Source organism: Sulfuricurvum sp., assembly GCF_028713855.1.
Taxonomy (GTDB): domain Bacteria; phylum Campylobacterota; class Campylobacteria; order Campylobacterales; family Sulfurimonadaceae; genus Sulfuricurvum.
The window spans coordinates 1-57,304 of sequence record NZ_JAQTNN010000009.1 but is presented as its reverse complement, the minus strand read 5'-3'; the positions used below and the strand labels follow the sequence as shown (position 1 = coordinate 57,304).

At 42.7% G+C, this 57,304-nt stretch carries 61 protein-coding genes (1 of these 61 cut by a window edge); 29 read left to right on the top strand and 32 right to left on the bottom strand.

Annotated elements, in window-relative coordinates:
* The 4 genes from PHI47_RS09380 to PHI47_RS09365 form a co-directional block, all read left to right on the top strand.
* On the top strand, positions 1–640 hold the 3' portion of the coding sequence (locus PHI47_RS09380) for an arylamine N-acetyltransferase (protein WP_299932883.1). It extends 119 nt beyond the left edge of the window; only the last 640 of its 759 coding nucleotides appear in the window; its start codon lies beyond the left edge, outside the window; it ends in the stop codon at positions 638–640.
* Positions 641–700: 60 nt separating this feature from the next.
* A complete protein-coding gene (locus tag PHI47_RS09375; RefSeq protein WP_299932886.1) occupies positions 701–1,090 on the top strand; it encodes a VOC family protein in 390 nt (129 codons plus the stop codon).
* 17 nt (positions 1,091–1,107) lie between these two features.
* Positions 1,108–1,725 (top strand): hypothetical protein, encoded by a 618-nt coding sequence (locus PHI47_RS09370; RefSeq protein ID WP_299932889.1) that lies wholly within the window; start codon positions 1,108–1,110, stop codon positions 1,723–1,725.
* 169 nt (positions 1,726–1,894) lie between these two features.
* Complete coding sequence (locus tag PHI47_RS09365) at positions 1,895–3,565, top strand: sensor domain-containing diguanylate cyclase (RefSeq protein ID WP_299932892.1); 1,671 nt, start codon at positions 1,895–1,897, stop codon at positions 3,563–3,565.
* Between the two features lie 91 nt (positions 3,566–3,656).
* Here PHI47_RS09365 and PHI47_RS09360 read toward each other — a convergent pair whose 3' ends face one another.
* Positions 3,657–4,343 (bottom strand): MerR family transcriptional regulator, encoded by a 687-nt coding sequence (locus tag PHI47_RS09360; RefSeq protein ID WP_299932895.1) that lies wholly within the window; start codon positions 4,341–4,343, stop codon positions 3,657–3,659.
* A gap of 120 nt (positions 4,344–4,463) precedes the next feature.
* Here PHI47_RS09360 and PHI47_RS09355 point away from each other — a divergent pair, with 120 nt between their 5' ends.
* On the top strand, positions 4,464–5,270 hold the full coding sequence (locus PHI47_RS09355) for a peptide deformylase (RefSeq protein ID WP_299932898.1): 807 nt from the start codon (positions 4,464–4,466) through the stop codon (positions 5,268–5,270).
* Between the two features lie 35 nt (positions 5,271–5,305).
* On the top strand, positions 5,306–5,836 hold the full coding sequence (locus tag PHI47_RS09350) for a carboxymuconolactone decarboxylase family protein (RefSeq protein WP_299932901.1): 531 nt from the start codon (positions 5,306–5,308) through the stop codon (positions 5,834–5,836).
* 2 nt (positions 5,837–5,838) lie between these two features.
* On the opposite strand, the gene PHI47_RS09345 is transcribed toward PHI47_RS09350, so the two are convergent.
* Positions 5,839–6,267 (bottom strand): methylated-DNA--[protein]-cysteine S-methyltransferase, encoded by a 429-nt coding sequence (locus tag PHI47_RS09345; protein ID WP_299932904.1) that lies wholly within the window; start codon positions 6,265–6,267, stop codon positions 5,839–5,841.
* A 29-nt stretch (positions 6,268–6,296) separates the two neighbouring features.
* On the bottom strand, positions 6,297–7,256 hold the full coding sequence (locus PHI47_RS09340) for a 5'-nucleotidase (RefSeq protein ID WP_299932907.1): 960 nt from the start codon (positions 7,254–7,256) through the stop codon (positions 6,297–6,299).
* Positions 7,257–7,372: 116 nt separating this feature from the next.
* Here PHI47_RS09340 and PHI47_RS09335 point away from each other — a divergent pair, with 116 nt between their 5' ends.
* Genes PHI47_RS09335 through PHI47_RS09325 form a run of 3 tightly spaced genes read left to right on the top strand, consistent with a single transcriptional unit; the run spans position 7,373 to position 9,060 of the window.
* Complete coding sequence (locus PHI47_RS09335) at positions 7,373–7,942, top strand: DNA-3-methyladenine glycosylase I (protein WP_299932910.1); 570 nt, start codon at positions 7,373–7,375, stop codon at positions 7,940–7,942.
* A 6-nt stretch (positions 7,943–7,948) separates the two neighbouring features.
* A complete protein-coding gene (locus tag PHI47_RS09330) occupies positions 7,949–8,746 on the top strand; it encodes an ATP-binding cassette domain-containing protein (protein WP_299932913.1) in 798 nt (265 codons plus the stop codon).
* A gap of 11 nt (positions 8,747–8,757) precedes the next feature.
* The gene (locus PHI47_RS09325; RefSeq protein WP_299932916.1) at positions 8,758–9,060 is read left to right on the top strand and encodes a helix-hairpin-helix domain-containing protein; all 303 of its coding nucleotides are present in this window, start codon (positions 8,758–8,760) and stop codon (positions 9,058–9,060) included.
* A gap of 27 nt (positions 9,061–9,087) precedes the next feature.
* On the opposite strand, the gene PHI47_RS09320 is transcribed toward PHI47_RS09325, so the two are convergent.
* The 3 genes from PHI47_RS09320 to PHI47_RS09310 are packed head-to-tail and all read right to left on the bottom strand — an operon-like array spanning position 9,088 to position 11,450.
* Entirely contained in the window at positions 9,088–10,233 is a 1,146-nt protein-coding gene (locus PHI47_RS09320) for an iron-containing alcohol dehydrogenase (RefSeq protein WP_299932919.1), read from the bottom strand.
* An 11-nt stretch (positions 10,234–10,244) separates the two neighbouring features.
* On the bottom strand, positions 10,245–10,850 hold the full coding sequence (locus PHI47_RS09315; RefSeq protein ID WP_299932922.1) for an NAD(P)H-dependent oxidoreductase: 606 nt from the start codon (positions 10,848–10,850) through the stop codon (positions 10,245–10,247).
* Between the two features lie 9 nt (positions 10,851–10,859).
* Entirely contained in the window at positions 10,860–11,450 is a 591-nt protein-coding gene (locus PHI47_RS09310; protein ID WP_299932925.1) for an NAD(P)H-dependent oxidoreductase, read from the bottom strand.
* Positions 11,451–11,549: 99 nt separating this feature from the next.
* Here PHI47_RS09310 and PHI47_RS09305 point away from each other — a divergent pair, with 99 nt between their 5' ends.
* The 3 genes from PHI47_RS09305 to PHI47_RS09295 all read left to right on the top strand — a co-directional run bounded on the left by PHI47_RS09305 (position 11,550) and on the right by PHI47_RS09295 (position 13,320).
* Complete coding sequence (locus tag PHI47_RS09305; RefSeq protein ID WP_299932928.1) at positions 11,550–11,903, top strand: helix-turn-helix domain-containing protein; 354 nt, start codon at positions 11,550–11,552, stop codon at positions 11,901–11,903.
* Positions 11,904–11,913: 10 nt separating this feature from the next.
* Entirely contained in the window at positions 11,914–12,141 is a 228-nt protein-coding gene (locus tag PHI47_RS09300; RefSeq protein WP_299932931.1) for a DUF2798 domain-containing protein, read from the top strand.
* Positions 12,142–12,243: 102 nt separating this feature from the next.
* The gene (locus PHI47_RS09295) at positions 12,244–13,320 is read left to right on the top strand and encodes an alkene reductase (protein ID WP_299932934.1); all 1,077 of its coding nucleotides are present in this window, start codon (positions 12,244–12,246) and stop codon (positions 13,318–13,320) included.
* Between the two features lie 9 nt (positions 13,321–13,329).
* On the opposite strand, the gene PHI47_RS09290 is transcribed toward PHI47_RS09295, so the two are convergent.
* The 6 genes from PHI47_RS09290 to PHI47_RS09265 all read right to left on the bottom strand — a co-directional run bounded on the left by PHI47_RS09290 (position 13,330) and on the right by PHI47_RS09265 (position 20,002).
* Positions 13,330–14,244 carry a class I SAM-dependent methyltransferase gene (locus tag PHI47_RS09290; protein ID WP_299932937.1) on the bottom strand — a complete coding sequence of 305 codons (915 nt, stop codon included), beginning with the start codon at positions 14,242–14,244 and terminating at the stop codon, positions 13,330–13,332.
* 9 nt (positions 14,245–14,253) lie between these two features.
* Positions 14,254–14,607: a DNA-binding protein gene (locus tag PHI47_RS09285; protein ID WP_299932940.1), complete on the bottom strand. Its 354-nt coding sequence runs from the start codon at positions 14,605–14,607 to the stop codon at positions 14,254–14,256.
* Position 14,608: 1 nt separating this feature from the next.
* Complete coding sequence (locus PHI47_RS09280; RefSeq protein ID WP_299932943.1) at positions 14,609–14,902, bottom strand: type II toxin-antitoxin system HigB family toxin; 294 nt, start codon at positions 14,900–14,902, stop codon at positions 14,609–14,611.
* 95 nt (positions 14,903–14,997) lie between these two features.
* Positions 14,998–18,027, bottom strand: a complete 3,030-nt coding sequence (locus PHI47_RS09275; protein ID WP_299932945.1) for an efflux RND transporter permease subunit — start codon at positions 18,025–18,027, stop codon at positions 14,998–15,000.
* Positions 18,028–18,035: 8 nt separating this feature from the next.
* On the bottom strand, positions 18,036–18,770 hold the full coding sequence (locus tag PHI47_RS09270; protein WP_299932948.1) for an efflux RND transporter periplasmic adaptor subunit: 735 nt from the start codon (positions 18,768–18,770) through the stop codon (positions 18,036–18,038).
* Positions 18,767–20,002 carry a TolC family protein gene (locus PHI47_RS09265; protein ID WP_299932951.1) on the bottom strand — a complete coding sequence of 412 codons (1,236 nt, stop codon included), beginning with the start codon at positions 20,000–20,002 and terminating at the stop codon, positions 18,767–18,769. Before PHI47_RS09265 ends, PHI47_RS09270 begins: the two co-directional genes overlap by 4 nt.
* A gap of 102 nt (positions 20,003–20,104) precedes the next feature.
* Here PHI47_RS09265 and PHI47_RS09260 point away from each other — a divergent pair, with 102 nt between their 5' ends.
* The gene (locus PHI47_RS09260; protein ID WP_299932954.1) at positions 20,105–20,713 is read left to right on the top strand and encodes a WHG domain-containing protein; all 609 of its coding nucleotides are present in this window, start codon (positions 20,105–20,107) and stop codon (positions 20,711–20,713) included.
* 2 nt (positions 20,714–20,715) lie between these two features.
* Entirely contained in the window at positions 20,716–21,939 is a 1,224-nt protein-coding gene (locus PHI47_RS09255) for a coproporphyrinogen III oxidase family protein (protein ID WP_299932956.1), read from the top strand.
* Here PHI47_RS09255 and PHI47_RS09250 read toward each other — a convergent pair.
* The 6 genes from PHI47_RS09250 to PHI47_RS09225 all read right to left on the bottom strand — a co-directional run bounded on the left by PHI47_RS09250 (position 21,929) and on the right by PHI47_RS09225 (position 26,158).
* Positions 21,929–22,246 (bottom strand): hypothetical protein, encoded by a 318-nt coding sequence (locus tag PHI47_RS09250; protein WP_299932959.1) that lies wholly within the window; start codon positions 22,244–22,246, stop codon positions 21,929–21,931. The two genes, PHI47_RS09255 and PHI47_RS09250, sit on opposite strands and share 11 nt — an antisense overlap.
* Positions 22,247–22,298: 52 nt before the next feature.
* Entirely contained in the window at positions 22,299–23,180 is an 882-nt protein-coding gene (locus PHI47_RS09245) for a diguanylate cyclase (RefSeq protein ID WP_299932962.1), read from the bottom strand.
* A 78-nt stretch (positions 23,181–23,258) separates the two neighbouring features.
* A complete protein-coding gene (locus PHI47_RS09240) occupies positions 23,259–24,449 on the bottom strand; it encodes a NifS family cysteine desulfurase (RefSeq protein WP_299932965.1) in 1,191 nt (396 codons plus the stop codon).
* Positions 24,450–24,517: 68 nt separating this feature from the next.
* Complete coding sequence (locus PHI47_RS09235) at positions 24,518–25,489, bottom strand: hypothetical protein (protein WP_299932969.1); 972 nt, start codon at positions 25,487–25,489, stop codon at positions 24,518–24,520.
* Between the two features lie 14 nt (positions 25,490–25,503).
* Positions 25,504–25,875 carry a DUF86 domain-containing protein gene (locus PHI47_RS09230; RefSeq protein WP_299932972.1) on the bottom strand — a complete coding sequence of 124 codons (372 nt, stop codon included), beginning with the start codon at positions 25,873–25,875 and terminating at the stop codon, positions 25,504–25,506.
* A complete protein-coding gene (locus tag PHI47_RS09225; RefSeq protein ID WP_299932975.1) occupies positions 25,868–26,158 on the bottom strand; it encodes a nucleotidyltransferase domain-containing protein in 291 nt (96 codons plus the stop codon). The genes PHI47_RS09230 and PHI47_RS09225 overlap by 8 nt, the downstream gene beginning before the upstream one ends.
* 178 nt (positions 26,159–26,336) lie before the next feature.
* Here PHI47_RS09225 and PHI47_RS09220 point away from each other — a divergent pair, with 178 nt between their 5' ends.
* Positions 26,337–28,598, top strand: coding sequence for a glutamine--tRNA ligase/YqeY domain fusion protein (locus tag PHI47_RS09220; protein ID WP_299932978.1), 2,262 nt, complete (start codon positions 26,337–26,339; stop codon positions 28,596–28,598).
* Positions 28,599–28,611: 13 nt separating this feature from the next.
* Here PHI47_RS09220 and clpX read toward each other — a convergent pair whose 3' ends face one another.
* The 5 genes from clpX to PHI47_RS09195 all read right to left on the bottom strand — a co-directional run bounded on the left by clpX (position 28,612) and on the right by PHI47_RS09195 (position 32,417).
* Positions 28,612–29,835, bottom strand: coding sequence for an ATP-dependent Clp protease ATP-binding subunit ClpX (gene clpX / locus PHI47_RS09215; RefSeq protein WP_299932981.1), 1,224 nt, complete (start codon positions 29,833–29,835; stop codon positions 28,612–28,614).
* On the bottom strand, positions 29,835–30,431 hold the full coding sequence (locus PHI47_RS09210; protein WP_015653760.1) for an ATP-dependent Clp protease proteolytic subunit: 597 nt from the start codon (positions 30,429–30,431) through the stop codon (positions 29,835–29,837). Before PHI47_RS09210 ends, clpX begins: the two co-directional genes overlap by 1 nt.
* A gap of 10 nt (positions 30,432–30,441) precedes the next feature.
* Positions 30,442–31,272, bottom strand: a complete 831-nt coding sequence (locus PHI47_RS09205; RefSeq protein ID WP_299932984.1) for an SIR2 family protein — start codon at positions 31,270–31,272, stop codon at positions 30,442–30,444.
* 129 nt (positions 31,273–31,401) lie between these two features.
* The gene (locus tag PHI47_RS09200) at positions 31,402–31,908 is read right to left on the bottom strand and encodes a hypothetical protein (protein WP_299932987.1); all 507 of its coding nucleotides are present in this window, start codon (positions 31,906–31,908) and stop codon (positions 31,402–31,404) included.
* Positions 31,909–31,973: 65 nt separating this feature from the next.
* Positions 31,974–32,417: a hypothetical protein gene (locus PHI47_RS09195; RefSeq protein WP_299932989.1), complete on the bottom strand. Its 444-nt coding sequence runs from the start codon at positions 32,415–32,417 to the stop codon at positions 31,974–31,976.
* 138 nt (positions 32,418–32,555) lie between these two features.
* Here PHI47_RS09195 and PHI47_RS09190 point away from each other — a divergent pair, with 138 nt between their 5' ends.
* From PHI47_RS09190 to PHI47_RS09155, 8 genes are all read left to right on the top strand, one after another.
* Positions 32,556–35,345 (top strand): EAL domain-containing protein, encoded by a 2,790-nt coding sequence (locus PHI47_RS09190; protein ID WP_299932991.1) that lies wholly within the window; start codon positions 32,556–32,558, stop codon positions 35,343–35,345.
* Positions 35,346–35,503: 158 nt separating this feature from the next.
* A complete protein-coding gene (nifB, locus tag PHI47_RS09185) occupies positions 35,504–36,919 on the top strand; it encodes a nitrogenase cofactor biosynthesis protein NifB (protein WP_299932993.1) in 1,416 nt (471 codons plus the stop codon).
* A 10-nt stretch (positions 36,920–36,929) separates the two neighbouring features.
* Positions 36,930–38,045, top strand: a complete 1,116-nt coding sequence (nifV, locus tag PHI47_RS09180) for a homocitrate synthase (protein WP_299932996.1) — start codon at positions 36,930–36,932, stop codon at positions 38,043–38,045.
* Complete coding sequence (locus PHI47_RS09175; protein WP_299932998.1) at positions 38,036–38,863, top strand: GNAT family N-acetyltransferase; 828 nt, start codon at positions 38,036–38,038, stop codon at positions 38,861–38,863. Before nifV ends, PHI47_RS09175 begins: the two co-directional genes overlap by 10 nt.
* Positions 38,864–38,873: 10 nt before the next feature.
* Positions 38,874–39,098 (top strand): FeoA family protein, encoded by a 225-nt coding sequence (locus tag PHI47_RS09170; RefSeq protein WP_299933000.1) that lies wholly within the window; start codon positions 38,874–38,876, stop codon positions 39,096–39,098.
* Between the two features lie 94 nt (positions 39,099–39,192).
* Positions 39,193–39,390, top strand: coding sequence for a CCE_0567 family metalloprotein (locus tag PHI47_RS09165; RefSeq protein WP_299933002.1), 198 nt, complete (start codon positions 39,193–39,195; stop codon positions 39,388–39,390).
* Between the two features lie 10 nt (positions 39,391–39,400).
* Positions 39,401–39,679 (top strand): hypothetical protein, encoded by a 279-nt coding sequence (locus tag PHI47_RS09160; protein ID WP_299933005.1) that lies wholly within the window; start codon positions 39,401–39,403, stop codon positions 39,677–39,679.
* Complete coding sequence (locus PHI47_RS09155; protein WP_299933008.1) at positions 39,669–40,121, top strand: GNAT family N-acetyltransferase; 453 nt, start codon at positions 39,669–39,671, stop codon at positions 40,119–40,121. The genes PHI47_RS09160 and PHI47_RS09155 overlap by 11 nt, the downstream gene beginning before the upstream one ends.
* 8 nt (positions 40,122–40,129) lie before the next feature.
* On the opposite strand, the gene PHI47_RS09150 is transcribed toward PHI47_RS09155, so the two are convergent.
* Together PHI47_RS09150 and PHI47_RS09145 are read right to left on the bottom strand one after the other, a co-directional pair.
* Positions 40,130–41,695, bottom strand: coding sequence for a diguanylate cyclase (locus PHI47_RS09150; protein ID WP_299933011.1), 1,566 nt, complete (start codon positions 41,693–41,695; stop codon positions 40,130–40,132).
* Between the two features lie 119 nt (positions 41,696–41,814).
* Positions 41,815–42,378, bottom strand: coding sequence for a hypothetical protein (locus PHI47_RS09145; protein WP_299933014.1), 564 nt, complete (start codon positions 42,376–42,378; stop codon positions 41,815–41,817).
* A 232-nt stretch (positions 42,379–42,610) separates the two neighbouring features.
* Here PHI47_RS09145 and nifH point away from each other — a divergent pair, with 232 nt between their 5' ends.
* The 5 genes from nifH to PHI47_RS09120 all read left to right on the top strand — a co-directional run bounded on the left by nifH (position 42,611) and on the right by PHI47_RS09120 (position 47,481).
* Complete coding sequence (nifH, locus tag PHI47_RS09140; RefSeq protein ID WP_041192420.1) at positions 42,611–43,528, top strand: nitrogenase iron protein; 918 nt, start codon at positions 42,611–42,613, stop codon at positions 43,526–43,528.
* A gap of 110 nt (positions 43,529–43,638) precedes the next feature.
* A complete protein-coding gene (locus PHI47_RS09135) occupies positions 43,639–43,998 on the top strand; it encodes a hypothetical protein (protein ID WP_299933026.1) in 360 nt (119 codons plus the stop codon).
* 14 nt (positions 43,999–44,012) lie between these two features.
* A complete protein-coding gene (gene nifD, locus PHI47_RS09130) occupies positions 44,013–45,479 on the top strand; it encodes a nitrogenase molybdenum-iron protein alpha chain (RefSeq protein WP_299926290.1) in 1,467 nt (488 codons plus the stop codon).
* Positions 45,480–45,634: 155 nt separating this feature from the next.
* Positions 45,635–47,179, top strand: coding sequence for a nitrogenase molybdenum-iron protein subunit beta (gene nifK, locus PHI47_RS09125; protein ID WP_299936511.1), 1,545 nt, complete (start codon positions 45,635–45,637; stop codon positions 47,177–47,179).
* A gap of 113 nt (positions 47,180–47,292) precedes the next feature.
* On the top strand, positions 47,293–47,481 hold the full coding sequence (locus PHI47_RS09120) for a hypothetical protein (protein ID WP_299926288.1): 189 nt from the start codon (positions 47,293–47,295) through the stop codon (positions 47,479–47,481).
* Positions 47,482–47,507: 26 nt separating this feature from the next.
* Here the strand turns inward: PHI47_RS09120 and PHI47_RS09115 are convergent, their stop codons facing one another.
* The 5 genes from PHI47_RS09115 to PHI47_RS09095 all read right to left on the bottom strand — a co-directional run bounded on the left by PHI47_RS09115 (position 47,508) and on the right by PHI47_RS09095 (position 50,722).
* Entirely contained in the window at positions 47,508–48,317 is an 810-nt protein-coding gene (locus PHI47_RS09115; RefSeq protein WP_299926285.1) for a DUF3187 family protein, read from the bottom strand.
* The gene (locus PHI47_RS09110) at positions 48,314–48,637 is read right to left on the bottom strand and encodes a hypothetical protein (protein WP_299926281.1); all 324 of its coding nucleotides are present in this window, start codon (positions 48,635–48,637) and stop codon (positions 48,314–48,316) included. The genes PHI47_RS09115 and PHI47_RS09110 overlap by 4 nt, the downstream gene beginning before the upstream one ends.
* A 43-nt stretch (positions 48,638–48,680) precedes the next feature.
* Positions 48,681–49,736 (bottom strand): HAMP domain-containing sensor histidine kinase, encoded by a 1,056-nt coding sequence (locus PHI47_RS09105; protein ID WP_299926278.1) that lies wholly within the window; start codon positions 49,734–49,736, stop codon positions 48,681–48,683.
* Positions 49,723–50,355: a response regulator transcription factor gene (locus PHI47_RS09100; RefSeq protein ID WP_299926275.1), complete on the bottom strand. Its 633-nt coding sequence runs from the start codon at positions 50,353–50,355 to the stop codon at positions 49,723–49,725. The genes PHI47_RS09105 and PHI47_RS09100 overlap by 14 nt, the downstream gene beginning before the upstream one ends.
* 88 nt (positions 50,356–50,443) lie before the next feature.
* Positions 50,444–50,722, bottom strand: a complete 279-nt coding sequence (locus PHI47_RS09095) for a DUF1104 domain-containing protein (protein WP_299926272.1) — start codon at positions 50,720–50,722, stop codon at positions 50,444–50,446.
* Positions 50,723–50,975: 253 nt separating this feature from the next.
* Between PHI47_RS09095 and PHI47_RS09090 the strand changes: the two genes are divergently transcribed.
* Positions 50,976–52,301 (top strand): diguanylate cyclase, encoded by a 1,326-nt coding sequence (locus PHI47_RS09090; protein WP_299926291.1) that lies wholly within the window; start codon positions 50,976–50,978, stop codon positions 52,299–52,301.
* A gap of 4 nt (positions 52,302–52,305) precedes the next feature.
* On the opposite strand, the gene PHI47_RS09085 is transcribed toward PHI47_RS09090, so the two are convergent.
* Both PHI47_RS09085 and PHI47_RS09080 read right to left on the bottom strand, forming a co-directional pair.
* Positions 52,306–54,948 carry a PAS domain S-box protein gene (locus PHI47_RS09085; RefSeq protein WP_299926269.1) on the bottom strand — a complete coding sequence of 881 codons (2,643 nt, stop codon included), beginning with the start codon at positions 54,946–54,948 and terminating at the stop codon, positions 52,306–52,308.
* A gap of 106 nt (positions 54,949–55,054) precedes the next feature.
* The coding region (locus PHI47_RS09080) for a PAS domain S-box protein (protein WP_299936508.1) at positions 55,055–57,304 on the bottom strand (2,250 nt) is incomplete at its 5' end.

Below are 57,304 nucleotides of genomic sequence, written 5' to 3'. Positions count from 1 at the left end.
GTTTGAAAATACCGAAGTGCAGGCGGGACGAATCCCCTCGATGGTTCCCGAAGAGATCGTCGATAAGGTGCTAGTGCATCAACGTGGCGGGTACTGCTACGAGATCAACGGCGTGTTTGCCATGGCACTCACCGCAATCGGATTCGAGTGGTATTTCGCGGGGGCGCGACCGATGTTTTATCCGATGAGACGACCCAAAACCCATATGGTGGTGATCGTACGTGTCGAGGGGAGAGATTATCTTTGCGATACGGGATTTGGCGGATATGCTTTACGCGCTCCGATGATGATAGAAGAGGGGGAAGCGGTGCAGGACGGTGATCGTTTCCGTATGGAGCTGATCGATGGTGAATACGTTGTGAGTTCTCTCGTGCAAGATGAATGGCAACGTCAATACGGCTTTGCATTACAACCGCAAGAGTGGATCGAGTTTAGCCTCGCGAACTACTTTAATGCCACTCATCCTGATACCATTTTCACGCAGAAAAAACTCGCGATTATGCAGACACCCAACGGACGTAAGATCCTTGTGGATAATGAGCTAAAACTGATCGAAGAGGGGAAACTCGAAAAACTCGAAGTGGAGTACACGAGTGCACTCAAAGAGTATTTTGGACTGGATCTTTTCAAAACGACATAATAGTTGAAACGTTTATAAAATGATGCTACGATAATCGAAAATATCCAGGAGGACTATAAAATGAATCCATTTACAACGCACGGTGCATTTAGTTGGTTTGAACTGTTAACAGGTGATGTTGAAGGGGCAAAAAAGTTTTACGGCGACGTCTTTGGTTGGGAGTTTAAAAAAGCCGATAACGTCGATTTTGACTATCAGTTAGTAACATTAAACGGTCAAGAGATGGCAGGTATTATGGATCTAAAACATTGTGATGATGAAAAAGTACCGCCGCATTGGGGCAATTACATAACCGTCACAGACATAAAAGCCACGTTAGAGAAGGCAAAAGAATTAGGGGCAAATGTTATTGTCGAGATTACGCCGATACCGAAAGTCGGTGATTTCGCTATCATCCAAGATCCGCAAGGAGCGGTTATATCCATGATAGAGTATAAGATGGAGTGTTAAATACGCAAGGATCATCAATGAATCTAAAAAAACTAAAAGAAGCTGAGGAAAATTTCTTCGCATTTTATCCCAAAGGATTCGAAGACGAAGCACTCCAACTGATCATCAAACGGCACAATACGGCAAAAATAGGTCAAAGTGTACGGGAAATGTTTGCACCTGATCGTTTCGCCCGCACCGAAGAAATCTGTGAGAATTTTGCAAAAGTCGTCTCCAAATCCTCACTGGTATCGCTCTTCGAAAAACCCAAAGTCAGAGATATGGTTAAGCAGATGAGTATGGAGCAGCAGGATATGCTTGCCATCGGACTGTTTGAGCTTTTACACGCTAATCCAGAGAAAGGTTTTGAAATCTTGGTTGATGTCTTGTCGACCTATAAGCTTGCGAAATGGTCGATCGTGACGCTGATTTCCTATTATTATGCAAGGGACAAAGAATTTTTTATCAAACCGACTACGACGAAAGATATTATCAAATTTTTTGATCTTCAGGGATTGGTATACAAACCCCGTCCGACGTACGAGTTTTACTCGAAGTATACAAAGATACTCGAAGAGATGAAGTCGCACGTGAGTCCATTAATCGGCGAAGATAATGCCGGATTTACCGGATTTTTGATGATGGCGATGAAATAAAAAGATTTATACTTAAATTGTAACTTGAAGTTACAAAAAAAACATACAATAGACATATTTATACATAGAATTTATTTTTTTTGATAAAATATTTTTACATCAATATTTTTATTTTATATTATTACGTGTTATCTCTAAAGTAATACGAAAGTATTCAAGGATTAGGAGAATGGCTAAAGATAAACATATTCTTCAAAATGATCTTCACGAAATCCACTCTGTCAGTAATACGACCAATATTAATTTGCTCCAAACTATTTTAGAAAGTTCACCAAACATTATGATCTTTGCTTTAGACAGAGAATATAAGTATATAGCATTCAACCATGGGCACAAAGAGGTCATGCAGACCATTTGGGGCAAAGAGATTGAACTGGGTTTAAATATGCTGGAGATTATAGTTCGTGAAGATGATATCCGAAAGGCTAAAGCTCTTTTTGACAGAGCACTTAGAGGTGAATCATTTGTCGATGAGACGGAATACGGTGATGAAGTATTGTCTCGAAAATTTTGGCAAACTTTTTATTCACCGATCTACGATGATGCCCATAAAAAAGTGATCGCTCTAACCTGCTTTAATCTTGATATATCGGAACGGCGGAATATTGAAAATCAGCTTCAGCTAGCGGATTTAGCGTTAAATATGATCACCGATGCTGTTTATTTGTTCAATGAAAAAAGTGAAATCATCTATGTTAATCAAGCCGCTTGCGATTCACTGGGATATACTAAAGAGGAAATGATCGGTAAAACACCTTTTGATATTGATCCGGTTATTACTATAAATGAGTTAAAAAACATTAGAAAGACGATTCGTCTTAAAAAAGTAATCCATTTTGAAACTAAACATAAGCGACACGACGGCTTTGTATTTGATGTAGAAGTCACCACCTATCCATACAATGATGGTCAATACGGCTTACATATTGTCAAAAATATCACCGATCGGAAAAAAACCGAAGAGAAATTAAAACTTCTTGCAAGCGTCTTTACGAGTGCAAAAGAGGGGATTGTTATTACCGATACAAAAGGAACCATTGTCGAAGCTAATGAGGCGTATAGTCTTATCACAGGATATTCAAACGATGAGGTTGTAGGGCAAAATGCGGGATTTCTAAAATCCGATAAACACGATAATGCATTTTACAAAAATATGTGGAATGAACTCATCCGCAATAAGTATTGGATTGGTGAAATTTGGAATCGGAGAAAAAGCGGAGAAATTTTTGTAGAGAGACTGACCATTTCTGCCATTAGCGATTCAGAAGGGAAAACGTCAAGTTATGTTGGATTGTTGACGGATATAACGACAGGAAAAGATTATGAATCGACGTTGGAGAGGATGGCATTTTACGACTCTTTGACAGGATTGCCGAATCGCTTGTTATTTGCTGAGAGAATCAATCAAGCCATGATGATTTCAAAACGTCTTAACAGCATGATGGCAGTCTGTTTTCTGGATTTGGATGAATTTAAACCTGTTAACGACGATTTCGGGCACAGTGTCGGCGATACATTGTTGGTAGAAATGGCGAGTCGGATGCAAAAGTGTGTCAGAGAAAGTGACACGGTTGCCAGAATGGGGGGAGATGAGTTCGCTATATTGCTTTTAAATCTAAATACAGTAGAAGAATGCGAGACGACCATCACCAAAATTTTGGATAGCATTATTGAACCATTTATTGTCCCAAATAAAGAAGCTGTCAATGTATCCGCAAGTATCGGTGTAACGTTGTATCCGCATGATAATGCCGCTTCCGATACATTGCTTCGACATGCGGATCAGGCTATGTATGTGGCAAAAGAAAGCGGTAAAAATCAATATGTTTTTCACAATTAATCTATACGTAGGATTATGTGTCGCTTGACATATGTCAGCCTCACATGATGATTATCTGTTTACTTCTTTTCAAGCAATATTTTGAGGAGTATCAGTCCTTTTTTTCTCTGATTTCTTCTTGCAGAACTTCCATTAGCTCTTTGTGGGTATAGCGGCTGAAAAGATACGATTTGGCATTAAAAAGAGTTTCAAACATAATTTTCCAAAGGGTCGAAAAATTCTCATCGGTGCGTCTTTTGCACAGCTGTTTTTGTAATTGGCACTCTAAATCAGCCATTGCTTTTGCTTGGTTGACATATGTTTTGAGCAGCGTGTAATCAAGGCCTATTTCGATGTAGTCTTCAATGAGACGTATGATCGATGCCTCTTTATCGGTAAAGTCATCTGTATTGGTCGGAACCAGGATATTGTCTTCCAGAAGTTGTTCCAATAAGACAGCCTCAACATCGAAATAATCGATAAACTCTTGTTTAGTGTAATGTTTTGCCGTGGCCGGAATACCGCTTAGCGTCTCCATGAGAGGTGCAAGCATCGAAAAAGAACTCGCCATCGATTGATTTTTATGCTGCAAAATTCCTTTGATCTGTTCGATGGAACTTCCCATCTCTTGCTGCATGTATTTGATGTATTTAATGAGTTCAACGTGCTCTTCACTATAGCGGTGGACATTGGATTTGAGCTTTTGGGCTTCTGGAAGCAACCCTTCTTTGATGTAGTATAAAATAGTCGATTTCGGAACATGGGTGAGTTCTACGAGTTCTGATATTTTATAATCCATGATTTCCCTTGATTAATACGTATATAAGAATTATACCCTATAATTCAAAACGTCAAGTGTTACTCAACGCTTTTTGTTTATTTGCTTTAATATTTATCTGTAACTATCGAGGTTTTTCTAATGGTTCAACCGCTGCTCAAATATCCGGATTCAAGAATTCGTCTTATCTCGGCTAACGTCCGCTTTTTTAATGATGAATTGCTTCAATGGATCACCGATATGGTCGATACGATGAAGGAAAACGATTTGGATGCGCTGAGTGCGATTATGATCGGTATCCAGTACAACGTTATTGTTATTAAAAATGCTGATACATATCTTCCGTATGTTAACGCACGTGTGATCAAATGTATCGGAAACGTGATACAAACGGAGCGAAGTACCTATTATGAGGGTTTTAGTGTAGACGTTGAGCGCTTTGAAAATGTAACCGTCATTTATGAAGATGAAAAAGGGGAACCGCATCATCAGGATCTTTCCGGTGATTCGGCACGTATTTTCCAACATCAGCTTGATTATTGTTTTGGAAGTACCTTTGTTGATCGGGTTGATCGGGAGATGAAACAACGAATTAATAATCATCTTGAATTCGGACTTGTAGCAAACGGCAGTTCCTGTCCGATGGTATTCGTCCGCGATTATTTCAAACGGGGAGCAAAATATGTGATGGCCCTTATTGCTCTGAGCTTCATCATCCCATTTTTCACTTCTGCCGGAGTGCGTGAGCTGATTTATCGGATCGATACCTATCTTCTCCTCGCCGTACCGGTATTGATGATCGCATACTTTTTCTATGCTTTGTATGAGTCCCGACTTTATAAACAATGTACGAGCTGCCAGATAGGCAATATTATCGGCACGACCGCGATTATGGCAACACAGCTTCTGCTCGTCGGTCTCGGTGTATTTTTCTGGGTTGCGCCGTAACTCTGAAGTATTTAAATCGCATAAAAAGGAAAACAATGGCACATATAGCATTACCCGAATTTGAAGAGATGAGCCCTGCTGTCCAGGAGAAAGCCCGCCCGATTTTAGAAAAAACGGGAAAACTGGGGGAGATATTCAAACTGTTGGCATTGGATGAAAAGATCTATTTTGCAACGGATGGGATGATTCAACGCTTTTTACTTGATGAGACGACACTCTCTTATGATATTAAAGAGTCTATTGCCCTTTTGATCTCAAAAGAGAACGGCTGTAAGATGTGTGTCGATGTCCATAAATCGATTGCAAAGATGTTGGGACTCTCGGAACAGCGGATCGAAGAGGTGTTAGAGGGTGTAGATGCTATCTCGACTAGTGATGCCGAAAAAGCACTGCTTAATTTCTGTATCAAAGCGTCTAAAAAAGAGAACTATAAAATTCTCAAAGAAGAGATCGATGCTCTAAAAGTGTTAGGATACACGGATGTTCAGATCGTAGAAGCGGTCGCGATCACCGGCTATTTTAACTATATTAATACCCTGTCCAACGTCTTCGCTCTGGGGCAATAGTCCTAGTGCGAGCTTTTTTCGCTCTCCAGCCGTAATAAAAACTCTTTTTTCTCTATCCCTCCGCTGTATCCTCCCAGTCCGCCGCCTGTAGCAATGACACGATGGCAGGGGATGAGGATTGCTATGGGGTTACGACCGTTGGCATTAGCGACGGCACGGGTTGCTTTGGGATTTCCGAACCGTTTTGCCTCCTCAGCGTAGGTGATCGTTTGGCCGTAAGCGATTGTGATCAGTGTATTCCAAACGCTCTTTTGAAACGGTGTTCCTGTCGGATTTAAGGGGAGGCTAAAAGAGGCTCTTTTGCCAACGAAATATTCTCCCAGTTCCTTTTCCAGTTGTAGCAACAGCGGATGATCGCTATGATCGTTCATAGATACCTCATCGGTAAAATCAAGCGAGATAATTGCTTCGCCGTCGGTTACTGCGATCATAGTGCCAAGCGGGGTATTGATGTAGCGTATCACGAGTTAGATGTGTGGAGTGGCGAATCGCTGTGATAGGGGACTTTTCCGGAAGGGACGGCATGCGCGGCAGTATCGAGATGGACATCCTGATCGTCGAAAAAGATGTGGGGTTTGAAGGCCTTTAGAACGCGGCTCTTTTCAACCCCTCCCAGAAAAAATGCTTCATCCACATAAACTCCCCACTCTCGAAGTGTTTTAATGACTCTCATTTCAGCCGGTGAACTGCGTGCGGTGACGATGGCGATGCGAATAGGGGAGTATTCGACGCGAATCGGCAGACGGTCTTGGAGTCGGGAGAGTTTTTTTAGCAGAGTCGCGTAAGGCCCTTCACCCAAAGGGGTGTCCTGAGCGGCATCTTCGGCGGCATGGAACGCTTTTAGCCCGTGTTGTTTGTAGAGGAGCTCACTGCTGTCATCAAAAAGTACTGCATCACCGTCGAAGGCGATCCGAACCTGTCCTTCAGGAGTTGAACCTATCTCCTTCGGAGGTGCTTTGACGACGGCGGCGGCACAGATACGGCTGTCTATTACCTGCTGTGCATCGGGAATATCGGTTGTGAGGAAGAGATCGACGTCAAAAGCATCCAGATAATCGACGACCGTCTCTCCGGCGGTAAAGGCTGAACGTGAAATCGGCAGTCCCATTTTACGGATTGTATTAAGGACACGCAGACCCGTTTCTGGACTATTTCGCGACATGATGACCACTTCGACGAGAGGAGTCTCTCCCTCTTTTTGATATCGGTTTAGTTCGAGAAGTGCTTTGACGAGTGGAAAACCGGTTCCTTGGTCGAGGATATCGTTTTCCCGTTCGGACATATATTGACGGTACACTTCGATCGCACTATCGGGATCGTTTTGATACTGTTCTTTAAAGACGCGGTCGGATTCGGATAGGTCAAACAGCGCCGTAGCGGTGATACCGACGACGAGCGTATCGGAGAGATCGAGTGCCATCGTATTCCTTTGGAAAAATTGGCTCATTATAGAACAAAATATGGCATGAAGCAATTAAATTTCTCTGTTGAATGACTTATGCTATTATATTTATGATATAAAAAGCGGAGGGTATTATGCCGGTTTCACGCTGCGGATGGGTCAAACTGAGTGATCCTGTCTATGTCGCTTATCATGATGAAGAGTGGGGGAAGCCTTTACACGATGATCGAACCCTTTTTGAACTCTTTAGTTTAGAGACCCAATCGGCAGGTTTGAGCTGGCTGACGATCCTCAAAAAACGTGAAGGGTATCGCGAAGCATTTGAGGAATTTGATCTGAATAAGGTGGCACACTATGGGGAGGCAGACATAGATTGCATACTCAACAGCGGACTTGTGGTAAAAAGCCGTCCCAAAATTGAAGCGATTATCACGAATGCACGAGGGTTTTTAGAGATTCAAAAAGAGTACGGTTCCTTGGATACGTATTTTTGGGGAAAAGTGGGCGGAAGAGCAATTATTAATGATGTTTCTGATTACAAAGAAGCGGCGTGTACCTCAGATATTTCCGATACTATTACAAAAGAGCTCAAAACACGGGGATTTAAATTTATCGGAACGACTACCATGTACGCGTTTATGCAAGCATGTGGGATGATCGACGATCATGAAAATAGCTGTATGTGCAAACAAATAAGGAAATGATTTTAAATGAATTCGATAGTATTATTCGACAATGTCCAACTCACGTACACCCAATCTCCGGTCCTAAAAAATATTTCGCTTCAAATCGATCAAGGGGAGCACTGTGTTATCCTTGGGGCAAACGGTTCTGGGAAATCGAGCCTTATCAAACTGATTAATTGCGAACTGTATCCGTCTTATATCGATGAGCCGTTTAGAAGAGAGATATTGGGTAATGAACGATGGGTTATCACTGAATTACGTAAGCATTTAGGGGTTGTTACGAACGATCTGCATACCCGTTTCGCATTTGAGAGCGGCTATCTCAGCGGGTTTGAGACGGTACTGAGCGGTTTTAACGGAACGATAGGGTTGTTTGATCATTTAGAGGTGACTAGTGAGCAGATCGAAGCGGCTGAACGCGCCATGATGCGGTTGGGAATCGAACACCTGAGAGAAAAACATTTGAGTGAGATGTCGACGGGAGAGCTTCGAAAATGTATCGTAGCTCGTGCGCTTGTTCATCCGGTAAAAGCGATTTTGCTTGACGAACCGACGGTAGGACTGGATATTAAATCGCAGCTTGATTTTATAGAGATGATGCGCTCTTTGGCTAATAGCGGTACGACGGTTATTTTGGTGACACATCATATCGAAGAGGTATTTGAAGAGATCACTAAAGCGGTATTGTTAAAAGAGGGAGTAATCTATGCAGCAGGAAAGAAAGAAGAGGTGTTAAACAGTGACAACCTATCAACTATATTCAACACGTCGCTAGAAGTAGATAAAAGATATGGACGTTATTCGATACATCCTAAAACGTAAAGGTTATACTCATGAACCCTGCGAAAGTCATTCGTGAAAAAGTCGAAAAACTGACTGATCTTCCCAATGTCGGTAAAACGGTTGCCGCTGATTTTACCCGAATCGGTATTACTCACCCAAATCAGCTTCGCGGAGAGGACCCGTATGATTTGTATGTTCGATTTTGCAAAGCGTTTGGGGAGAAACAAGACCCGTGCATGCTCGATGTGCTGATGTCGATCACCGATTTTATGAACGGAGGAGAGGCTCGTGTATGGTGGGCTTATACCACCGAGCGTAAAAAGCGCTACGGAGAGAAGATTATTGTCTGTTAAATAATACGTTACACGTCTTGTGTGAATTTAAGCATTTTGAAGGATAGTGGCGATTGTCTGGGAAGAATATTCTTCTCCCATACCCCACAATAGTGCTAACCCATGAGCATTTTCTGCAATTTCACCAATACGCTCTTGCGGAATATTTGCAGCTGAGAGGGTAACCGGTGCACCGATAGAGTTAAACCAATTTTCCAATGCACTGATTCCTTCATCTGCTGTTTCGAGTCCGAAAACCTCTTTGGCAAAGCGTTCAAACTGAGCCGGATTTTGCCCTTTGTACCATTTCATCCATGCCGGTATTACAATGGCTAAACCTGCACCGTGAGCGATATTAAAGAGGGCAGAGAGGGCGTGTTCGATCATGTGATTTGGAAAACTTCCACCGCCAGTTCCTGAGTTTGTCAAACCGTTGAGTGCTTGTGTAGAAGCCCACGCAAACTCGGAACGCGCATTGTAATTTTGCGGATCTTTGAGAAGGATTTCAGTTGTTTCAATAACTGTTTTGACAATTGATTCGACGAGTCTGGACTGAAAGTGGGGATGATCGTCGGCGGTAAAATAGACTTCAATGGTATGTGCAATAATATCGGTTGCCGAATAAGCCAGATATTCCGGTGTAACGCTCATCATCAGTTCGGGATTGATAATCGAAATTTTAGGGTTAACGAATACGGACGCAATGGAGTATTTTTGTTTGGTCGTATCGTTCATTACGACTGAGTTGCCGTTCATTTCACTGGCAGTTGCTGCAAGGGTCATGACTGCATAGACAGGAAGAGCAGCCGTGATAGATGCTTTTTGGATGAAAAAATCCCATACGTCTCCATCGTATACTGCTCCTGCAGCGATCGCTTTAGCCGAATCGACGACTGAGCCTCCGCCGACTCCGAGAACGGCTTGTAGATTATGTGATTTTACTATTTCGATTCCATCATGAACGCGGGAGAGCAGGGGATTGCTTACGACTCCATCAAGTTCTTCAAATGTGATTCCTGCTGTTGTGAGACTCTGAACAATTCTGTCGTATAAGCCGTTTTTTTTGATCGAACCCGTTCCGTAGACGAGGAGGAGACGTTTGATCCCCTGCTCGGCGATCATTTCTCCGATGTTGTTTTCTTTTCCGCGTCCGAATTCGATTCGGGTAGGGTTGTAGTAGGTAAATGCGTTCATTAGTTTCCTTGTTAAATATACGTTACGAGTTCACTTAATTCAGATCTGTGTATAGGGGGCTGTTCATTGACACGGTATCCAAATGGAATGAGTAAGGGAACTCCATAAACCTCCGTATCAATCCCCATGATTTTCTCTACCGCATCACGATCAAATCCCTCCATCGGACACGAATCGATCCCGATCGATGCAGCGGCTGTCATCATGTTTGCCGCCGCGATATACACTTGGCGCGACGACCAGCACTCCAACACTTCATCACTGCGAGGATCGACGAATCCTGCGTACATTCCGAGCAGTCCATCAGGATAGTGGAATTTTGCAAATTCGTCTTGGATATAGGCATCGGTACTACGGACATTCTTTTTATAGGCAATCGCGATCAGTTCAGAGGCTGTCGTGATTTGAGGCTGATTCCATGATGCAGCTTGAATTTCTTCACGCATCGCGCTGTCGCGGATAACGAAAAACTGCCATTGCTCCATCCCGAACGAGCTGGGGCTGAGGCGTCCCGCTTCGAGGATAAAGGTTAGATCCTCACTACTCATTGTTTTAGTGTTATCAAACAGTTTGCACGCATGACGGAAGTGCATCGCATTTTCAAAATCGTTTCTCATGGAAAATCCTTATTGTATTGTTTGGTTTAAATGGTGATTTAATCCGTGTAGGACACTGTTTATATCAAATTCTGATTTATAGACATCATGCACGGAGAAACTTGCATACGGTTTAACGCCGCAAAATTGGAAAGTTTTATGAAGCCCTACATTAGCTTCATCCAAACTCAATCCATTAAAAAAACCTTGCGGATTATCAAATTCACTTTTCGGGCAGTTATAGGTAAAACTGAGCATGTATCGTTTTTCACTCATTAAACCGCCGCTTCCATAGGTTTTGGATGGATCACTTTGGCTTCGACCGTCATTGATATAGGTGACCGTATTTACCCCAGCTGAGAAAATCTCATCAATGTACTTTTTACCCAGCCACGGTAATCCCATCCAATAGACAGGGGATTGTACAAAAAAGAGATCAGCCCATTTGAATTTTTCCACCTCTTCAGTTACATTATATCCACTATCAATATTAGTTTCCTTGACTTCATAACCGTTTTCTAGAAAGAAAGTTTTTGCCTCATTTAGAAGATCTTTTGTTAAATTGCCATTGGCAATTCCTTCATATTTTTGATGCAGATTTAATAACAATACGCGTTTCATAGCTAACCCTTCAAAGTTATATCAGGTGAGATTTTATATAATACAGTATTTTAAGTCAAGAACGTACTAAAAAGTACTGTACATACTAAAAGGTAACTAGTGAAGAAAGACGAAATACGTTTTAATTGCCCATTTGAACTTACTATCGAGCTTATCGGCGGGAAATGGAAGGGGCTGATCCTATGGCACTTACTTGAACAAAAGGTACTTCGTAACGGCGAAATGCTCCGTCTAATGCCACGTATAACCCAAAAGATGCTCACTCAGCAGCTTCGTGAGATGGAAGACAATGGACTAGTTAGTCGTGTGATCTATGAACAGATACCGCCGAAAGTTGAGTACAGTCTTACCCCGCACGGTGAAGCACTACGTCCGATTCTCGACATGATGATCGAGTGGGGTGTTATTTATGCGCATGATAACAATATTACAATCGCGTGCAGCAGTAAATAAAGGGAAAAATATGGTTTCAGTTAAATATCTTCATCAAGTACAAGCGGCATTGCTCTCTGGTTTTATGAGTTTTATCATGTCGGGGGCGATCACATTCATCAATCTAGGATTTGTTCACGGGTTTGTCGGAATATGGATTCATGCTTGGCTAGTTGCCTATGCTATCGCGTTTCCGACGATTCTACTCGTATTTCCATTTGCCCGTAAATTGGCGATGAAGATTGCGGCGAAGCCTTAAAAGAGTATTATTTCATTTCATAGTAAAATTACTAAATATTATTCATTATTGTTTAAATCCTATTGTGAAATAATGACCTTCATATCTTATGAGGAGTTGGTTATGAATTTACTTGCACCTATAAAAATCGGTAATTACCATTTGCGAAATCGAATATTTATGGCACCGATGACACGGTGCCGAAGTGTTTATAACAATGTTCCAAACGATATGATGGCTCGCTATTATGCCCAAAGAGCATCAGCCGGACTCATCATCACCGAAGCGACTCAGATTTCGACAAAGGGTATCGGATATCCTTATACGCCCGGTATTCATACCTCTGAGCAAATAGAAGGATGGAAACAAGTAACCAAGGCGGTACATGAGAAAGGGGGGATAATATTCTTGCAGCTTTGGCATGTCGGGCGAATCTCTCATCCTGCATTTCATAACGGTGAACTCCCCGTTGCTCCATCTGCCATTAAACCTGCCGGCAGTATCTATACCTATGATGGGATGAAAGAGTTTGTTACACCGCATGCTCTTAGCATTGATGAGATTAAAAGTGTTGTACAAGACTATGTAACAGGTGCGAAAAATGCGATAGAAGCAGGATTCGACGGTGTGGAAATCCATGGGGCTAACGGTTATCTGATCGATCAGTTTTTGCGTGACGGAACCAATGATAGAGAAGATGCCTATGGGGGTTGTGTCGAAAACAGAGCTCGGTTCCTTTTTGAAATTGTAGAAGGGATTTGTGCCGCTATCGGTTCAGACAAAACAGGTGTGCGACTCTCTCCCAGCGGCACATTTAACGATATGAAAGATTCCGATCCTCAGAGTCATTTTTCTTACATCTGTGAAAAACTCAATTCGTTTAATTTAGCGTATCTGCATATTATTGATGCACTCGAAGGTGACATCCGACACGGTGCAAATGTTGTTGAACTGAGTGTTCTTAGAGAGGCATATAACGGTATTTTGATTGCGAATGGCGGTTACACTCTGGAGAGGGGTAATATGTCAATTCAAAACGGCCTAGCCGATGCAGTTGCTTTTGCCGTACTCTTTTTAGCTAATCCGGATCTTCCGGAACGGTTTAAAAGCAATTCTGAATTAAATACCCCTGACCCGGCCAGTTTTTATACGCAGGATGAAAAAGGGTATTTGGATTATCCTGCTTTGCAATGCGATTGAAGATCAATCTTAGAGACTTTTTCTAAAAATTAGATTTTTCAGACTTCGTTCTTCCTCTATTTCGGGAAAGCTCTCCCTATTTTGTAATCGTTCGATGTATTGAAAATCAGGGGCATTTTCACGGAAAAGAGCCTTGATAAACTCACTCTCTAACTCGGGAGCGTTGAGCGCTGACAAAACGATACACTCCTGCGCGGCGAACTCATGGAGTCTGCGGATAATCTTCTCATAATCACTTGTGGCGGCGAATGAGCCTTTTTGGAAGCTAGGGGGATCGATGATGATCAGATCATACGGTCCCGCTTTTCGGATTCGGCTCCATGATTTGAGGATATTGTAGGGCATGAATGCTGCTTTTTTCGTATCGAGTCCATTAAGGCGGTGGTTTTCCCGACCAATAGTGAGAACATTTTTGTTCATATCGACGTTAACAACCGAGTGCGCTCCCGCTTCGATTGCGACAACCGAGAACGAGCAGGTGTAGGAGAAGAGGTTTAAAACTTTTTTCTCTTTTGCATGTATTCGAATGAAGTCCCGTCCGATTTTCATATCAGGGAAAAATCCGATGTTTTGGGCACTTTGAAAATTGACGTGATATTTGAGTCCGTTTTCGATGGCATAAGTCTCTAAGGGTAATTCACCCTCTATAACGGTTGTTGGAGATGAGGGAAGATAACGCTGTTGTACAGCGAGAGCTTTCCATTTGCCCTCAGAGGCATAGAAATCACGTAGCATTGACATCATTGCTTCTTCCTCATCGTTTGTGTCAAACAAGACGGCAAAGAGAACTTTATCTACGCTGTCCACGGTGAGAAAACGGTATCCACTATAGGTATTTCCCCGTCCGTGAAACAGACGGGTGTATTCTTCGGTTACAGTACTAGCATTGGTACGTAAGAGGCGGTGTAAATCGTCTAAGGTCATGTAAATTTGTTACGCGCCGATCAAAGATTCATAAGGGAGATTCAACCGAGCGTGTAAATTACGAATCATCGAGATAGAGAGTTGACGTTTATGGTTTAGTACTTCAGAAACTTTGGAACGTGAACCGATAATCGGGGTCAAATCTTTAGCCTCTAATCCCATCTGCTCCATTCGAAAGCGAATTGCCTCTATAGGGTCACATTGGGGAATTGGGAAATGTTTGGCTTCGTAATTCTCGACAAGTGTTGTCAAAATATCGAGTTCATCCCCTTCGGGTGTGTTGAACTCAGCATCCATCAGCATTTCGATACGCGACAGTGCTTTTTCATAATCGGCTTCAGTTCGGATTGGAAAAATATTCATCTTAAATCTCCTCTGCTTTAATTTTGTCATATTCGGCATGCGTACCGATAAAACGGATATAGACGGTTCCATAGGGATAGTTAATCTTTACGATCAAACGATATTTATTTCCGCCGATGTTAAAAACGACACGGTTATCCCCTAAAAAACTCGCCGTTTTATACTGGGCTTTTATATCCTGCGGTATTGACCACTGTGCTTTTACCGCTTCGGCGTACCATGCGCTGAGTGGACTCAGTGCGTCAGGGTGTTTTTCCCAGAAATCGAGTAATGTCCGTTTTGTGATGACTCTCATGGGAAGAAGTATAACGTATATTTCCCAAAATGGGAATAATTTTGAAAATAATGTATAGAAGCTGGATTCCCGCCTTCGCGGGAATGACGAGAGAACTATTTTTTAATCGTATAAAGCTTACGAATTTTCGCATCCAACGGTGCAAGGGCTTTGTAGAGTGCCGGTACAACGAGGAGACTGGTCAGTGTTGATAGCAATAGTCCACAGATGACGGCAACCCCCATCGGCCCTTTGACTCCTGAGCCTTCACCGACGGAGAGGGCTAGGGGGAGCATCCCGAAACACATGGCCGTCGTCGTCATCAAAATAGGGCGTAGACGTGAGAGTCCTGCTTCCACGATCGCTTCATCGAGAGGTTTCCCTGACTCCAAGAGGCGGTTTGCGGCATCGACGACGAGGGTGGAGTTTTTCCCTACCAGTCCGAGCAGGAGCATCAATCCCATCATACTAAAGAGCGACATATTCATCCCTGCCGCCCACAGACCGATAAATGCCCCTGTAAAGCTCAGTGGCAATGCACTCATGATGATGAGCGGCTGAAGAGGTGATTCGTACAATGCGGCGAGGATGAGATAGATCATCACGAGGGCTGCACCGATAGCCACGCCGAACGCTTCGTTACTCTCTTGCATATGTTTGGCATCGCCGTCGAGTTCATAGGCTACTCCTTTGCCTAACCACTCGTTTTGACGCTCATTGACGATTTTGACGAGTTTATCGAGCGGGAGGGCTTTGGTAATATCGGAACCGACGATCACTTTTTTGAGACGGTCGAACCGTTTGATCGTGGTTGGTGCGTAACTCTGGGTGATTGATACCACTGCCGAGAGCGGCACGGTAATCCCTGAAGAGGTACGGACATTCAAAGTGTTAAGTGCTTCGATATTTTCGCGTTTGGTATCATCTAGACGCATTACCACATCGTACTCTTTACCCCGTTCACGGATAAAGGTGATGGTTCCATCCCCAGAATAGGCGCTGGCAACGATACGGGCGATATCATCGACGTTGACTCCCAGACGTGTGGCGTTTTGGGTGAGGACGGTGATGCTTAGCTGTGGTGCTTTAGGCTGAATGTTGCTTTGAACATCCGTTGTCCCCTCAATACTTTTGAGCAGTTTCATCAGTTTTTGAGCTGATGCTTCCGCATCGTCCATATTTTGGGCTTTGAGGATCACTTGATACGGAGTGTTGATCTCATAGCCTCCGATGTCGTTTACTTCAGTAACACTGGTCATCGTGAATCCTTTTAAACTATTCAACATCGAGCGGATCTCTTTCATCACGTCGCTTTGGCTCCGTTCACGCTGATGAAGTGGTTTGAGACGGACGTAAAGTGCCGATTCGTTCGCTTTTTGATCATTTCCCCGTCCGACGTAGAGGGTACAGTATTCCACTTCGGCAATTTTTGCGATACGGTGCTGAACGTCGAGAGAGAGCTGTTTCATACCGCCGATGCTGGTTCCGACAGGAGCTTTTAGGGTGATGTCGAACTGGCTTTTGTCCTCTTTAGGCATGAATACCATCCCTAGTGTTCCTGATAGGATGATGGAGACGATGAAAATACCTAATGCACTAAAGAGAGTGGTCTTTTTGTGTTTCAAAACGCTCAGGATGAGAGAACGGTAGATCTCTTCCATGCGGACAAAGAAAAACTCTGTTCTGTGATAAAAGCGGCTGTGTTCTCCTTTGGCGATTTGGGAAGCGATCATCGGGATGAGAGTCACGGCGATGACGAATGATACTCCAATAGCGGCGATGATTGTTACCCCGAAACTGGTAAAGAAACGTCCTACTATCCCACTCATTTTAGCGACGGGTACGAAAACAGCGAGGAGCATGGAGGAGATCGCGACGATGGAGAATATGATCTCATTTACCCCTTCGATGGCGGCATTAATACGATCGCGTCCCGCTTCGAGCCGTTTGAAGATGTTTTCGATCACGACGATAGCATCATCAATGATGATTCCGATGGCGAGGGTGAGGGCGGTGAGGGTGAGGAGGTTGAAGGTTTGACCGCTCCATCCCATGATTGCGAATACCCCGAAAATGGATACTGGAAGCGAAACAGCGGCAATTAGAGTGAGGGTGAAGTTGCGTAAGAACAAAAAGATGACGAGTGAGGCGAGAATGGAACCTAATATAAGGTCGAACTGAACACCATCGAGGGTATCACGGATATATCCTGTCGTATCTTGCAAGGGAGTAAGTGTCATCGTCGGCTCTAACGCTGAGAGGGCAGGGAGCCCAGAACGTACGGCATCGGCGATGGCGATATCATTGGCACCGGTCATCTTTTTGACCATCAGTAAAACGCCCGATTTTCCATCCAATGACGCAAAACTACGCTCTTCGGCTAGCGTATCACTGACCGTAGCCACATCGCCTAAATTCAATCCTTCGCGTATCCGAAGTCCAGATAAAGCTTCTACTGTTTTGCTGTCGTTATCGATTAGAATTTGGAACTCGTGCTTGGGATCAACCGTTTTTCCTCCATCCATACGGATGTTTTGTGTACGGATAAGGTTGGTTAGATCGCTCATTGTGAGAGAATATTTGGCAAGAAGTGCCGGATCAGGTGTGATTCGGATCTGCTTTTTGCGTAAACCGGCGACCGTTACACCTCCTACGCCTTCGATGCGCTGTAAGCGGGGTTTGAGAATCTCATCAGCGTGTTTCATCACCTTCTGGGTGTCGCTACCTGCTAAAAATAGGGTAATAACAGGAGAAGAGGTGATCGAATATTTATCGACGGAGGGTTTATCGACTTCATTGGGCAGTTGAATACTGGAGACTTTATCGCGGACGTCATTGACCGCTTCATCGAGGTCTTTGGAAAGTTTAAACTGGGCGACGACGACACTGATACCTTTAGAACTGTCGGAGCTGAGGGTATCGAGTCCTGATATACCGCTCACTGCTTCTTCGATCTTGTCACTTACCTTACTCTCTACGATATCGGCATTTGCCCCTTTGTAGGTAGTGGTGACGATGACAATCGGAAAATCGACGTTGGGGTAGAGCGCGGATGGCATATCACCACGTTCGACCAGCCCGAAAAAGATCAGGGTGAGGGCGAACATGATGGTTGTGATAGGGCGGGTAATGGCGATTTTATGCATAATGATCCCTATTTCGCCATGATTATGCCGTCGCCGAACGTACCGGGACGGAGACCCAACGCATCAGCTTCAGCAGTCATTTGACGGTTTTTAGTATTAATTGTGGGATAAATTTTTACGATTTTTGAACATTTACCCGTTGATTTACCATCGATAGAACTGCAAAAATGATCCCCTACCTTCACTTGTGAGCCGAATTTGGAATCGTACTGGATAAGGAGTTTGGTTTGATCGCTGATGAGTTTAAACAGCGGCGTTCCTCCCATGGAAGAGACCATATCCCCTATCTCTATATTTTTTTCAGAAATACTTCCTGCAAACGGAGCGGTAAGGCGCATTTTGGAGAGTTTTTGTTCGGCATAAGCGACCGATAATCGGGTTCGTTCTTTTTGTGAAAGTTTTGCGTCCAATTCGGATTTGAGTTTATCGAGGGTATTTTTATCGAATACTTGTGCACTTTTTTCATATCGTACGTATTGATCACTCAAAAATTTACACTCTTTGGTGAGTGATTCTAAATCAGCTTTAGCCATTTTCAGCGAGAGCTGTTCTTCGGTGCTGTCAAGTTCAAGAAGGAATGAGCCTTTTTTGACGTGATCACCTGTTTGAACGGAGAGATTTTTAACAATCCCCGACGCGTTCATCCCCAGTGACGCTTCACGATAGGCTTGGGCCTCAAATGTGGCGTAAACATCGCCCCATAGAGAGAGTGCGGTTAGTGTTGATATCAAAATAATTTTCATTTTTTCTCCTTGATTAGTGTTATAAGGTCAATTCCATAGGCATACGCGGCACTGGCTTTTGCTACTTGGAGGGTATTGAGTGCATTATGCACTTTTGCACGCGAATAGGTAAGGTTGGTGAGTTCACTGAGATAGGTCGTTGTATTGACCAATCCCGCTTCAAAACGTTTCTTGATAAAACCGAATGCTTCACTGCGCGCTTCTTCTTCGGCAATGGCCGCTTCATAGGCATGTTGAGAAGTTTGAATCGACATGAGGGCGATATCGGCATCATTGTTCAGACTTTGGGTTTTGTAATCGAGTAGATTTTTGGCTTTTAGGGTATCGATACGGGCTTGTTCACGCTCTTTTGCGATTCGTCCCATATCGAACAGGGTCATGGTAAGGGAGGCGGTTATTTCGTTTTGGTTGAGGGGTTGGAGATTGGTCCCCCCCATAGTATCGTAGCCGCTGTATTCCATGTATTTGTGTTTTGCTTCAAGAGTGATTGAGGGAAGATAGGTATAACGATCTTCGGTATTACGTAAAATATCGATATTTGCTTGATCACTTTGCAGATCATGGCGCTCTAACGTCGTCAATGTTGGCATGGCAAGCTCTTGGTACTGAAGCGGCTCATGGATCGGTGTTGCACTGAGGAGTTCGAGATGTTTACGATGTTTTTCAAGCAGCATTTTGAGATTTTGTTCGTCATAATCGGCTTCCAGTTTCGATGCGATCAGCGATTTGAGAATATCGGTCGTGGCAAGATCATTTTGTACGAGTATCTTGTACCGTTGCACTTCGGAGAGAAGTTCCTTTTTTTTATCTTGATTAACGCTCAAGCGGTCTTGGGTATCGAGATAGTCATAATAGGCCGCAATGGTTTCCATAAGGACATTTTGCTCTTCTTGTGCCATCGAATGGGTTGCTGAAGCCATTGATGCATGAAGTGCATCGAGAAGCGCCTCACGGCGAAATCCATCAAAGATGCTGATTTGAGCGCCTAGTTCTGCACCTTGGATTTTATTGGGTTCGAAGGCGGGTGCTTTATCTTTTTTCTTATAGAGTGCCGTTGCAGTAACCGTTGGGAAATAGGCTGTTTTAGCCTCATCAAGCTGTTCTTGAGATTTCTTGATCTCCAGACGTGCGGATTCAACGCGTAAATTTGTTTTGGCACTCGGGAGCAAAGATGTGAGGTCAGAGGCTATCAATGGCAAAAGGGTGAAGGAAAGGAGAACAAAATGTCTCATGATTATCCTTGGTAAAATATATGTTGACAATGTTAACATTAAATGTGGACAATGTCAACATAAAATGTGCACTATTTGTATTATGCATGTTACAATGTCGTTATGAAAGAGAAAAAGACCTCCCCCTACCATCATGGAAACCTCAAAGAAGAGCTCTTACAGACGGCTTTGGAGATGATTGACAAGGAGGGGCTTGATACGATTACACTCCGAGAATTGACTCAGCGATTGGGCACCTCTCGAACAGCAGTGTATCGTCATTTTGCAAGCAAAGAAGCGTTAATACTCGGAGTAATCGAAAAAGGGTATGAGCACCTTAATTTGCTCTTTACCCCTATATTTCAAGATCGTACACATAGTGTTGCAGTGCGGTTTGAAGCGATGGGGAGAGCCTATCTCGATTTTGCAATAGAACATCCGAATCTTTATCGATTATTGTTCGGAGAAAATTTTCGTCAAGAACGCGAAGAGATATGCGATTATAAAGATGAGAATCAGGCAACAGGGTTGTATGCTCTGATCGGTTTGCTTACTGAAGCCCAGGAAGAGGGAATCATCGCTCAGGTCAATCCTATGGTTCAGGCGGCTATGGTGTGGGCATCGATTCACGGCCTCGCATCGCTGTTGATCGACGGACATTTGATTATGAGTGATAATATGGAAGCGATTTATGAGTACAGCATAGGAGTACTTCTAAAAGGGCTGCAATAATCATGGGTATTATTGAAAAAACCGCTTCTACTCTCATGAAACGAGCGGTGAAAAAGTATCTTCATCTAAAACCTACCCAAAAATCATTGCCTACTGCACCCAACGAAAGAGCATTGCTACTTTATATTCATATCCCTTTTTGTCTAACATTGTGTCCGTATTGTTCCTTTCATAAATTTCGCTTTGACGAATCGAGTGCCAAGCGCTACTTTGAATTGCTGCATCAAGAGATGCGTATGGTTCATGCTTTGGGATATCGGTTTGATTCGATCTATTTCGGCGGGGGAACGACAACGATACTCCCCCATCAGCTGGGAGAGACGATCGATTTGGCAAAATCGCTTTTTGCAATTCGTGAGGTTTCGTGCGAGAGCGATCCCGCGCATCTGAACGATTTGGAAAATGCCGATTTGCACGGAAAGATTGACCGTCTGTCGATAGGGATACAAAGTTTTAATGACCGCCACCTTCAAAAGATCGGACGCTACAAAAAATTCGGTTCCGGTGATGAACAGTATGAGAAGGTATCGGCCGTAATGGGAGATTTCCCGATCGTCAATATCGATATGATCTACAATTATCCCGACCAGAGCGAAGAAGAGCTACATCGTGAAATCGATACGATATTGAAACTTCGTCCGCCGCAAGTGACTTTCTATCCTTTAATGTATGCTCCGGGGATACGGGATAATCTTAGCAAACGTTGGGGAGCCCTCAGTGATGCTAAAGAAGTGAAACTCTACCGTATCATTATGGAGCGGATGAGAGAGGTATATACACAACGCTCTGCATGGGCATGGTCTTTGGAACGTGAGGGAATTATCGATGAGTATGTAATTGAACGGAGCGAATATGTCGGTATTGGGAGCGGGGCATTTAGCTTTATCGACGATACTCTTTATGCCAATACCTTTTCACTTCCAATCTATGCCAAACGGATATCTAAAGGGCAATTGCCTATCACCCATGCAACGACTTTTCCAGAGCGTGCAATACGCCAATATCGGATGATGGTAGAACTTTTCGGATTGCGTTCATCGAATGAGCATTTATGGATTGAAAGTACTTTACTGAGAATATGCGGGATGTACAATCAAGAACATTTGAATGAGAGGGGAATCCATCTCTTTTCCGTCATGATGCGCGAGTTTTACAACGGGATGGATTATGTCCGTGAAACGATGCGTACCAATCTTACTAAAGAAGATGGTCTGATCAGGGATTGATTAGATAAAGCTGTCCGTAACAATCACAAAACTTTTTACATCCACAAGAGTAATAGATATTTTTGCCCGTTTCGAGTGAATAGCTTCCGAAATTGGTTTTGATAACGTCACCTTGGATTCTCTCTATCGTGATTGCTTTAACAAGACATGAATCCATAGGATCGAGACGGTGATACTTTTCGCGCGTGGAGTGAACCCATAAAATAGGTGCTGGTACACAAAGGGAACGGACATGTTCACAATCCCATTCGCGGGTTGCACCTAATGCCTCTAGTTCTGAATCGCTGATATTGCGATAAGGACGCATAATGACTCCCAATAGCTTTTAGGAACTGATATGCATATTTAATTCATGAAATTTATAAAACGGTTATACACGAATCATTGCTTTGTTGAAGAGCTTTATGCGCACGTGAGATGATGCTGGATATATCATCATTTTCGCTTTGTACACTGGTACCAATACGCATACTGATATTTGTAAGAGTTTGAAAAGGTTCTTCACGCATTACCGTAAGTAATTTACGGCTGAATTTCATAGCATTATCGGAAGAATCAATGAGATAGGCTAATAAAAATACTTGTTTACCCCAACGTACAAGCATATCACTTTGACGTATATTGGATTTGATACTAAAACAAAAATCATGCAAATAGTGTACGGCTTCATTATCAGAGGACATGAGCTCGATCATGGTGATACCGATCAGTTTTTTATTAAAGATTGCCGCTTCAAAAAAACTTTTTGATGTGTGATTAAAATACTCTTTATCGTAGGCGCCGCTCTCTTTGTCGATACTGACGTCATTTTCGATCATAATCCGCTTTATTAGGTCTTGGGAAATATCGGTAAAGGTGACAATACTGTAGTTAGGTACAGGTGATTCAACGGATACGGAAAACGCATGAGGTTCGATACGATAGCTGAGCATACTGATGATTCGATCATGTTTAGGGAGTTGCATAAGGGCTGTTGTCCAATCCTCAGGATTATCGCTTTTACCGGCATGGAAATAACTGTCATGAGGGACAAAACGGTTCAGAAGTGAACCAAATTCTCGCAAAAACCCTTTTGCACATGAAACATTGGAAAAATCAAGAAAAGCTTTATTAAAAAGAATGGGAATACTATCACGCATTAAGACAATAAGATTTTTTTGGGTGTTAATGGCTGAGAGAAAAAGGTGACTGCAAACGTGATCTTCCTCTATCATATATACTTCATCTTGAGAAATTTCCATACATCTACCTTCGCCTTATTTGAGCTAATAATAACATATAGAAAGGGTAAATGGGGAATATTTGTGAGAAAAATGGTCTTAATTGACCACTTTCTCGTTTGTGTAAGAGTAGGTTGAGGAGATAGAGCGCAGACGTTCCGCTGCTTTCATAAATACGTCGATAGTATAGTCGATTTCATCTGCCGTTGTAAATCGGCTGAGGCTGAGACGGATTGCTGTATGAGCAAGTTCCGGATCTTCTCCGATAGCGTTCATAACGGGGTTGGCTTCGAGGGATTCAGAGGCGCACGCACTTCCGGTGGATGCTGCGATGCCGGCACGGTTGAGATCCCAGAGCATTGATTCACCTTCGATACCGCGAAGAGAGATGAGAATGGTATTCGGTGTACGGCGAGCGCGATCACCCACCACGATGGTATCGGGAAGCTGAGAAATGGCGTCTTCGAGACGGTCACGCAATGCGCGTACATCACTGTTCATTTTGTCCAAGTGACCGACTGATTGCTTCATTGCCAATCCCATACCGATGATGTAAGCGACATTCAGTGTTCCGGCACGTTTGCCACCCATTTGTTCCCCACCGTGGAGGAGATTAGGGAGCTCTGAGCCTTTTTTAACATACAACCCCCCGATCCCTTTAGGCCCGTGGAATTTATGGGCGGAAAAGGTGAGATAATCGATCGGCGTTTTGGTGAGATCGACTTTGACTTTTCCAATGGCCTGAACCGCATCGGTGTGGAATAAAATTCCACGCTCTTTTGCGATAGCAGCAACTTTTTCAACAGGGAAAATCATCCCGGTTTCGTTGTTCGCCCACATCATACTAATTAATATCGTTTTGTCCGTTATCGCCGCCGCAACACGCTCAGCGCTTACATAACCGTAGGCATCAACGTCTACAAATGTGATCTCAGCACCATTTTCTTCGAGGAAGTGGAGAGTTTCGAGGACGGAAGGATGTTCCACTGCTGAAGCGATAATATGATTTTTAGACGGATCACGGAGGATATGTTTGAAAAAGATCCCTTTAAGGACGGCATTATTGCTCTCAGTTGCGCAGGAAGTGATGAGGATGTCATCGGCATCGGGCGCGTTAAGCGCATCGTACATATAGCCCATCGCTTCGTTGAGATACGGACGAACTTCGATACCGTATTGGTGCAACGAGTTCGGATTCCCGTAGAGATCCTCGAAAAATGGCTGCATTTTTACTTTTACGATAGGATCGAGCTTGGTGGTGGCATTGTTATCTAAATAGACGCGTTTCATAGATAGTCCTCATAATGTCGGTTAATATGAGGAGAGATTGCAAGATTTGTTCGAGATGGAAACAAATGTTATATTTTACTTGCAGTTATTGGATGTGAAAGATCATAGGTGAATATTCTAATTTTATCGGAAATAGGATTTTGCCACTTTCTAAGTTTTAACTCTAATTCATGTAAAGTTTCTTTTGGTTCATTAAAGAGGTTACCTTTAAAACTAAAAATACCAAAAGCCCCATATTCAGCATTAAGATTTTCCATATAAGCAGGTAATTGTACTTTAAGTCCATGTTCTAAATCAGACGCATGTGCACGTTTAAATTCTATACACATTTTCACATTTTTGTGATTTTTTAACTGCCCTATAAATACGAAATCTACATTTCCAACACCAGTAGTGTATTCTGGAACAACTTCTATATTTGCTGTAATTGCCGCATCGTAAACAATATAATGTATTGCTGCATGTAAATCTGTCTCATCTTTTGGTTTTTTATCAATTATTTTTTTACCTTTTTTTATTACATTCCAAAAAATATCTTTGGAGGGATGTTGGCTGATTTTTGCTTGAATTTTTTGAAGGACTTCATAACATTGTTGTCTAAATAATTCAACGGTTTCATATTCTTGTCTTGGAATTAAGCTTTGTATATAGGCCTCTTTTATTGTATTGTATGGTGTTGTAAAATAATCAATATCTAATGATTCTTCTAGTAAATAAGCCTTAGGGCTTCCAGTTAGTTCTCTCAAAAATATTTGAAGTTTTGTTGGACTCCAACTACAAAAGACTACTAAATTATCTCCATAGGTGTCAAAATCAAATCTGTCAACATCAAATACACAAACATTGCTATTTCTACTCAAATAAATATGCATATTATTGATTTCTAGTGAGAGATTATAATTTTCATCTAACACAGAGAAAATGATTCCACCAGTATTTAATGCTTGACTATTCGTTTCAAATTTAATAGTAGCTTCTGATTTTAGTAGATCAGAGTTTGTCAAATATCCATTTATTGTATCTGTAATGGTTATGTTCAATAGAAAACCTTTAACTACTTATTGTCGTTAATCATCTGCTCGACAGTCTCTTTTAACGTATGAATATCGTTTTTGCATACATCATAGACCGCTTCGGCATTGAGATCGAAATAGTGATGGCTGATGATGTCGCGCATCCCTTTGACCGATTTCCAATCCACCGCAGGATAATTGGGTAGCAGTTTTTTGTCGGTGATTTTGTCGATATTTTTGAGACTTTCACCGATGGCGATCAACTGCATACAGATGGCATCGAGTTTTTCATGACCTGCTTCATTTTCTAAAAAATCATCGGGGGATTGGATCGGTTCAAAGCGTTTGATGATGCGCTCGGTCGCGCCGTGAATCTGAGTGAGGGTTTCGATCAGCAGAGCCTTTTCAGGCATAGATCGCTTCTTTTTGGATACGTTCTTTTAAAAACGTGTTCATGCTCTCACGGTAGCTGATGAGGTCGACATGGGTGTGCATCAGTTCTTCAAGATCAAGACGGATACGGGAGAGTTTAAAAAGGTTCGGTTGTTTGGTTTCGATGACAACATCGACATCGCTCTCATCGGTCGCTTCATCGCGTGCGACAGAGCCGAATACTCCGATTCGGAGTATTCCGAACTCATCAGCATGATGCTGTTTGTACGATTCTAATACTTTGAGTGCTTCTTGTCGTTTCATGCAATGATTATAACCTATCTGTAGGGCGTATTTCAATTAGCCTTTCTTTTGTATGGTTTTGATGAGATTTTAGCCATATTATCGGGAGAATTAATCCTTGAATATCGTTATAATTGAACTTATTCGATAAAATACGGGTTTTATTTAGTACAGCATTACGATTGAGAAGGTTTTTTATATGAACGAGAGCAAAGATTTTTTACGAACCATCGTCGAAGAGGATTTACACGCGGGCAAATACAGCGAAGTTGTAACCCGTTTCCCCCCTGAGCCAAACGGCTTTCCCCACATCGGACACGCCAAATCGATCGCGATCAATTTCGGAATCGCGCGGGACTATAAAGGGCATTGTAATCTTCGGATGGACGATACCAACCCGACGACGGAAGACACCCGCTACGTTGAAGCGCTCAAAGATGCCGTAGAGTGGCTCGGATTCCAGTGGGAAGGGAATGTCCGCTATACGTCGGATTATTTCCCTGAACTCTATCAATACGCTATTGAGCTTGTCAAAATGGGAAAAGCCTACGTCGACAGCCTCACTGAAGAGGAGATCCGAGAGTATCGCGGGACGGTGACCGAAGCGGGACGCCGCAGCAAGTACTCTGAGCGCAGTGTCGAAGAGAATCTCGATCTCTTGGAGCGGATGAAAAACGGTGAGTTCAAAGACGGTGAACACGTCCTCCGTGCCAAGATCGACATGAGCGCGGCGAATATGAAGATGCGCGATCCGCTGCTGTACCGTATCCGACACGCCCACCACTACCGCACAGGCGATGCGTGGAATATCTACCCGATGTACGATTACGGTCACTGCCTCTCGGATTATCTCGAAGGGGTTACCCACTCTATCTGTACGCTGGAGTTTGAAAACAACCGCGACATCTATGATTGGGTACTCGATACGCTGGGGCTGACATCACCGCGTCCGTATCAGCACGAGTTCGCACGTCTGGGGATCAACTACACCGTCATGAGCAAACGAAAGCTCCTTGAACTGGTCAACGAAGGGTATGTGAACGGTTGGGACGATCCGCGCATGTCGACCATCGCAGGACTTCGCAGACGCGGGTATACCCCTGAGTCAATCTTGAACTTCTGTCATCAGATCGGTATCGCAAAAGCCAACTCGATGGTCGATGTGGCACAGCTCGAGTTCTGTATCCGAGATGATCTCAATACCAAAGTACCCCGCGTGATGTGTGTCCTAGACCCGCTCAAAGTGACGATCGAAAATTACGAAGGGAGCGAAGAGCTTGATGCCTCGTATTACCCTGAGGATGTACCGAAAGAGGGGAATCGAAAACTGCCGTTCTCCCGCGAGATATACATCGAACGTGAGGATTTCAGTGAGAATCCCCCTTCGGGCTTTTATCGTCTCACACCTGAACAACCCGTGCGCCTCAAACACGCCTACATCATCACCTGCAAAGAGGTAATAAAAGACGCCTCAGGCAACATCACGGAGATCATCGCAACATATCATCCCGACTCCAAAAGCGGTTCCGATACGAGCGGTATCAAGGTCAAAAGTGCAATCCAATGGGTCGAAGCGAGTACGGCTAAAACGGTCGAGGTGCGACTCTATGATCGTCTCTACACCTGCGAAGCACCGGAGGGGGTCGAAGATCTCAATCCCGATTCGCTCAAAATCATCAAAAACGCTCTGGTCGAACCCGCTCTCATCACCGAAAAACCGGATGTCCGCTTCCAGTTCGAACGTCAGGGGTATTTTTATGCCGATCCGATCGACTATACCGACGAAGCACCGGTATTCAACAGAATCGTAGGGCTGAAAGACTCGTGGAACAAAAAGAACAAAGCGGACGAGAGCACAGCCAAGCTAGAGCGCAAAGCGCCTGAGAAAAAGGTACAGATCGACGGTGAAGTAGCACCGATGAGTGAAGCCGAGCAGGCGTGTTATGCGAAGTATACAAACGAGTTCAAGCTTAACAGTGAAGTGTCGAATATCCTTGCGCGTGATGAGAAACTCGCCGTATTCTTCGAAGCGGCTCTTTCAGTCCATAACAGCCCAATAACCATTGCCAACATTGTGGCTAATGAGGTCGCCAGAGAGCTAAAAGAGAAAGACGCAAGTGAGCTGAAATTCACCGCCGCGCAGATCGCCGAGCTGGTCAAAATGATTGATGATGAGATCATCTCGAACAAAATTGCCAAACAAGTCTTTGAAGAGATGGCGCAAAGCGGTGAGAATCCATCCAAAATCGTCGAAGCGCAGGGATTGGTACAGATCAGTGATCCGGCGGTGATTGTGCCGATCATCGATGACGTGATGGCGAAAAATCCCGATAATGTCGAAAAGTACAAAGCGGGCAATACGAAACTGTTCGGGTTCTTTGTCGGGCAGGTGCTTAAAGCGACGGGAGGAAAAGCAAATCCTCAGGTCGTCAATGATCTGGTGGCGCAGAAGTTACAATAAAGTAGGAAGAAGTTCACGCTTCCGCGTGATCTTCTTTTGTTTTATAGACGTAGATTGGTTCATTTGTTGGGTCTTCGATCACTGCTTCGGTAATCGTAAGACTTTGCAGATTCTTTTTTGACGGGCAGCTAAATTGCAATGGCAACATCGCTTCTTCGATGATACTGCGTAACCCGCGTGCACCGACACCGCGATCGATCGCTTTTTGAGCGACCGCATCGAGGGCTTTCGGCTCGAAATTCAGCTCGATACCGTCCATATCAAACAACGCTTGGAACTGTTTGATGAGGGCATTGTCCGGCTCTTGGAGGATTTGAACCATTTGTTCTTTAGTAAGTTCACGCAGTTGGGCGACTACGGGGATACGTCCGATAAACTCCGGGATAATTCCATAATGAACCAATGCTTTCGCATCTATTTTTTTCTCTTTGACTTCGCCTTTTTCAGCGGTTTTGCTGAATCCTACTTTGTTCGACTTTTTCGTATGGGAATCGGGAACGAGACCGACGAAAGCACCTCCGCAGACGAAGAGAACATGAGAGGTGTTAAAGAGGACGGTTTCGGTCGTAGAATTTTTGCGGCTACCTTTGACTGGGACATAGACTTCGGCACCTTCGAGGATTTTGAGCAAACCTTGTTGTACCCCTTCACCGGAAACGTCACGTCCCATCGTCGAACTCTCACCTTTACGGGCGATTTTATCGATCTCATCGATGTAGATGATTCCCCGTTGTGCCAACTCGATATCGTAGTTTGCCGCAGCGAGAAGGCGTGAGAGGATGCTCTCGACGTCTTCACCCACATATCCGGCTTCGGTCAATGCTGTCGCATCGGCGACGGCAAACGGCACCTGCATGATCTTGGAGAGTGATTTGGCGAGCAAGGTTTTACCGCTTCCCGTAGGACCCACGAGGAGGATATTGCTTTTTTCCAATTCTACGTTGTTATAGACCGGATTTTCGATCCGTTTGTAATGGTTGTAGAGGGCAACGGCAAGGACTTTTTTTGCGTCTAATTGTCCGATAATATACTTGTCCAAAAACTCAACAATCTTTTCCGGTGTCGGAAGCTGTTGCTGCATTGCGGAGCGCTGTTCAAAACGGACCTCTTTTTGCAAAATACTGGAGCAGGTAGTGATACACTCATTACAGATATGAGTTGTCTCCGAAGAGAACATTTTTTTCACTTCACTTTGTTTACGACCGCAAAATGAGCAGGTTTTTTCTGGTGTACTCATCACACATCCTTTGCACTGAATTTTGTGAGAATTTCATCCGCAAGACCGAATTCGATCGCTTCTTTGGCTTCCATATAGTTGTCACGGTCGGATTCTTTTTCGATCACTTTGGCACTTTTCCCTGTTGCTTCAGCGAGGATGACATACAAACGGCGTTTGAGGTTGAGGATATGTTTGGTATGAATCTCGATATCGCTCGCTTGCCCTGAATAACCTCCGAGAGGTTGATGAATCATCACTTCAGCATTTGGGAGCATGTATCGATGACCCTTGTCACCGCAGGTAAAGAGTACGGCTGCCATCGAAGCAACCATCCCCATGGCATAAGTATAAACCGGAGCGTTGATAAGATTCATAGTATCTAATATGGCTAATCCTGACATCACTGATCCGCCCGGTGAGCTGATGTACATGTGTATCGGCTCTTCGGAGTCCATCGCCTCCAGATAGAGCAACTGGGAGACGATAACTCCCATCATATGATCATCGATCGCTTCGGTGATAACGATCACCCGATCCCCTAAAAGTTTGGAAAACAGATCGAAATAACGCTCTCCGCGAGGCGAAATATCTTTAACCGTAGGTATCATAGGCATATTTAGCTCCTTAAATAAATGCTTTAATGAATTCAGGAAGTGACATAGGAATCACTTCGAGGTTATGTTTGTCGATGAACTTTTTCTCTTTTTTACCTAACTCTTTGTCGGTGATGACGTAACCGCCTTCCAAATCCAGAGTCAACTCATTGGCAACCATGCGATCGGTATCTCGGTCGAAGGATGTCCCTAAAAAGAGGTATTTTTTCGTTTTACGGTAGGTTTTTAATACTTTTGGAACCGCAAACCCTCCCATCGCTTCGGTGAGCCAATCGACGTAATCGGCATCGGAAATGACAAAGGTCGGATTTGGCAGCGGTGAACCCATCGGTTTAAAGAGGATTTTTTCAGCATTGTCGAGAACTTCATCGTCTACGAGAAAATATTTTTGGTTTTCGACATCGTATTCGTATACTTCATAGCGGTTTAAATCACCCATGATACGTGATTTTCCGATGATAAGACAATGCGGTGTGAATGCCAAAAGTTCTTGGAACTTGGTGTCGCGGTTTGTATCGACGATATAGCGAGGCAACATATCGACTGTCGCTTTGTGTAATGGTGTCGGCTCGTATGGTTTGGTATAGATGTGGTTGATAAGCTGAGTCATGTACTCAACACCGCGACGTTGTTCGAGGTGCATCGCAGCACGGGAATATTCGAACATCAGACGCGGTGTCATCGCTCGTCCATTGTTCATTGCCAAAATGAGTGAATCACTATCGAAGGGTACGATCTCTCCCTCTTTGGTAGTCATCCCCTCAAATACCCCTAAACCGAAGTAGGGGATGGTAGTCTGGTTCCGTAACTCTTTTTTAATCGTTTCAAATAGTGTATCCATCGTAATCCCTTTTGGAGCTTTTGATAAACGATTGCATTTAGTGTTCTTGTTCTAAATAGGAGTAAAATTATCTTATTTGTAGGTTTTTGGTTTGAGAAGAAAAAAGAGGGACAAAAATGTCACCTCAATTTACCCGTGACACCCTTTTCCCGTATAACAGCTGTTGGCCGCTACAATTTTTGCAAGAGTTTTATCGATATTAAATGGATTATTTAGATCATTTAGAATTTCGTGATAGAACACTGCACCGTCTTTTGAAATGATAAAGAGCGATTTTGCAAGTTCTTTGTTTGAAAGACGGACACCGTAATAATCTCCGTACGCTTCATCATAATCATAGCCGCTCAGCCACTCTTCAAGAGAGGGTATTTCATGTTTGTCATTTGCGAGAATAAGCGCTTTAGTGATTCCGCCCAATGCGTTGAGCGAGAGGAGGGTGTCAATATCTTGTAGTTGTGAAATGAGTGTATCATCGACAAAGGGGGCGCTAATGAGGAGCTGTGTCGCACCGTTTTGTCCGCCGATAGAAAAAATTTCTCCCGCACGGTTTTTCAGATCGACTTTTTCCGACGCGTAACCGACGTCGAGAGGCATATCTTCGAGAGTGAGGATGGAATTATTATGATTGATTTGCACGATGAACCCTTTTGAACACTATTATAATGATAAAAATGCATTTAGCGTTCTTATAGACTAAAAACTTAGGCTACAGGGTGAATATATTGAAGACTATTGGTGATTTCGGTACCGATGAGAAAGTGATTGATGGCTTCTTCGGCTGTTTTTACAAATGGGGGTAACTTGTGGATTTTGATCCCGACATTTTTCATAGCGAAGAGGGTATTGAGACAGTATTGATCTACCAGTAAATAATCACACTTTCCGATCACTTCAAGCAGAGCATAATGCTCACTGATATGGTGAGGATCTTGAGCGATATCACATTCGCACTCACACGCTTTCATCTTCGGGTCTCGTACCATCTGTCCTTCGTATTTTTCCCACGGATTGAGGCGTGTTGCATGATGGCGGTAACGTATGTCTTTGCGTTCACCCAAAACCTCATAAACGGCAAACATAGTTGCACTGCAGGGATTTTGGTGATAAACACGTTTCATCGCGTCCATCGGAATGGCTACCATCATTATAAAACTCCTTATATTAATTATTAAAATGCAAGTTCTGTTCTTAATGATTTGAATAAGGAATAAAAATTTATTCATGTATATTCAGTTAATATCTTATAAAATAGGGGCAATTATTTTGAGGATGCTGGAGTTTGAATGCAGTTGTTTAATCATCAATATGAAACTGTTGAGAAGCTCGAACTTTTTGTGGACACTATCCTCTTACACAAAGGTGCTATGTTTATTCAACTCTTTAGCGGAGTCATGGATAAAACGCGGATTCAACCGATTCTTGATAGTTTAACATCAAAACTTCCCTCTGCCGTATTGATCGGTGCAACAACCGCCGGAGAGATTATCAATGGGACTATGACGTCAGGGGAGATTATTGTCTCTGTTTCTCTTTTTGATTCTACCGTCATTAAAACTTATTATTTCCCGAAATCGGATTTCTCTCACGGAGTACGTGCCGCGCAAGAGATTTTGAGTGATCGTACCAAGGTATGTATTGTTTTAAGCGAAGGGCTTAAAAGTGATTCGGAATCATTTTTGAACGGGTTTACGTCGATACGTAATGACGTGGTAGTTGCAGGAGGAAATGCAGGGGATGATTTGACATTTACCCGCACGTATATTATAAAAGAAAACACTATTTATGACGAAGGTGTTGTTATTGCCGTGTTAGAGAGCGATGTATTAGAGGTGCATCCTACCTATTCGCTTAATTGGACGATGATCGGCAAAGAGATGACGATAACTCGTGCTGAAAATAATATCGTTTACGAGATTGACGGCAGAGGAGTTAGGGAACTGTATACCCACTATTTAGGAGAAGAGACCATTGAGCAGATTCCAGCCAGTGCGGTCGAATTTCCGCTGGTAAAAGTCGAGGATGGGGTAGAAATTGCTCGCTCCATGATTGCGCAAACTGGCGATGGAGGGTTTGTTTATGCCGGACATTTTCATAACGGGGAAAAAGTACGTTTTGCGATAGGAAATGTTGAAGAGATCATGGATAATGCTGTTGATATACGCGAAGCGGTTGCTACGTATTCTGTTGAAGCAACGTATATTTACTCCTGTTCGGTTCGAAAGCTATTTTTAAAAGAGCAGCTTAATTATGAGTTTGGATTGATTGAAGAAGTTGCTCCTACGGCAGGATTTTTTACGTACGGTGAATTTTTTCATTCCCCTTCCGGCAATCAGTTACTTAATATTACGACAACGACCCTCTCTCTGAGTGAATCACATGAGAGTAATATCCCTAAAACTAGTGTACTGAAGCATCATAACCGTCATACGATGCTTAAATCCCTCACCAACTTGGTCAATGAAACACAAAGTGAACTTGATGACAGCATCAAAATTCTCGATCAATACAAAATGGTGCTGGATGAGAGTTCAATCGTATCAAAAACAGACGTGGAAGGAGTTATCACCTACGTTAATGATGCTTTCTGTAAAATTTCGGGCTATACGCGTGACGAACTGATCGGACAAAAACATAATATTATCCGTCATCCGGATAATGATGCGGAACTTTTCAAAAACCTTTGGAAAACGATCAAAGAGGGTAGGATTTGGAAAGATACATTTAAAAATCTCTCTAAAAACGGAGAAGAATATTACGTAAAAACAGTCATTGCTCCTATATTTGACGATCGGGGTGACGTTGTCGAGTTTATTGCTGCCCGGGCTGATGTGACAGAGCTGATCGTCAAAGATCAAATTATCCGCCGACAATTGATCGATACGCTCAGCGGGTTAAAAAATCGTACGGCATTGCTTAGTGATTTGGAAAACGAAGACGATGATGTTGTATTGATCTTATTGAATATTGACAGGTTTTCAACGATTAACGACTATTTCGGCTACGAAATTGGAGATCAATTACTCAAAGCCTTTGCAGCTCGGCTCGAAACAACGATGGGACACGGATATTTTTACCGGATTAGCGGAGATGAATTTGCCATCATCTGTATAGACCATAAATTTGACGATACATTAAGGGATCAAGTTATCGAGTATATCAATAAGCTTGAAAATTTTAAATATCAGATATCAGGGCATGAACTTTCTATAAATGTTTCCGGCGGAATTGCACATGCCCCGTATTCGGATGTGTACAATCTCGCCCATATGGCACTTAAAGAGGCAAAAGAACAACGGGCAAAATTGATTTTTTTCAACGATAATACAGCGTTGACTGAAAAAACACGGAATAATATTTGGATGTTCGATAAAATTAAATCGGCGATCGAAGAGGATCGGATCGTCCCCTATTTTCAAGGGATTGTCGATAATAAAACCCGAAAAATTGTAAAATATGAGTCTTTAATCCGTCTAATCGAACCAAATGGGACAGTACTAAGTCCGTATTGGTTTTTGGAACATGCCAAAAAATCAAAACTCTACGATAAATTGACCCGAATTATGATTGCTAAAACATTTGCCGTTTTCGAAAATCTAGACTATGAGTTCTCTTTGAATTTAACAATGAACGATATCGTATCGGATGAAACACGTCCGTATATATATAAGATACTCGAACACTCGTCTGCAGCAAAGCGGGTGGTTTTTGAGATTGTTGAGTCTGAGGGGATTGTTAATTATCAGGAAGTGATTGATTTTATTAAAGCGGTCAAACAATTCGGTTGCAAAATCGCGATAGACGATTTCGGTACGGGATATTCGAATTTTAGCTATTTGAGCAAACTCGATGTTGATTACATCAAAATTGATGGATCGCTGATTAAAAATATTAACCTTGACAACGACCACCTCTACACTGTCGAGAGTATCCTCTTTTTTGCTAACAAGAAAGGGATTGAGACGATTGCTGAATTTGTCGAAGATGAATCTATCTTTAATAAAGTTTTAGAATTGGGGATTGACTACTCTCAAGGTTACCTCTTCTCCACTCCACAACCGACAATCGAAACATAATCTCTGTACGCTTCGGTTGTACCTCCTACAAAAACGTCACATTTTGTTGAACTCTCCTTTTTAAACCCATAGAACATTCATTGCATTAACTCTTTTTAGAAAATGGTTGCCGCCGGATGAGGTTGAGAATCATTGAATGACACTTAAAAGGAGTTATTATGAGTTGTTCCTCAAGCGGAAATGAATCTTTTATGCCCGAAGATATTCAAGCGAAGATACACAATCATCCATGTTATTCAGAGGGTGCACACCATCACTATGCACGTATTCACGTCGCGGTAGCACCGGCATGTAATATCCAGTGCAATTACTGTAACCGTAAATATGACTGTTCCAATGAATCTCGACCGGGGGTAACCTCTGAGCGTTTAAGTCCGGAAGAAGCAGCGAAAAAAGTACTTCTCGTCGGCGGTGAAGTCCAACGTATGAGTGTACTCGGGATCGCAGGTCCGGGAGATGCTCTCGCAAATCCGAAGAAAACATTTGAGACATTCGGAATGGTTCGCCAATTTGCACCGGATTTGAAACTTTGTCTCTCGACTAACGGTTTGGAATTGCCGAACTTTATCGATGAGATGGTGGAATACAACATCGATCACATCACCGTTACGATTAATAGTGTTGATGAAACCGGTGAGATCGGAAGTCAAATCTATCCGTGGATTTTCCATAACAACAAACGTATCTATGGAAAAGAAGCGGCACAAATCCTCCTCGAAAACCAACTCGAAGGGATGAAGAAATGTGTCGAAAAGGGGATTTTGATCAAAGCTAACTCGGTTCTTATCCCGGGTATCAATGACAAACATCTTCCGGAAGTTTCTAAAAAACTAAAAGAGATCGGCGTGTTCCTCCACAACATTATGCCGATCCTATCTGAGCCGGAATTCGGTACAGCGTTTGCCCTTGCAGGAGTACCGAGTGCTACCGATCAAGAACAAATGGCAGTCCAGGAAGCGTGCGGTATGGATATGAAACTCATGCAGCACTGTCGCCAATGCCGCGCGGATGCAGTAGGACTCATCGGTGAAGACCGTGGAGCGGAGTTCACCAAAGATACCTTTGCAGGACTCAGTTTCGATGAACTTCAAATCAAATATGATCTTGAAGCACGTCAAGCAGCCCAAGCGAAAATCGAAGAGTTTAGATTCTTCCTCGATCAGGCTAATGATCGTGTCCGTAAAGAGAAAGAAGAACTTAGTTCAATGGGTGTCACTATCCTTGTAGCCGTTACGACTGCGGGTGAGGGGATGATTAACCAACACTTCGGAAGCGTTAAAGAATTCTTAATTTACGAAGCAGGTGATAAAGGTATCCGATTTATCCATCACCGTAAAGTGGACGCAGAATATTGCGCAGGACCGGACGGTACTAACCCTCTCGCTCCGATTCTAGAAAAACTTAAAGATGTACAGCTGATCCTTACCGCAAAAATCGGCGGATGTCCGCAGGATGATCTAAAAGCGGCCGGTATCATCGCCGATCAAAGCTACGCGTATGAGCCGATCGAGATTTCGGTACTCAAAGCATCCCGTAAATACTTCGGTATGGATGAAAACGCGGAAGTGAATTAAGGAGCCTATCATGGCACTCATCAACGATACCACTTTACGCGACGGGGAGCAGGCTCCTTATGTCGCGTTCAATACCGAAGAAAAACTCCGTATTGCTACATTGTTAGATGCCTGCGGTGCGGATGAACTTGAAATCGGTATAGCGGCAATGGGTGTCAAAGAACGCGAAGATATTAAAGAACTTTTGGCTCTCGGGCTAAAAGCTCGAATGATGACGTGGAACCGGATGAAGATGGAAGATCTCGATGCTTCACTCTCGTGCGGTATTAAAGCGGTCGATCTCTCTATCCCTATTTCAGATATTCTTATCGATGTTAAATTCGGAGGCAGTAAAGCCAAAGTCTTATCGGAGCTTGAACGTGTCGTTACGGCAGCAACCAAAGAGGGTTTATTTGTCTGCATCGGCGGTGAAGACAGCTCACGTGGAAGTCATGAATTCATCCGCGACGTGATGGGGTTAGCCCGTGAGTGCGGAGCAGGACGTTTTCGCTATTGCGATACAATCGGTATTATGACACCGACACAAACATATCAAACGATTAAATCATTGTGTGATCTTAACCTCCTCCCGATTGAAATGCACACACACAATGATTTTGGTCTGGCGAATGCGAATGCCCTCAGCGGTATTGACGCGGGTGCTATCAGTATGAATACAACCGTCATCGGATTGGGTGAGCGAGCGGGTAATGCTTCGTTTGAACAGATTCTCATGACACTCAAACATCTCTACGGTGAGGCACGCTCCATCGACCCTCTCCTGATTCGAAATTTGGTTCATACCGTGGCAAGCGCGGCAAATATGTCGCTTGCCACCAATGCACCTGTCGTGGGTGAACGGATATTTGCCCACGAGAGCGGCATACATGCCGATGGGATGATGAAAGATTCCCATGCGTATGAACCATACGAAGCCGAAGAGGTAGGATTGCAGAGTTCTTTTCCGATCGGAAAACATTCAGGCAGTGCAACCATCCGTTATCATTTGGCGCGTATGGGAATTAGTGCTGAGAATAGTATTCTTCGGGATATGCTTCCCAAAATCCGTGAAATCGTCACCTCACGTAAACGGGTGCTTGATATCAGTGAACTTAAATCCCTCTATCAGGAAGCAGCATGTATATAGGGTGGCTTAAATTTGTCGATGTTCCCGAACTCATTAAAATAGCCGAAGAGACGGGCTGGTTGCTGGATGGGTATCACGTCAAACTTATAATGATGCATGCACCCCATTTATGTTACGGTGCTTATGAAGAGGGTGTTCTTGTCGGAGCAGTGATGGCAATAGAGTTCGAGACCTCGGCGATGATCAAATACTTTATGGTGAAACCGAGTCACCAAAAACAGGGGATCGGACGACGGCTGTTCAATACCCTATTCGGTGTCCTTAAAGATGAACACCCCTCTCTCTATCTGCATGCGAATCCTCAGCTCAAAAGCTTTTTTGAGCAAAGCGGCTTTAAGGCTGTTATGGAAGTAGGGCGCTTTCTCAATGTCGGAAAAGTACCGCCGTTTAGTTTTACCAATGCTCAGGCCAAAGAACTCGACGGCGGAAATTTCGATGCGACTATTCGTAAAATCGATTTTGAAACCTTCGGTGAAGATCGAATGGCGTTTATGCTTGACGAGATGGAGCGCAACAGTTCACTCAAATTTGCCTTACCAAACTCGTTTCAGCACTCCAGTGTCATCAATGCACGCGGAGTATATTTAGGGCCATGGCAATGCAGACCGGGATTTGAAGACGAAGCGGAAAAAATGATGCAGGGAGTCTTGTATTTCAGAGGGCTAAAAAAAGTCTTAGCCGATGTTCCTCTGGGGAATGCGAATGCGGTTGCATTGTTTGAGAAATACCATTTTCAGCAAAAAGGGACATTTGTCCATATGTGTTACGGTGAACCGCGTAATGTTAAGTTTGAAAACATTTACGCATTTTCATTGTGAGGAATAAACGATGAATCTTCTTGAAACCTGTGTGAATGAAAAATGCAGAGTCTTATCCATAGCACTGGATGAAACGTTAAAAGGTCATCTCTGCGCTATGGGGATTTGTCCGAATGCAACGTTGTGTGTGAAGCGGTACGGGCTTTTTAAAAGCAGTGTGCAGGTTCAGATCGGTGAACGCGTTGTTGCGCTGGGAAAAGAACAGGCACGTCATATCGAGATACGTGTTGCCTAACTTTAGGGGATTGCAAAGGACAAATTTGTCCTTGCCACTTAAACGGGCTTTGCTCGTTTTGGTGTGTAACATTAAATAAACAAAAGGATTCATTATGTCGGAAATGACTGAACAAGATCATAAAAAAGAGTTGGCGAAGCTCAAACGTTTGGCGGTTGAAGTAGCATCAGAGATTCACGATATCGTCGAAGATACGGTTTGGACGAATCATGTCAAAATGCCCGAATTGGCTGCAAAATTGTATGATGCAGTCGAAAAAGCTAACAGCTATAAGGTAGAACACTCCCTTTAAGGGGTGGGTTATGGCTACGAAAGAAGAAATCCTTGCTTTGGAGATTTGTGAATGCGGCTGTAAGAGTGTAGCCGATGCAATCAAGCTTTTTCAAGAGACCGATTTACCGTATAAAAAAGCGAAAAAACTCGTCACAGAGTGTGACAAGAGCTGCTGCCGTGCAGCCCTTCTCAGACTTTTTGATATGACGTATTTCGGTAAATTTGATTATGATGAGATTGAACGGCTGATTCAATTGCGCCACGATAAATTGGGAGAACTATTGGAACGGATGAAAAATGGACGATAATCTGATAATTCGTTTGGCCTATAGTGATGATGTTCCTGCTATGGCAAAGCTGTTAAGCGAACTTTTTGCCATTGAAGATGATTTTACGATTGATGGGGAGAAACAATCCCATGGTTTGGAATTACTCCTCCAATCTCCTCAAAGTGTTATTCTAGTAGCTGAAATGCAAAACGGTGTGGTTGGGATGCTTTCACTTCAGAGGATGATTTCCACAGCAATAGGTGAATATGTCGGCATCATCGAAGATGTCGTTGTAAGTGAATTTCATCGAGGGTACGGCATCGGAACTAAACTGTTAGAAACGGCAATCGATGAAGCGGAGCGTAGAGAATGGGGACGATTGGCACTCGGTGTCGATTTACGGAATACCAAAGCGATTGCTTTTTATCAAAAATATGGTTTTGAAACCAGTAACATGGGATTGATGTATCGGATAGCGTGAAGGATTGATTATCTTTTGCTCACGACAACCTTATTTTTTCCTTCCTCTTTTGCCTGATACATGGCATCATCTGCTTTTTTGACAAACGATTCGATGCTCTCAGCACCATTGTATTGAGCTACACCGATGCTAACGGTTATATGACCGACCTCTTTAAACGTAGAGTGCTCGATCTCTTTTTTGAGCCGTTCGGCAAGGGCTATAGTTCCCTCAAAAGGTGTATCTATTTGCAGAATGACAAACTCTTCACCGCCCCAGCGCGCGAACATCTCATTGCTCCTTACTATGGTACGGACGACTTCGGCAATTTGGATCAGGACATCATCCCCCGCATTGTGTCCGAAGGTATCATTTACTTTTTTAAAATCATCGATATCAAAAAGGATCAAGGAAACTGAAATAGTGGAGTCTTGGGCATGTTCAGTTGCTAATGTGAGCCATCGATTACACTGCAATCGGTTTGCCGCATTGGTCAGCGGATCGGTAGATGCAGCTTTTTCAAGCTCATGTTCAAAGATGACTCGTGATGTGATGTCTTTACCGGTTGAGATAAAATTGGTGAGTTCCTGACGCTTGTTTTTTAACGGGACGATGGTTTTGAATTCATGATAAAGGGTTGCATCTTTTCGTTTATTTGTCAGGACTCCGCGATAAGTTTCCCCTGAAAGGATCGTATCCCATAGATGCTGATAAAAGGAGGTTTGGTGTTCTCCGGATCGGAGGATATTGGGTGTATTGCCGATGACTTCATGCGCTAAATATCCCGATTGCTGCTCAAAAGTACGGTTGACATATTCTATTTTTCCCTCCAGATCGGTAATGACTACGGTATCTCCGCTCTCTTCGAGTGCTTTTGAGAGTCTGAGAAGATGAAAGTCGGTTTGGTGTTTAAAGACACGCAGTATCTGTGTGATCGCATAGCTTGCCACAATTGCGCACAAAGCGCGGAACAGCTCGATCGGTAAAGTGGTGAGTGCTTCAAAAGAGTCTTTGTTCACTACGGATGAGGGGAAAAACGATCCAGTGGGGACAATGAGTCCTGCAAAGATTCCATAGAGAAAAAAAGTGCTTGCAAGGAGATAAGCGCATCGTTTCATAGAATCATATACCGATCCTTGGACAAGGTAAAAGGGGTGAAAAAATATGTATGCGGTCATGAAAATTCCCGGAGCACCGAGGAAGTAGCGAATCAGAATATTGACATTTACAGAAGAAATATGATGAAAACCTATCAAAAATACAGCCGAACCTAAAATAATAAAGAGAAGAGTAATCATCGAAAATGTTTTATTCGAAACAACTCGTAAAGAAAAATAGAAAAGGATAGCATACGAGAGGCTCATCATTATCAAACTGGCTAGCTCAAAGACCTCTTTAGTCTCTTCAGCGCCCAATGATTTGAACATGACGAGCCATTCGGATATACCGTGGATAATTCCAAATGCACCCAAATATTTTAACTCACGGGTAAATTTGAAAATAGAATTTTCCATCGGGTAGTGGAGGATACTAAAGCCAAACATGAAAAATGCAAGGCCGTAGATAAAGTAGATATAGTCAATGAAATGGAGCATGAATTCTCATTTAGTGAAAGTATGATTAGGTATTCTTATGCAATTATAGCAGAGGAGAACTTTGAGGGTTATGGCTTATATGGTATGAAAGTGGACGGGGAGTGCTAAAGAGAGAATAATTAGCCTCTCCCTCGCGTTCCATAATAATACACTTCTTCTTCATTATTGACCGATTCAGGAATTTTGAGTTCTAAGGGCGCTGAAATTTCTACGTTTGTAAACCCGGCAATGACATCAAATTTATCTTCTCCTAAACTGAGGAGTTGACTCTCTAAAATACGAAGCTTGTGTTTGAGTTTATCCGATAAAGTGATGATCTCTTCATAATAGCGAACTGAGAGCTCGATTTCATGTTCGCTTGCTTTACTCTTGCTTCCTAATAGACCACCTAAAATATTTTTCTTCTTTTGTCCAAAATAGATAGGATATATCTTCATGTATTTATCATGCAATGTAAGTAGTAATTCTTCTATCTCTTCGATAACCATTCGAGAAGTCCCTAGACTAAAGAGCATCGCTTCATCATAAAACCATTTTCCAAAGAGTGAATCGGTAGAACTGAGTTGAATCGAATCAGAGGGAACATCTATACCGGACACGAGCAGTTTTATCGTGTTGACCCAGCGAATATGAGCTGTACGGGCTTGATGGAGATTGTGGATGGATTTTTCTTTATTGGACATAGCCGCCCCTTTTTAGTAGAAGTGTAACGGCTTGAAATAATTTTTACTCAGAATGATCGCTTATTTTTTAATCAAAAGAGCCAAAAAGGTGTTTGTCATACCCCTGCAAAACCTATTCCTACAAATTTGTACACAAAGTGCTGTTTTGTCGTAACGTTTTAGAAAATGTCGTAAAAAACCATAGAACGACGCATGCATCAACCTAAGTGAAGTTCAAAAATAAGGGGATAACATGGCTGGAGCAGCTAGCTTGCGACAAATCGCGTTCTACGGAAAAGGTGGGATCGGTAAATCTACTACATCTCAAAATACATTGGCAGCAATGTCACACTATTTCGATAAAAATATTATGATCGTTGGATGTGATCCAAAAGCGGATTCAACTCGTTTGATTCTTCACGAGAAAGCACAAGATACTATTCTTTCTCTTGCAGCAGAATACGGCACCATCGAAGACGTTGAGATGGAACAAGCTCGTCTTTGGGGTAAAGGTTTATTTGATAAAGAAACTCCGGGCGGTTGGATCAACTGTACAGAGTCAGGCGGACCAGAGCCAGGAGTAGGTTGTGCAGGTCGTGGTGTTATTACTGCGATTAACTTCCTCGAAGAAGAAGGCGCTTACGATGAAGAAGGTCTTGACTTCGTTTCTTACGACGTTCTTGGTGACGTTGTTTGCGGCGGATTTGCAATGCCTATTCGTGAAGGTAAAGCACAAGAAATTTACATCGTTATGTCTGGTGAAATGATGGCGATGTACGCAGCTAACAACATCTCTAAAGGGATTTTGAAATATGCAAACACTGGTGGAGTTCGTCTTGCCGGTCTAGTATGTAACGCTCGTATGACAGACAAAGAGTACGATTTGGCACTTGAGCTTGCTCAACGCCTTGGAACTCAATTGATCCACTTCGTACCACGTAACAACATCGTTCAACATGCTGAACTACGCCGTATGACGGTTGTTGAATACAGCCCATATTCTGACCAAGCTCGCGAATACAAAGAGCTTGCTCGTAAAATCGTTTATAACGATATGAAAATCATTCCTACTCCAATCAGTATGGATGAGCTTGAAGACTTGCTCCTTGCATTCGGTCTCGAAGACGAAGTTGATGAGTCTCAAGTTGGTAAAGCTGCGCACGAAGCGTAAGGTACCGAACGATTCCTCTTTTGAGGAATCTTCAATGGCTGTCATAGAAGTTCTATGACGTTTAACATCTTGTTAATAATGAAAAGAAAACAACAGAAAAAGGAGATTAGATGTTTGTATTAGGTTTTCACTTCCCAGCTTCAATGGGGAATCAAATTCCAGACGAATTAGTTGCAGAAAAAATTGCCGATGTTGATATCAGTGACGTTAAAGAGATCAAACTTTTGATGGGTACTAAAGATAAAGATAAAGAGTGGATCAGCTACACAAACAAAGATACTTTCTTGTTCCGTGCAATGGTTCATTACTTCAAAGAAGAGAACCCTGATAAAGCACAAAAATACATGATCTACATGAACCGTTACCAAATGTCTGCAATCTCTAAAAGAGTTGATGCAGCGGATGATGAAACAATGAAATTGTGTCATAACTTAGATTCGATGGAACAATTCCGTATCGAAGTCGCGTAAGGAAGGGGTGTATTATGGGTCCAGAAACACTAGAAGCTAAACAAAAAGCGGCCATTGAAGAGATCTTAAAAGCGTATCCTGAGAAAGCGGCAAAAAACCGTGAAAAACACTTAGGCGTTGGTTCTCCAAATGACGAAAATCAAAAAACGTGCGGTGATGTCCGTTCTAACAAAAAAACCGTCCCTGGTGTTATGAGTCAACGTGGTTGTGCTTATGCAGGTTCTAAAGGGGTTGTATGGGGTCCAGTTAAAGATATGATTCATATCTCTCACGGTCCTATCGGATGCGGTCAATACAGCCGTGCTGGTCGTCGTAACTATTATATCGGTGTAACCGGTGTTGATACATTCGTTACTATGAACTTTAGTACGGATTTCCAAGAAAACAACATCGTTTTCGGCGGAGACAAAAAATTGGGTATCGCTATTGATGAAATCAATAACCTTTTCCCTTTGAATAACGGTATCACTGTACAATCAGAATGTCCGATCGGTTTGATCGGGGATGATATCGGTGCTGTTGCGAAAGTAAAAGCAAAAGAGCTTGATAAAACAATCGTTCCTGTTAACTGTGAAGGTTTCCGTGGGGTTTCTCAATCATTGGGTCACCACATCGCAAATGACACGGTTCGTGACTATGTTTTTGATGCAAAAGTAAATGTTAATACAAGCGATGTAGAAACGACTGAGTATGACGTAGCAATCATCGGTGACTATAACATCGGTGGTGACGCTTGGTCAAGCCGTATTCTTTTGGAAGAAATGGGTCTTCGTGTTGTTGCACAATGGTCTGGAGATGCGACTCTTAAAGAGATGGCATTGACTCCAAAAGTTAAATTGAACTTGCTTCACTGCTACCGTTCAATGAACTACATCAGCCGACACATGGAAAAAGAGTACGGGATACCTTGGATTGAATATAACTTCTTCGGACCGTCACAAACTATCAAATCTCTCCGCAAAATCGCGGCGTTCTTTGATGAGAGCATCCAAGCAAAATGTGAAGAAGTTATCGCTAAATATCAACCGATGATCGATGCGGTTATCGCGAAATATAAACCACGTCTTAATGGTAAAACTGTAATGTTGTTCGTCGGTGGTCTCCGCCCTCGTCACGTTATCGGTGCTTACGAAGATTTGGGTATGGAAGTAATCGGAACCGGTTATGAGTTCGCTCATGATGACGACTACAAACGTACAAAAGAAGAGATTTTCCGTTCGACTGTAATCTATGATGATGTCAACGAGTATGAGCTTGAAGCGTTCGTTAAAAAACTTCAACCTGACCTAGTAGCTTCTGGGATCAAAGAGAAGTATGTATTCCAAAAAATGGGTCTTCCATACCGTCAAATGCACTCATGGGATTACAGCGGACCTTACCACGGGTACGATGGATTCGCTATTTTCGCCCAGGATATGGATCTTGCGATCAATTCTCCTGTATGGGCACATTCAAAAGCACCATGGGAACAAGAAGGCTGAAGCCTTCTTCCCTGCACTGAGCGAGCTTAGTCCGGCTCAGCTGCTTTAATTATACACACTGAGTTGGCTCTCGCAGCAGGCCCTTGCGCTTTTGGCGCTTTGAAAATTCCTTGCCTCGTATGAGGCAGAAAATTGTCTATACCAAGGAAAACACAATGCAAGAAGTAGAAAAAATCGTAAACGGGAAAGACCTGTTTAAACGACCTGAGTACCAAGATGTACTCAAAAACAAAAAACAATTTGAGTCGTCCATGCTCGCAATCAACCCTGCGAAAGTTGAAGAGATTGCTGAGTGGACTAAATCATGGGATTACCGTGAGAAAAACCTTGCTCGTGAAGCAATTACTGTTAACCCTGCGAAAGCATGCCAACCTCTTGGTGCGGTTATGGTTGCACTCGGGTTTGAAGGTACTATGCCTTACGTTCATGGTTCACATGGATGTGTTGCGTATTTCCGTTCATACTTTACTCGTCACTTCAAAGAGCCTACACCATGTGTATCTGACTCTATGACTGAAGATGCTGCGGTATTCGGTGGATTGGTAAATATGAAAGAGGGTCTTAAAAACTGTGCTGCAGTTTACAAACCTAAAATGATCGCTGTTTCTACTACTTGTATGGCAGAAGTTATCGGTGACGACTTGATGGCATTCATCATCGCTGCAAAAGAAGAAGATAAAGGTGAGTTTTTACCTGCTGAATATCCGATTCCGTTTGCACACACTCCTTCATTCGTAGGAAGCCATATCACTGGATATGACAACATGATGCACGGTATCATGTCTCAACTTACTGAAGGTAACAAAGGCGAAACAAAACAACGTATCAATATCATCCCTGGTTTTGAAACGTATATCGGAAGCCTTCGTTCAGTAAAAAGCATCGTAGAAGCATTCGACACTGACTATATCATGTTGGGTGACCACTCTGATCAATGGGATATGCCTGCTGGTCAATACGAAATGTTCCAAGGCGGAACAAAAATCGAAGACGCAAAAGATTGTATCAACTCTTCTGCTACTATCAGTCTTCAAAAATATGCAACGTCTAAAACTATGAAAATGGTAGAAAAACGTTGGAAACATGCTGGTGGAACAAGCAACCCAATCGGTCTTAAAGGGACTGATGAGTTTGTTATGAAACTTGCAGAATTGACAGGTAAAGAAGTTCCTGCAAAACTAAAAATCGAGCGCGGCCGTTTAGTTGATGCTATGCAAGACAGCTATCCGTACATGCACGGTAAAAAATTCGCTATCTGGGGTGATCCTGACTTCCTTCTAGGTGTTGTTTCATTCTTGTTAGAGATGGGTGCAGAGCCGACTCACGTTCTATGCCACAATGCACCGAACGGTTGGGAAGATGAAATGAGAGCATTGCTTGATACATCTCCGGCGAAAGATAGCCTAAATGTTTGGGCAGGAAAAGACTTGTGGGCAATGCGTTCACTCTTGTTCACTGAGCCTGTCGATTTCATGATCGGTAACAGCTATGGTAAAGAGTTGATGCGTGATACTGGTACTCCGTTGATCTACATCGGATTCCCAATCTTCGACCGTCATCACCTACACCGTTACTCTATCAGCGGATACGATGGAGCGTTGAACCTTCTTACTTGGATCACGAACAAAGTTCTTGACCAATTGGATGAAGATACCAAAGGTATCGCTACAACGGACTACTTCTTCGACCTCATTCGCTAAATCTTTGTCCCCTTGCGGGACAAAACTTCATTGTTTCTCGTCATTTTCCCCTTATGGGGATTTTTTTGGTTGAGTTTTTTTCGAAAGACTTAGTCAAACAAATAGGATGATTTATGGCCGGTGTACAAGATAAATTAAAAGCAGAATTAATGGTCGAAATCTATGCGAGTATCGATCGTATTTATGATTCAATCGAACAACATTTCGACCTTGATGAGACTCGACGAAGCAATGTCATTAAAAGTCTCAATACTCTAAAAGATGAACTTTATTTCGTCGTCCAAACTACTCCACTCTCCTAAAATACACCAGTACGGTGTATTGCTTTTTAATAATGATATTTCAGTCCGATAATCAATGAATGGTCGCTCGCCGAATCACTCAGACCATACCCGTAATCACCCCCGATTGACCAGTGTGAGCCGATATTTTGCATATATCCGGCATGAATACTCTTAACACTTTCAATATCTTGATAGATCGTATCGTTTTGGTTATATGAGATACTGAGTGTTGATTTGGGTGTTAACTGATATCCAAAGCCTGCTTGAAACATTTGCGTATTTTGATACGTTGCTTTTGCCACATCCTTATCATTTACCCATGTATGGCTGTATCCACCGAACAAATATTTTGTAGAATCGATTTCATACTGTAAATTTAATAATGCTGTATAGTCAACAGCCTCATTGCTATAACTGCTTTTATACGTCGGAAGAACGATACCTATGCCGGGATAGAGTGTAAGTTTTTCAGTTGGTGTGATTCGATATAAAACATTTATCAGTGTGTCATTCCAGCCGTTTGCCATTGCATCGGATAGATCGGAACGGTAGTAGGATGTGAATCCTTGAAATATCCAGTTTTTTAGATAGATATCAGCCTCAAATGATGTTGTCCACGTATCGCTGTATTCTTGTGAAGCGTAGTTTATTTTTGAATATTCTTCGGCAAAAATCAGATCAAAATGAAGTGAGTTTTGTGTGCTTTGTATCGTACAACCGTTTAGATCGACCAAATCACTAAACAGTGTTTGCGGACATTTGTCATACGCGTCTTCTACACCGTCCATATCGCTGTCGGTGTATCCAAATAGTGAAGTACTAATTAAAAGTGCAACAAGATAGCTCCGTTTCATGGATGTCCTTGCTGTTTTGGAGCGGAATTGATATTTTTATTATATAACGGTATCACTCCTGAACCGCCTACACCGCTTCCTTGTGTGAAACCGTTTTGAAATTTCCCACTTCCTCCCATACTGCTTTTGAGTGTTTCTAACGCATTGGAGCGTTCTTCTTCATTCATTGCGGCGATTTTCATTTTAAGAGCATTCATTAATTCTACTCTTTCCTGAGGATTGGCATGTTTGATCGCTTCAATCTGTTCGTTCAGTGATTGAGCGGCATCCAGTGATATAGCAGTTACGAGGACGAATAGTAAAGAGAGTTTAGTATTCATATGTATCCTTTTTTTTAAATAGTGTAAGTATGGTATAAAACCATTAGCGAACCGTTAGCGAAGCAAGCTGTAGTGTGAATAGACTCCCTTTGCCGGGTGAACTTTCTACCTCTATGGATATTTTTAGCATATCGCAGAATTTTTTTACGATATGCAGTCCGATTCCCATTCCACGTTCATGTTCTTTGTAAAAACGCTCAAAAATCTTTTCAGGATGGGCAATCCCTTTGCCTGTATCTTGTATAAAAAGAGATGCTTTGCGGCTATCAACATTGATGTTAACTGAGCCGCTTCGAATGTTGTATTTAGCGGCATTGCTAAGCAGATTGTCGATAATACGGACAAAAGCATCTCGATTTGTATCGATCAAGAGCGTTTCTTGATTGAGGGTAAACGTGATTTCAGGATAAAGCTTTTGAAACGCTATCAACCTCTCTTCCAATAGACCATGGAGGTCGAAACGTTCACGCTTGACATCATGTTCTTCGAGATATCCGCGTAAATTATCCCCTAATGAGACGATTGTATCGATGCTTTGTGTGATTCGTGCTATCTTTTTTTCATCCTTTTGTTCGACGCTTAATCGGCTGACATTCAGACGAAGGGTTGATAGAGGAGTATTTAGATCATGCAAAATATCACGACTGAACTCTTCGGTCAAACGCAGAGCCCGACGCAATGGATTGAGAGCATAGAGAGAAAAGAGGGCTGAGATGACTAATATGACTGCAAGTGCCCAGAGATAATGACCTATCACTTGATTTTGTGATTGTCGCAGCAGTTTTTGATAATGACTTTGCGACAAGCTAAGTTTCAGGGCATAGGTATCGTTTTTCGGTATTGAAAACAGCGCATACAGCTCTTGGTGTGATTCACTGAGCTGGTAGAGTTTTTTCGATTCCAGCGGGACAAAATCAAAGTCGTATTGGGTACATTTGAGATCGTAACTGCATAAACGCATTTCATTGTATACTTTTTCATGGATTTCGTGTTTGAGTTTGAAATATTCATAATACTCCAGTACTCCGCTCAAAAAGGCGAGAGAGAGAAAAAAGACTCCGAAACTTTTTAGAAACGATTCACGTTCAGCTCTTCTCAATGCGATATCCTATCCCCCGAACATTTTCGATGTTCCATCCGGTAGTATGTTTGAGTTTGTTGATTGCGACTCGTAATGCACTCTGACTAGGGTGTTCCATTAGATCGAATAAACTTTCTTTGCTGATAGTGCGGCCGATATTGGTTATAAAAAGGCGTAAGAATGGCAGCTGTACATCACCGAGTGACAAGAATTTTCCGTTTCGTTTTACTTCATCATTAATAGGATTATAGGTGACCTCTCCATATTGTACATCTTGTTTGATCTGACCGAATCGGGCCTCGATACGAACTAAAAGCTCTTCTGGATAAAAGGGTTTTTTTAGATAATCGTTTGCACCCACACCAAATCCTTTTGTGATGGAAGCAATATCGCTCATTGCACTGATAAAAATTGTAGGGGTTTGATCATCGGCACTGCGGAGACTTTCTACAAGATCGAAACCGTTGATCTCAGGGACATTGATATCAAAAATATAGAGATCATAGTGAGTGTTGAAGGCGGCTTCCGCCGCTGCTTCGCCATCGGAAACCCAGTCTGTCGCATATCCTGCTTCAGTGAGCATTTCGTGCAGAGTTTCACCTAGAACTGTATCGTCTTCCAACAAGAGGATAGTCAATGAAACTCCTTTTAAGTGTATTAATAATTATATCAGAGTTGTTTATTAAACGCTGCGAGATGGTTTTTGACGCAGAGTTCTTCTAAACTCATCGCATTCTTTGGTGCTGCATGCCTCCGCCTTGACCCATTTGTGATCTAGCACCATTTTGGTGATTAAATCTATTTTGAGTCATATCTCTTTGCATGATCTGTCGCTCTTCTTGGTTCATAGATTGCATACGGGTTTGCATTTGGGCTTGGTAGGCTGCGCGTTCTTCGATCGGTACTGATCCACGCATTGCTTTCATCTCTTCCATATTCATAGCACTGTAGTCTGTTGCAAACGCTGCAACACTTAATAATGCGATTAGACCTAACTTTTTCATGGGATGCTCCTGTGTTTTAGATGCTGAAAGTATTACGTAGTAGCATTAGTGAAGTGTTAGTGCGAAGTACAATGAATGCAATGTCATCCATACATTAGATATATTAAAGAGGGAGCTTACATGTTTAAGTATTTGTTTCATTTATACACAGTGTCGAAATCTTTTGTAAGTTTCAGTCAAAAAATATCATGATTCATGTCATAAAGTTTTATGATGGAATGTGAAATCAATTAAAGGTTTGATTGTGTTTCAGATGAAAAAAATGACTCTATTGCAACGAACAGTCGTCTGGTTGATCGCAATAGCTATGTTTTTTTTTCTTTTACTGCTTTCTATTATATGGGCATTAAAACAATCGGTTCAGGAAGGGTATGATCCCTCTCTAAGCTTAATAATTTTGTACTTTATCGGTGTTTCTATTGTTATCGGATTGATTATAAAGGTATTCAGATCGTTTTCAAAACCGATTACGGAATTGACCGAAAACGCTTTGAAAATAGCGGATGGTGATTATAATGTCCATTTTAACATTGAAGACTATGATGTTGAATGGAAGCTATTGATGAGCATATTTAACCAAATGTCCGTAGAAACGCGGCGCAAGATTGAGCAGCTTAATAATCAGAATGAAGTCTTGTTTATCTATAAAGAACAGATTGAAGAACTCAATCAACGTCTCGCTAAAAAGATTAAAATCAAATCAAAACAGCTTCAAGGTTATCTCGACATAATCGATAATTATGTTATCACTTCTCAAACCGATATAAACGGCACGATTACGTATGCATCAGAGGCATTTTGCCGGATCAGCGGCTATACGAAAGAGGACCTCATCGGAGAGAATCACCGTATTATTCGACATCCCGACATGCCTGCAACATTATTTGAAGAGTTATGGGCTACTATCAGCTCGGGGAAAATATGGCATGGCGAGATGAAAAATCGTAAATCCGATGGTGGTGAGTATTGGGTGGATACAACCATTACACCGAATATAGAAGAGGGTGTAATTACGGGCTATACAGCTGTACGACATGATATCACGGATCAAAAACTGATTGAAGAGATGGCCATTACCGATGCGATGACCGGTCTGTATAATCGCCGTTTTTATGCGAAAATAATTGATGATGAGCTCAACCGTGTCAAACAGCATCACTCCACTCTGGCATTGATGATGCTGGATGTTGATAATTTTAAACTTTACAACGACACCTATGGACATCACGCAGGAGATACTGTACTCAGTAAAATTGCCAATGTACTCAAATTTTATACATCAAGATTCGGTGAGTATGCATTTCGATTGGGTGGGGAAGAATTCGGGATTATCGTCAGCGATATGAATGAAGAAAAATACGGAGCTTTGGCTGAACACATTCGTACTTCAGTTGAAAAGTTGGCAATATTACATGAAAAAAACGATCCTGCTTCATGTGTAACCGTATCGATCGGAATTGCACTCTATTATCCTGATAGTGTCATGTCGTGTGATGAGCTCTATAAAGAGGCGGATATGCAACTCTATCGAGCAAAAGAGAATGGGAGAAATCGAGTCATATTAGGTGAAAAAGAGTAAAAATCTACCCTGAATAGGACGTAAACATAAACCCTTTTTTTTCAAAAAGTGTCAAACAAGCATCAACCACTGTAGAATCGTACCAAGTTCCCCGTCCGCGTCGAATCTCATCCAGTGACGGTTCGATCCCTAAGGATGCACGATACGGGCGATGAGACGACATGGCTTCGACTACGTCAGCAACACAGATAATTTTTGCCCCTATAAGAATATCTTCCCCTTTCAGCCCTTGCGGATAACCGGACCCATCAATTTTTTCATGATGCTGCAAAATTGTATCGGCTATGGGCCATGGAAATTTGACATCTTTGAGAATATTATATCCTTCCTGCGGATGGGTCTTGATAAGCATAAATTCGATTTCACTGAGTCTGCCGGGCTTGACTAGAATTTCGGCAGGGATATGAATTTTCCCCAGATCGTGGATAAGAGCGGCAAAATGGATTCCTTGGACTTCCTCTTCACTTAAACCGATTTCCTGTGCGATGGCGGATGCAAGTTCTGAAACACGGCGCTGATGACCGGCAGTGTAGGGATCTCTTGCTTCGACGGTAGCAGCAATAATCTGAATCGATTGCTCGAGACTTTGGCGTAGGGCTTTTGCCTGTTGGTCGTGTGCAATACGGGTACGCAAGGTAATTACTCCAAATGCGAGGTCACCGGAAAGCTCTTCTAAGAGTCGGATTTCATTGTCTTCAAAAGAGTTCTCTTTAGAAGAATAGATACACAAAGCACCAAATACTTTCTTCCCATCAAAGAGAGGTAATGCGATGTTAGAGGTGTAGTCTTTTATCTGTATACTTTCTCTCCATGTCTCACACCCGATTATACATTGGTTATTTCTGTAAACTTGTGTCATTCCGCTGCGTATCGCATGAGAAACAGGAAATTGGCCGTTTGACGTATCATCCCATGTGACTCGATTCAGCCATTCATAATCATCGTCTTCCATTCCGGAACTTGCCATCATCGTAATACTTTTTGTAGCATCATTATTAGCATATACGACAACAGCGAGGTTGTATCCGGCCTGTATTTTGATGATATCTGTAACTTGCTGGAGGAGTTCCTGTTCATCGTTTGCCCGTACGAGAGCCATATTTCCGGCAGAAAGCGTTTTTAGAGCACGGTTTGCATGCATTAAAGCATTTTGTTCTTTTTTTCGTTCGGTGATATCTCTAGTAATGGTAAAAGTCATCGGCTCACCATTGATTATTACCCCGCTGATACTCACTTCAGCATCGTAGAGGGTACCGTTTTTTCGGCGATGACGGGTTTCGATCGTGGTATTTACACTTCCTATATCGAGAAATTTGTTTCGGATCTCATGTTCATTCATTAAGGCTTCAAAATCCCATATATGCAAATCAAGTATTTCTTCAGGTGTATACCCGATCATATTTTCAAAACAGGCGTTGGCTTCTACTATTTTGAAATCTTTGTCAATGACAGCGATACCGTCATGGGAACTTTCCATCATAATACGACGGCGAGTGACTTCGTTTTTGAGGGTTTCTTCCGCAAGCTTTCGTTCAGTAATGACGTCAAAGACAGCAACAAAATATCCTGTCATCGGACAGTACAGAGAGATAAAAAACCACATGTTGAGCGATTTTACATAAGTTTCAAATTGCTCCGACTTACCTCCGGAAGCAACTCGTACATATCGTTCGAAAAGCTCCGGATCAGATTGTCGGATTCCTGGGACCACTTCGCTTAGACGTTTGCCAATGACATTTTTGAGGCCGGTCTGCTGCTCAAATGCTTTGTTGACCTCAAGATAGATAAAGTCTGCGGGGCGTCCTTCATCATAAATCATTTGGCAATAGGCAAAACCGTTAAGCATTGCCTCAAAAAGGGTACGGTATCGTATTTCACTTTCGCGTAGATGTTCTTCTGCATGTATGCGTGCGGTAACATCTCTGTCTATTCCACGATAGCCTAAAAAATCTCCTTGTTCGTTAAAAAAAGGGAGACCGCTGGTTTCCAAGATTTTGAGTGTGCCGTCTTTGCAGCGATTGACGTTCTGAAGTGTATTTAAAGGGGCGCAGTCAGCGATGATTTTTTGAAATTCGTCGCCGATTCGCTCTACTTCTTCAGGTGTCATGAAATCAAAAGGAGATTTCCCTAATACTTCCTCCGGAGTGTATCCAAGAAGCTCTTCGACCCTTGGACTGATATAGGTATAAAGGCCTTTAGCATTGATTTCCCATATCCAGTCACTGGTTGATTCGACCAATGCACGAAATTTTCCCTCACTCTCACGGAGTGCCTGCTCGATTTTTCGTTGTTCGGTGACATCTTTGAGAATATGCAAGGAATAAAGGTAATTGCCATTATCATCTTTGATAATAACTCCGCGAGAAAAGAAAAAGCGCTCATCCACCTGTATCTCTTCTTCGCTTCCTTCATCGTCAGAACACTCTAATGCTTCTAAACAGTGATGCATGGGGCCGTCATTTTTTGGGAAGAGTTCGTAGTAGGGACGACCTATGATCTCTTGAAACGGCAATTCTGCATGTAGTTGATACGCACGATTACAGCGTAAAATGCGAAATTCTCTGTCATGCATGAAAATAGGATACTCAATGGCATCTAATGCGTCTACCCATTCGTTAAGTGCTTTTTCGACTTCTTTGACGCCCATTATTTCTATCCTGGATTAGATCTTCATACTAAATCAATAAGTTATTCTACACCATCTGTAACAATAATATCACATAATAGTTTGTAATACTATTTTTCTAAGCTTATCATTTGTCTGTACTAAAAGCAAATCCTTTTTCTTCAAAGAGTTTTAGACAGGTATCCACAATTGTTCCATCGTACCATGTTCCTCGCCCGCGTCGTATCTCATCCAGCGCCGGTTCGATCCCTAGAGATGCACGATAAGGTCGGTGCGAAGACATGGCTTCGACTACGTCGGCGACACAGATGATCTTTGCCTCGATAAGTATCTCTTCGTCTTTTAATCCTTGCGGATAACCGGTGCCGTCGAGTTTTTCATGGTGCTGTAAAATGATATCGGCGATAGGCCATGGAAATTTGACATCTTTGAGGATGTTGTATCCCTCTTGCGGATGGGTTTGAATCAACATAAACTCGATATTATTGAGTCTGCCCGGTTTGGAAAGAATTTCTGCCGGGATATGGATTTTCCCTAGGTCATGGATGATAGCGGCAAGTTGGATCCCATGTATCTGTTCTTCGTCCAGATTCATTTCCTGTGCAATGGCTATTGCGAGCTCACTTACGCGGTTCTGATGCCCGGCAGTGTAGGGGTCTCGTGCTTCTACCGTGGCGGCAATCGTTTGAATGGATTGTTCCAGACTTTCTCGAAGCAGCGTTGTATGCTGTTCGTGTTCGACGCGGGCGCGCAGATTGATAATGCCGTATGCAAGGTCATTTGCCAACTCTTCAAGCAGCTTGATTTCTTCATCGTCAAATGCATTTTCTTCACTGGAATAGATACATAGAGCTCCGAATGTCTTTTCTCCATTTGTGAGCGGTAGTGCTATATTGGAAACATAGCCTTGGGAAAGTGCCGTATCTTTCCAGAATTGCAACCCAATCGAACACGCAATATTACGGCAGACTTGTGTTGTTCCGCTGCGAATCGCAAGGGATACCGGCAATTGACCGTTTGGCGTATCATCCCATGTAACATCGTTCGCCCAATTATGATTATCTGCCTTCATTCCTGCAGCAGCTACAGGTGTAAGACTTTTTCGCGTATTTTCATCGGCATAGACAACAACCGCGAGGTTATATCCAGCCTGTTTAACGATAATATCGGTAACATTCTGAAGTAATTCACCCTCATTTTTTGTCCGTACTAATGCCATATTTCCTGCAGAAAGTGTTTTGAGGGCTCGGTTGGCGCGTTTTATGGATATTTCAGATTGCTTGCGTTCGGTTATATCCCTATCAATACCGCGATATCCGGCAAACTCACCTTGCTCATCAAAAAAAGGAAGTCCGCTCGTTTCTAGGATTTTGATTGTTCCGTCTTTACAGATATTGGTATTTTCCAATGTCTGTATCGGTGCTTGTTCAATAAGAATTTTTTTATATTCCTCGCTTAAACGATCTACTTCATCTGGTAGCATAAAATCAAAAGGGGATTTTCCAACGACTTCTTCAGGGGTGTAGCCTAGAAGGGTTTCTACTCTGGGACTGGCATAAGTATAGTGTCCGTTTTGGTCAATTTCCCATATCCAGTCGATGGTAGATTCGACGAGGGAACGAAATTTTTCTTCGCTTTGACGCAACTGTTCCTGGCTTTTTTTCCGTTCTGAAATATCGCGGATGATACCTATCGCATTTAAACGACCTGAAATTCTAACAGCTGAGAGGGAAAGCTCGATCGGGAACTCCGTGCCGTCTTTTTTTAATGCAGCGAGTTCAAGCGTTTTGCCAACTGCCGGACCTTCGCCCGTTTTAATGAAATGGCTGAAACCGATGCGATGAGCAGCAAGAAAGCGTTCGGGTGTGAGCAGTCCATGAAGTGATTGCCCGAGCGCCTCTTGAGCTGTATAGCCGAATATCTTTTCAGCTGCTTCGTTCCAATATGATATATTTCCTTGATCATCCATAATGAGGATAGCATCCTGTGCGGAAGAGGTAATACTGCGGAATTTTTCTTCATTGTCATTCAAGACTTGTTTTGTGTTTATATACTCTGTTATGTCTTCTAAAATATGCACGGAATGAAGATATTGGCCGTTTTCATCTTTTAATGAGTAGAGGCGTGAACGAAAACGTGTCTCGCCTACTTGTATCTCTTTTTCAGTTCCTGTGCTATCAGAGTGTTCTATTGTTTGTAGCGGAGTATTAGTTTTTGGAAAAATATCAAAGTAAGGTTGTCCGATAATTCGGTGAAACGGGAGTTCCGCAAGCTTCTGATAGGCTCGATTACACCGGAGGATTCGATACTCTTTATCGTACATGAAGATCGGATCGCCCACCACATCCAAAGCGGCTAGCCACTCTTTATGGGCTTC

What these genes read in the sequence shown, in the direction of transcription:
- PHI47_RS09375 (WP_299932886.1), top strand. Translation starts at nt 701, where the DNA reads ATGAATCCATTTACAACGCACGGTGCATTTAGTTGGTTTGAACTGTTA.
- PHI47_RS09370 (WP_299932889.1), top strand. Translation starts at nt 1,108, where the DNA reads ATGAATCTAAAAAAACTAAAAGAAGCTGAGGAAAATTTCTTCGCATTT.
- PHI47_RS09365 (WP_299932892.1), top strand. Translation starts at nt 1,895, where the DNA reads ATGGCTAAAGATAAACATATTCTTCAAAATGATCTTCACGAAATCCAC.
- PHI47_RS09360 (WP_299932895.1), bottom strand. Translation starts at nt 4,343, where the DNA reads ATGGATTATAAAATATCAGAACTCGTAGAACTCACCCATGTTCCGAAA.
- PHI47_RS09355 (WP_299932898.1), top strand. Translation starts at nt 4,464, where the DNA reads ATGGTTCAACCGCTGCTCAAATATCCGGATTCAAGAATTCGTCTTATC.
- PHI47_RS09350 (WP_299932901.1), top strand. Translation starts at nt 5,306, where the DNA reads ATGGCACATATAGCATTACCCGAATTTGAAGAGATGAGCCCTGCTGTC.
- PHI47_RS09345 (WP_299932904.1), bottom strand. Translation starts at nt 6,267, where the DNA reads ATGATCGCAGTAACCGACGGCGAAGCAATTATCTCGCTTGATTTTACC.
- PHI47_RS09340 (WP_299932907.1), bottom strand. Translation starts at nt 7,256, where the DNA reads ATGGCACTCGATCTCTCCGATACGCTCGTCGTCGGTATCACCGCTACG.
- PHI47_RS09335 (WP_299932910.1), top strand. Translation starts at nt 7,373, where the DNA reads ATGCCGGTTTCACGCTGCGGATGGGTCAAACTGAGTGATCCTGTCTAT.
- PHI47_RS09330 (WP_299932913.1), top strand. Translation starts at nt 7,949, where the DNA reads ATGAATTCGATAGTATTATTCGACAATGTCCAACTCACGTACACCCAA.
- PHI47_RS09325 (WP_299932916.1), top strand. Translation starts at nt 8,758, where the DNA reads ATGAACCCTGCGAAAGTCATTCGTGAAAAAGTCGAAAAACTGACTGAT.
- PHI47_RS09320 (WP_299932919.1), bottom strand. Translation starts at nt 10,233, where the DNA reads ATGAACGCATTTACCTACTACAACCCTACCCGAATCGAATTCGGACGC.
- PHI47_RS09315 (WP_299932922.1), bottom strand. Translation starts at nt 10,850, where the DNA reads ATGAGAAACGATTTTGAAAATGCGATGCACTTCCGTCATGCGTGCAAA.
- PHI47_RS09310 (WP_299932925.1), bottom strand. Translation starts at nt 11,450, where the DNA reads ATGAAACGCGTATTGTTATTAAATCTGCATCAAAAATATGAAGGAATT.
- PHI47_RS09300 (WP_299932931.1), top strand. Translation starts at nt 11,914, where the DNA reads ATGGTTTCAGTTAAATATCTTCATCAAGTACAAGCGGCATTGCTCTCT.
- PHI47_RS09295 (WP_299932934.1), top strand. Translation starts at nt 12,244, where the DNA reads ATGAATTTACTTGCACCTATAAAAATCGGTAATTACCATTTGCGAAAT.
- PHI47_RS09290 (WP_299932937.1), bottom strand. Translation starts at nt 14,244, where the DNA reads ATGACCTTAGACGATTTACACCGCCTCTTACGTACCAATGCTAGTACT.
- PHI47_RS09285 (WP_299932940.1), bottom strand. Translation starts at nt 14,607, where the DNA reads ATGAATATTTTTCCAATCCGAACTGAAGCCGATTATGAAAAAGCACTG.
- PHI47_RS09280 (WP_299932943.1), bottom strand. Translation starts at nt 14,902, where the DNA reads ATGAGAGTCATCACAAAACGGACATTACTCGATTTCTGGGAAAAACAC.
- PHI47_RS09275 (WP_299932945.1), bottom strand. Translation starts at nt 18,027, where the DNA reads ATGCATAAAATCGCCATTACCCGCCCTATCACAACCATCATGTTCGCC.
- PHI47_RS09270 (WP_299932948.1), bottom strand. Translation starts at nt 18,770, where the DNA reads ATGAAAATTATTTTGATATCAACACTAACCGCACTCTCTCTATGGGGC.
- PHI47_RS09265 (WP_299932951.1), bottom strand. Translation starts at nt 20,002, where the DNA reads ATGAGACATTTTGTTCTCCTTTCCTTCACCCTTTTGCCATTGATAGCC.
- PHI47_RS09260 (WP_299932954.1), top strand. Translation starts at nt 20,105, where the DNA reads ATGAAAGAGAAAAAGACCTCCCCCTACCATCATGGAAACCTCAAAGAA.
- PHI47_RS09255 (WP_299932956.1), top strand. Translation starts at nt 20,716, where the DNA reads ATGGGTATTATTGAAAAAACCGCTTCTACTCTCATGAAACGAGCGGTG.
- PHI47_RS09250 (WP_299932959.1), bottom strand. Translation starts at nt 22,246, where the DNA reads ATGCGTCCTTATCGCAATATCAGCGATTCAGAACTAGAGGCATTAGGT.
- PHI47_RS09245 (WP_299932962.1), bottom strand. Translation starts at nt 23,180, where the DNA reads ATGGAAATTTCTCAAGATGAAGTATATATGATAGAGGAAGATCACGTT.
- PHI47_RS09240 (WP_299932965.1), bottom strand. Translation starts at nt 24,449, where the DNA reads ATGAAACGCGTCTATTTAGATAACAATGCCACCACCAAGCTCGATCCT.
- PHI47_RS09230 (WP_299932972.1), bottom strand. Translation starts at nt 25,875, where the DNA reads ATGCCTGAAAAGGCTCTGCTGATCGAAACCCTCACTCAGATTCACGGC.
- PHI47_RS09225 (WP_299932975.1), bottom strand. Translation starts at nt 26,158, where the DNA reads ATGAAACGACAAGAAGCACTCAAAGTATTAGAATCGTACAAACAGCAT.
- PHI47_RS09220 (WP_299932978.1), top strand. Translation starts at nt 26,337, where the DNA reads ATGAACGAGAGCAAAGATTTTTTACGAACCATCGTCGAAGAGGATTTA.
- clpX (WP_299932981.1), bottom strand. Translation starts at nt 29,835, where the DNA reads ATGAGTACACCAGAAAAAACCTGCTCATTTTGCGGTCGTAAACAAAGT.
- PHI47_RS09210 (WP_015653760.1), bottom strand. Translation starts at nt 30,431, where the DNA reads ATGCCTATGATACCTACGGTTAAAGATATTTCGCCTCGCGGAGAGCGT.
- PHI47_RS09205 (WP_299932984.1), bottom strand. Translation starts at nt 31,272, where the DNA reads ATGGATACACTATTTGAAACGATTAAAAAAGAGTTACGGAACCAGACT.
- PHI47_RS09195 (WP_299932989.1), bottom strand. Translation starts at nt 32,417, where the DNA reads ATGATGGTAGCCATTCCGATGGACGCGATGAAACGTGTTTATCACCAA.
- PHI47_RS09190 (WP_299932991.1), top strand. Translation starts at nt 32,556, where the DNA reads ATGCAGTTGTTTAATCATCAATATGAAACTGTTGAGAAGCTCGAACTT.
- nifB (WP_299932993.1), top strand. Translation starts at nt 35,504, where the DNA reads ATGAGTTGTTCCTCAAGCGGAAATGAATCTTTTATGCCCGAAGATATT.
- nifV (WP_299932996.1), top strand. Translation starts at nt 36,930, where the DNA reads ATGGCACTCATCAACGATACCACTTTACGCGACGGGGAGCAGGCTCCT.
- PHI47_RS09175 (WP_299932998.1), top strand. Translation starts at nt 38,036, where the DNA reads ATGTATATAGGGTGGCTTAAATTTGTCGATGTTCCCGAACTCATTAAA.
- PHI47_RS09170 (WP_299933000.1), top strand. Translation starts at nt 38,874, where the DNA reads ATGAATCTTCTTGAAACCTGTGTGAATGAAAAATGCAGAGTCTTATCC.
- PHI47_RS09165 (WP_299933002.1), top strand. Translation starts at nt 39,193, where the DNA reads ATGTCGGAAATGACTGAACAAGATCATAAAAAAGAGTTGGCGAAGCTC.
- PHI47_RS09160 (WP_299933005.1), top strand. Translation starts at nt 39,401, where the DNA reads ATGGCTACGAAAGAAGAAATCCTTGCTTTGGAGATTTGTGAATGCGGC.
- PHI47_RS09155 (WP_299933008.1), top strand. Translation starts at nt 39,669, where the DNA reads ATGGACGATAATCTGATAATTCGTTTGGCCTATAGTGATGATGTTCCT.
- PHI47_RS09150 (WP_299933011.1), bottom strand. Translation starts at nt 41,695, where the DNA reads ATGCTCCATTTCATTGACTATATCTACTTTATCTACGGCCTTGCATTT.
- PHI47_RS09145 (WP_299933014.1), bottom strand. Translation starts at nt 42,378, where the DNA reads ATGTCCAATAAAGAAAAATCCATCCACAATCTCCATCAAGCCCGTACA.
- nifH (WP_041192420.1), top strand. Translation starts at nt 42,611, where the DNA reads ATGGCTGGAGCAGCTAGCTTGCGACAAATCGCGTTCTACGGAAAAGGT.
- PHI47_RS09135 (WP_299933026.1), top strand. Translation starts at nt 43,639, where the DNA reads ATGTTTGTATTAGGTTTTCACTTCCCAGCTTCAATGGGGAATCAAATT.
- nifD (WP_299926290.1), top strand. Translation starts at nt 44,013, where the DNA reads ATGGGTCCAGAAACACTAGAAGCTAAACAAAAAGCGGCCATTGAAGAG.
- nifK (WP_299936511.1), top strand. Translation starts at nt 45,635, where the DNA reads ATGCAAGAAGTAGAAAAAATCGTAAACGGGAAAGACCTGTTTAAACGA.
- PHI47_RS09120 (WP_299926288.1), top strand. Translation starts at nt 47,293, where the DNA reads ATGGCCGGTGTACAAGATAAATTAAAAGCAGAATTAATGGTCGAAATC.
- PHI47_RS09115 (WP_299926285.1), bottom strand. Translation starts at nt 48,317, where the DNA reads ATGAAACGGAGCTATCTTGTTGCACTTTTAATTAGTACTTCACTATTT.
- PHI47_RS09110 (WP_299926281.1), bottom strand. Translation starts at nt 48,637, where the DNA reads ATGAATACTAAACTCTCTTTACTATTCGTCCTCGTAACTGCTATATCA.
- PHI47_RS09095 (WP_299926272.1), bottom strand. Translation starts at nt 50,722, where the DNA reads ATGAAAAAGTTAGGTCTAATCGCATTATTAAGTGTTGCAGCGTTTGCA.
- PHI47_RS09090 (WP_299926291.1), top strand. Translation starts at nt 50,976, where the DNA reads ATGAAAAAAATGACTCTATTGCAACGAACAGTCGTCTGGTTGATCGCA.
- PHI47_RS09085 (WP_299926269.1), bottom strand. Translation starts at nt 54,948, where the DNA reads ATGGGCGTCAAAGAAGTCGAAAAAGCACTTAACGAATGGGTAGACGCA.